The sequence below is a fragment of the Undibacterium sp. FT79W genome, from assembly GCF_014284215.1.
In the GTDB taxonomy this organism is placed as follows: Bacteria; Pseudomonadota; Gammaproteobacteria; order Burkholderiales; family Burkholderiaceae_D; genus Undibacterium; species Undibacterium aquatile.
Genome location: NZ_JACOGB010000007.1, coordinates 229254 through 286924, shown reverse-complemented (window position 1 = coordinate 286924; position 57671 = coordinate 229254). Strand labels below are relative to the sequence as shown.

At 45.7% G+C, this 57671-nt stretch carries 54 protein-coding genes (2 of these 54 cut by a window edge); 38 read left to right on the top strand and 16 right to left on the bottom strand.

Annotated elements, in window-relative coordinates:
* From tilS to purL, 19 genes are all read left to right on the top strand, one after another.
* Positions 1-774, top strand: partial view of a tRNA lysidine(34) synthetase TilS gene (gene tilS, locus H8K38_RS14565; protein ID WP_186885555.1) — the 3' portion only. 636 nt of this gene lie to the left of the window's left edge; 774 of the gene's 1410 nt are visible here — the last part of the coding sequence; its start codon lies beyond the left edge, outside the window; its stop codon occupies positions 772-774.
* Positions 774-1493, top strand: coding sequence for a DNA polymerase III subunit epsilon (dnaQ, locus tag H8K38_RS14560; RefSeq protein WP_186885554.1), 720 nt, complete (start codon positions 774-776; stop codon positions 1491-1493). The genes tilS and dnaQ overlap by 1 nt, the downstream gene beginning before the upstream one ends.
* Positions 1494-2020: 527 nt before the next feature.
* Positions 2021-2338 carry a flagellar transcriptional regulator FlhD gene (flhD, locus tag H8K38_RS14555; RefSeq protein ID WP_186885553.1) on the top strand — a complete coding sequence of 106 codons (318 nt, stop codon included), beginning with the start codon at positions 2021-2023 and terminating at the stop codon, positions 2336-2338.
* Between the two features lie 43 nt (positions 2339-2381).
* Entirely contained in the window at positions 2382-2936 is a 555-nt protein-coding gene (flhC, locus tag H8K38_RS14550; RefSeq protein WP_186885552.1) for a flagellar transcriptional regulator FlhC, read from the top strand.
* 431 nt (positions 2937-3367) lie between these two features.
* Complete coding sequence (locus H8K38_RS14545) at positions 3368-3772, top strand: class I SAM-dependent methyltransferase (protein ID WP_186885551.1); 405 nt, start codon at positions 3368-3370, stop codon at positions 3770-3772.
* Positions 3773-3909: 137 nt separating this feature from the next.
* Positions 3910-4770: a flagellar motor stator protein MotA gene (motA, locus tag H8K38_RS14540; RefSeq protein ID WP_186885550.1), complete on the top strand. Its 861-nt coding sequence runs from the start codon at positions 3910-3912 to the stop codon at positions 4768-4770.
* Positions 4771-4791: 21 nt separating this feature from the next.
* Entirely contained in the window at positions 4792-5721 is a 930-nt protein-coding gene (gene motB, locus H8K38_RS14535; RefSeq protein ID WP_186885549.1) for a flagellar motor protein MotB, read from the top strand.
* A gap of 50 nt (positions 5722-5771) precedes the next feature.
* Entirely contained in the window at positions 5772-6320 is a 549-nt protein-coding gene (locus H8K38_RS14530; RefSeq protein WP_186885548.1) for a chemotaxis protein, read from the top strand.
* Between the two features lie 54 nt (positions 6321-6374).
* Positions 6375-6740, top strand: a complete 366-nt coding sequence (locus tag H8K38_RS14525; protein WP_186885547.1) for a response regulator — start codon at positions 6375-6377, stop codon at positions 6738-6740.
* Positions 6741-6776: 36 nt separating this feature from the next.
* Entirely contained in the window at positions 6777-8831 is a 2055-nt protein-coding gene (gene cheA / locus H8K38_RS14520; protein ID WP_186885546.1) for a chemotaxis protein CheA, read from the top strand.
* A 32-nt stretch (positions 8832-8863) separates the two neighbouring features.
* Positions 8864-9379, top strand: a complete 516-nt coding sequence (locus H8K38_RS14515; RefSeq protein WP_186885545.1) for a chemotaxis protein CheW — start codon at positions 8864-8866, stop codon at positions 9377-9379.
* A gap of 62 nt (positions 9380-9441) precedes the next feature.
* The gene (locus H8K38_RS14510) at positions 9442-11142 is read left to right on the top strand and encodes a methyl-accepting chemotaxis protein (protein WP_186885544.1); all 1701 of its coding nucleotides are present in this window, start codon (positions 9442-9444) and stop codon (positions 11140-11142) included.
* Between the two features lie 84 nt (positions 11143-11226).
* On the top strand, positions 11227-12126 hold the full coding sequence (locus H8K38_RS14505; protein ID WP_186885543.1) for a CheR family methyltransferase: 900 nt from the start codon (positions 11227-11229) through the stop codon (positions 12124-12126).
* Entirely contained in the window at positions 12123-12731 is a 609-nt protein-coding gene (cheD, locus tag H8K38_RS14500; protein WP_186885542.1) for a chemoreceptor glutamine deamidase CheD, read from the top strand. The genes H8K38_RS14505 and cheD overlap by 4 nt, the downstream gene beginning before the upstream one ends.
* A gap of 50 nt (positions 12732-12781) precedes the next feature.
* Positions 12782-13858 (top strand): chemotaxis response regulator protein-glutamate methylesterase, encoded by a 1077-nt coding sequence (locus H8K38_RS14495; protein ID WP_186885541.1) that lies wholly within the window; start codon positions 12782-12784, stop codon positions 13856-13858.
* A gap of 101 nt (positions 13859-13959) precedes the next feature.
* Entirely contained in the window at positions 13960-14355 is a 396-nt protein-coding gene (gene cheY / locus H8K38_RS14490; RefSeq protein WP_186885540.1) for a chemotaxis response regulator CheY, read from the top strand.
* A gap of 296 nt (positions 14356-14651) precedes the next feature.
* Positions 14652-15866: an EAL and HDOD domain-containing protein gene (locus tag H8K38_RS14485; protein ID WP_186885539.1), complete on the top strand. Its 1215-nt coding sequence runs from the start codon at positions 14652-14654 to the stop codon at positions 15864-15866.
* A gap of 76 nt (positions 15867-15942) precedes the next feature.
* Positions 15943-17607, top strand: coding sequence for a glycosyltransferase family 39 protein (locus H8K38_RS14480; RefSeq protein WP_186885538.1), 1665 nt, complete (start codon positions 15943-15945; stop codon positions 17605-17607).
* Positions 17608-17746: 139 nt separating this feature from the next.
* Entirely contained in the window at positions 17747-21745 is a 3999-nt protein-coding gene (purL, locus tag H8K38_RS14475; protein ID WP_186885537.1) for a phosphoribosylformylglycinamidine synthase, read from the top strand.
* A gap of 135 nt (positions 21746-21880) precedes the next feature.
* Here purL and H8K38_RS14470 read toward each other — a convergent pair whose 3' ends face one another.
* The 8 genes from H8K38_RS14470 to H8K38_RS14435 form a co-directional block, all read right to left on the bottom strand.
* Positions 21881-22654, bottom strand: a complete 774-nt coding sequence (locus H8K38_RS14470) for a peptidylprolyl isomerase (RefSeq protein WP_186885536.1) — start codon at positions 22652-22654, stop codon at positions 21881-21883.
* Between the two features lie 54 nt (positions 22655-22708).
* A complete protein-coding gene (locus H8K38_RS14465) occupies positions 22709-22981 on the bottom strand; it encodes a BolA family transcriptional regulator (RefSeq protein WP_186885535.1) in 273 nt (90 codons plus the stop codon).
* Positions 22978-23601: a septation protein A gene (locus H8K38_RS14460; protein ID WP_186885534.1), complete on the bottom strand. Its 624-nt coding sequence runs from the start codon at positions 23599-23601 to the stop codon at positions 22978-22980. Before H8K38_RS14460 ends, H8K38_RS14465 begins: the two co-directional genes overlap by 4 nt.
* 7 nt (positions 23602-23608) lie before the next feature.
* Positions 23609-24007 carry a peptide-methionine (R)-S-oxide reductase MsrB gene (gene msrB / locus H8K38_RS14455; protein ID WP_186885533.1) on the bottom strand — a complete coding sequence of 133 codons (399 nt, stop codon included), beginning with the start codon at positions 24005-24007 and terminating at the stop codon, positions 23609-23611.
* Between the two features lie 12 nt (positions 24008-24019).
* The gene (locus H8K38_RS14450) at positions 24020-25516 is read right to left on the bottom strand and encodes a YdiU family protein (RefSeq protein WP_186885532.1); all 1497 of its coding nucleotides are present in this window, start codon (positions 25514-25516) and stop codon (positions 24020-24022) included.
* A gap of 164 nt (positions 25517-25680) precedes the next feature.
* Complete coding sequence (locus H8K38_RS14445) at positions 25681-27519, bottom strand: chemotaxis protein CheA (protein WP_186885531.1); 1839 nt, start codon at positions 27517-27519, stop codon at positions 25681-25683.
* Entirely contained in the window at positions 27519-28280 is a 762-nt protein-coding gene (locus H8K38_RS14440; protein WP_186885530.1) for a protein phosphatase CheZ, read from the bottom strand. The genes H8K38_RS14445 and H8K38_RS14440 overlap by 1 nt, the downstream gene beginning before the upstream one ends.
* Positions 28281-28526: 246 nt before the next feature.
* Positions 28527-29009 carry a putative toxin-antitoxin system toxin component, PIN family gene (locus H8K38_RS14435; protein ID WP_186885529.1) on the bottom strand — a complete coding sequence of 161 codons (483 nt, stop codon included), beginning with the start codon at positions 29007-29009 and terminating at the stop codon, positions 28527-28529.
* Positions 29010-29032: 23 nt separating this feature from the next.
* Here H8K38_RS14435 and yaaA point away from each other — a divergent pair, with 23 nt between their 5' ends.
* The gene (gene yaaA / locus H8K38_RS14430) at positions 29033-29812 is read left to right on the top strand and encodes a peroxide stress protein YaaA (protein ID WP_186885528.1); all 780 of its coding nucleotides are present in this window, start codon (positions 29033-29035) and stop codon (positions 29810-29812) included.
* A 55-nt stretch (positions 29813-29867) separates the two neighbouring features.
* On the opposite strand, the gene H8K38_RS14425 is transcribed toward yaaA, so the two are convergent.
* On the bottom strand, positions 29868-30674 hold the full coding sequence (locus H8K38_RS14425) for an outer membrane protein assembly factor BamD (protein ID WP_186885527.1): 807 nt from the start codon (positions 30672-30674) through the stop codon (positions 29868-29870).
* A gap of 43 nt (positions 30675-30717) precedes the next feature.
* Between H8K38_RS14425 and H8K38_RS14420 the strand changes: the two genes are divergently transcribed.
* Both H8K38_RS14420 and pgeF read left to right on the top strand, forming a co-directional pair.
* On the top strand, positions 30718-31758 hold the full coding sequence (locus H8K38_RS14420; RefSeq protein WP_186885526.1) for an RluA family pseudouridine synthase: 1041 nt from the start codon (positions 30718-30720) through the stop codon (positions 31756-31758).
* A gap of 5 nt (positions 31759-31763) precedes the next feature.
* Positions 31764-32558, top strand: coding sequence for a peptidoglycan editing factor PgeF (gene pgeF, locus H8K38_RS14415; RefSeq protein WP_186885525.1), 795 nt, complete (start codon positions 31764-31766; stop codon positions 32556-32558).
* Between the two features lie 11 nt (positions 32559-32569).
* Here pgeF and H8K38_RS18725 read toward each other — a convergent pair whose 3' ends face one another.
* The gene (locus H8K38_RS18725) at positions 32570-32917 is read right to left on the bottom strand and encodes a hypothetical protein (RefSeq protein ID WP_370587101.1); all 348 of its coding nucleotides are present in this window, start codon (positions 32915-32917) and stop codon (positions 32570-32572) included.
* Here H8K38_RS18725 and phaC point away from each other — a divergent pair.
* The 5 genes from phaC to H8K38_RS14385 all read left to right on the top strand — a co-directional run bounded on the left by phaC (position 32897) and on the right by H8K38_RS14385 (position 38227).
* Positions 32897-34615 carry a class I poly(R)-hydroxyalkanoic acid synthase gene (gene phaC / locus H8K38_RS14405; RefSeq protein WP_186885524.1) on the top strand — a complete coding sequence of 573 codons (1719 nt, stop codon included), beginning with the start codon at positions 32897-32899 and terminating at the stop codon, positions 34613-34615. The genes H8K38_RS18725 and phaC overlap by 21 nt on opposite strands.
* 49 nt (positions 34616-34664) lie before the next feature.
* Positions 34665-35405, top strand: coding sequence for a 3-ketoacyl-ACP reductase (locus H8K38_RS14400; RefSeq protein ID WP_186885523.1), 741 nt, complete (start codon positions 34665-34667; stop codon positions 35403-35405).
* Between the two features lie 296 nt (positions 35406-35701).
* The gene (gene phaR / locus H8K38_RS14395) at positions 35702-36259 is read left to right on the top strand and encodes a polyhydroxyalkanoate synthesis repressor PhaR (protein ID WP_186885522.1); all 558 of its coding nucleotides are present in this window, start codon (positions 35702-35704) and stop codon (positions 36257-36259) included.
* Positions 36260-36392: 133 nt separating this feature from the next.
* Positions 36393-37775, top strand: a complete 1383-nt coding sequence (rimO, locus tag H8K38_RS14390) for a 30S ribosomal protein S12 methylthiotransferase RimO (protein ID WP_186885521.1) — start codon at positions 36393-36395, stop codon at positions 37773-37775.
* Positions 37775-38227 carry a hypothetical protein gene (locus H8K38_RS14385; RefSeq protein ID WP_186885520.1) on the top strand — a complete coding sequence of 151 codons (453 nt, stop codon included), beginning with the start codon at positions 37775-37777 and terminating at the stop codon, positions 38225-38227. Before rimO ends, H8K38_RS14385 begins: the two co-directional genes overlap by 1 nt.
* A 77-nt stretch (positions 38228-38304) precedes the next feature.
* On the opposite strand, the gene H8K38_RS14380 is transcribed toward H8K38_RS14385, so the two are convergent.
* Positions 38305-39189 (bottom strand): transporter substrate-binding domain-containing protein, encoded by an 885-nt coding sequence (locus tag H8K38_RS14380; RefSeq protein WP_186885519.1) that lies wholly within the window; start codon positions 39187-39189, stop codon positions 38305-38307.
* A 461-nt stretch (positions 39190-39650) separates the two neighbouring features.
* Here H8K38_RS14380 and H8K38_RS14375 point away from each other — a divergent pair, with 461 nt between their 5' ends.
* Entirely contained in the window at positions 39651-40841 is a 1191-nt protein-coding gene (locus H8K38_RS14375) for a cystathionine beta-lyase (protein ID WP_186885518.1), read from the top strand.
* A 72-nt stretch (positions 40842-40913) separates the two neighbouring features.
* On the opposite strand, the gene H8K38_RS14370 is transcribed toward H8K38_RS14375, so the two are convergent.
* The 5 genes from H8K38_RS14370 to H8K38_RS14350 form a co-directional block, all read right to left on the bottom strand.
* On the bottom strand, positions 40914-41123 hold the full coding sequence (locus tag H8K38_RS14370) for a hypothetical protein (protein ID WP_186885517.1): 210 nt from the start codon (positions 41121-41123) through the stop codon (positions 40914-40916).
* 234 nt (positions 41124-41357) lie between these two features.
* The gene (acnA, locus tag H8K38_RS14365) at positions 41358-44096 is read right to left on the bottom strand and encodes an aconitate hydratase AcnA (RefSeq protein WP_186885516.1); all 2739 of its coding nucleotides are present in this window, start codon (positions 44094-44096) and stop codon (positions 41358-41360) included.
* 127 nt (positions 44097-44223) lie between these two features.
* Positions 44224-44706: a hypothetical protein gene (locus H8K38_RS14360; RefSeq protein WP_186885515.1), complete on the bottom strand. Its 483-nt coding sequence runs from the start codon at positions 44704-44706 to the stop codon at positions 44224-44226.
* A complete protein-coding gene (locus H8K38_RS14355; protein WP_370587100.1) occupies positions 44703-45590 on the bottom strand; it encodes a CoA ester lyase in 888 nt (295 codons plus the stop codon). Before H8K38_RS14355 ends, H8K38_RS14360 begins: the two co-directional genes overlap by 4 nt.
* 165 nt (positions 45591-45755) lie before the next feature.
* Positions 45756-46745 (bottom strand): malate dehydrogenase, encoded by a 990-nt coding sequence (locus tag H8K38_RS14350; RefSeq protein ID WP_186885513.1) that lies wholly within the window; start codon positions 46743-46745, stop codon positions 45756-45758.
* A 343-nt stretch (positions 46746-47088) separates the two neighbouring features.
* Between H8K38_RS14350 and H8K38_RS14345 the strand changes: the two genes are divergently transcribed.
* The 10 genes from H8K38_RS14345 to H8K38_RS14300 form a co-directional block, all read left to right on the top strand.
* Entirely contained in the window at positions 47089-47892 is an 804-nt protein-coding gene (locus H8K38_RS14345; RefSeq protein WP_186885512.1) for a GntR family transcriptional regulator, read from the top strand.
* Positions 47893-48065: 173 nt separating this feature from the next.
* On the top strand, positions 48066-48473 hold the full coding sequence (sdhC, locus tag H8K38_RS14340) for a succinate dehydrogenase, cytochrome b556 subunit (protein WP_186885511.1): 408 nt from the start codon (positions 48066-48068) through the stop codon (positions 48471-48473).
* Positions 48474-48842 (top strand): succinate dehydrogenase, hydrophobic membrane anchor protein, encoded by a 369-nt coding sequence (sdhD, locus tag H8K38_RS14335; protein ID WP_186885510.1) that lies wholly within the window; start codon positions 48474-48476, stop codon positions 48840-48842.
* 2 nt (positions 48843-48844) lie between these two features.
* Complete coding sequence (gene sdhA, locus H8K38_RS14330) at positions 48845-50620, top strand: succinate dehydrogenase flavoprotein subunit (protein WP_186885509.1); 1776 nt, start codon at positions 48845-48847, stop codon at positions 50618-50620.
* A gap of 12 nt (positions 50621-50632) precedes the next feature.
* The gene (locus H8K38_RS14325; RefSeq protein ID WP_186885508.1) at positions 50633-51343 is read left to right on the top strand and encodes a succinate dehydrogenase iron-sulfur subunit; all 711 of its coding nucleotides are present in this window, start codon (positions 50633-50635) and stop codon (positions 51341-51343) included.
* A gap of 95 nt (positions 51344-51438) precedes the next feature.
* Entirely contained in the window at positions 51439-51720 is a 282-nt protein-coding gene (locus H8K38_RS14320; RefSeq protein ID WP_186885507.1) for a succinate dehydrogenase assembly factor 2, read from the top strand.
* Between the two features lie 63 nt (positions 51721-51783).
* The gene (gltA, locus tag H8K38_RS14315) at positions 51784-53088 is read left to right on the top strand and encodes a citrate synthase (RefSeq protein ID WP_186885506.1); all 1305 of its coding nucleotides are present in this window, start codon (positions 51784-51786) and stop codon (positions 53086-53088) included.
* Between the two features lie 294 nt (positions 53089-53382).
* Positions 53383-56229 carry a 2-oxoglutarate dehydrogenase E1 component gene (locus H8K38_RS14310; RefSeq protein ID WP_186885505.1) on the top strand — a complete coding sequence of 949 codons (2847 nt, stop codon included), beginning with the start codon at positions 53383-53385 and terminating at the stop codon, positions 56227-56229.
* Between the two features lie 61 nt (positions 56230-56290).
* Positions 56291-57544: a 2-oxoglutarate dehydrogenase complex dihydrolipoyllysine-residue succinyltransferase gene (gene odhB, locus H8K38_RS14305; protein ID WP_186885504.1), complete on the top strand. Its 1254-nt coding sequence runs from the start codon at positions 56291-56293 to the stop codon at positions 57542-57544.
* A gap of 12 nt (positions 57545-57556) precedes the next feature.
* Positions 57557-57671, top strand: partial view of a PspC domain-containing protein gene (locus tag H8K38_RS14300; protein WP_186885503.1) — the 5' portion only. Its footprint extends 242 nt past the window's final position; only the first 115 of its 357 coding nucleotides appear in the window; the start codon lies at positions 57557-57559; the stop codon falls past the right edge of the window.

Genomic DNA, 57671 nt, shown 5'->3' with positions numbered 1-57671 from the left:
AGAAACGCATTAAGACATAAAGTGATGCCGATGTTGGAAGAGGTGTCACCTGGGTTTTCTAAACGTATAGCAAGAACAGCAACGCACATGCGATCCACCCGTATATTGCTGGAGGATCTTGCTGGACATGATTTAAGTACTTGTTCGGATAATGATGGATTAAGTTTGCAGTCTATTCGTTCGCTGTCGCCTGAGCGTGTTAATAATTTGTTGCGACTGTGGTTTGCAAGGCTACGGTCAAGAATGCCAACTACCTCGAGGTTGACGGAGATACTCAAGCAATTGTTCGATGCGCGTGATGATGCCCGCGTTACAGTTTTCCATGATAATTTGGCCATACATCGATACCGAGACAGAATCTATGCAACTTCCAGGCTGGATGAGCAGGATCGATCGGAAAAGTCTGAGGTATTTAAATGGTCGGGGGAAGATAAGTTAGAGTTCCCAGGCATGGGCGGTACTTTGTATTTTCAATATTCAGATTTTGGCGTTGATTGTGAGTGGTTAAAAGGGCGGTCACTTGAGCTTCATTTTCGCCGAGGTGGCGAGCGTCTCAAGTTGGCAGAAAATCGATCTACCCGCGATATGAAAAGTCACTATCAATCCTTAAAAATCCCATTTTGGGTAAGGCAGCAGCTACCTTTCGTATCAATTGGAGATCAACTTATATTCGCTGCAGGCGTAGGGATGCAGTCCAGCTTCTGTTCGCAAGGGAGTGGAAGCCGGATTTTATTAAAGTGGGTTGCAGAACAATCGAATAAGGTATCCATGTGATGGAAAAGAATTTAAGGCAAATTGTTTTAGATACGGAAACAACTGGTTTAAGTGCGCGCGATGGCAATAGAATTATTGAGATCGGCTGTGTTGAGTTAATTAATCGGAAATTATCCGGTAATAATTATCATCAATATATTAATCCCGAGCGTGACTCTGAAGAGGGTGCGCTTGCAGTGCATGGATTAACCACGGAATTTTTAAGTGATAAGCCTAAATTTTCTGAAGTGATCAATCAGTTTTGTGAATATATTAAAGGTGCTGAAATTGTTATTCACAACGCGCCATTTGATATCTCTTTTCTAAATGCTGAGTTTGCCAGAGTCGGTCTGGGGCTGTTTACAGATTATGTCGAAATCGTTACTGATACCTTGGTTCAGGCTAAAGAGCTGCACCCGGGAAAGCGGAATTCTCTCGACGCTTTATGTGATCGTTACGAAATCTCTAATTCGCACCGAAAGTTGCATGGAGCGCTGCTTGATGCGGAGCTTTTGGCTGACGTATTTTTGGCGATGTCCCGAGGGCAGAATAGTTTTGAAATCGATTTACCTGTTGAAGAGAAATCGGTAATTGAAGAGGTTGTGTTTGTGGATATTCCTATCGACGAAGTCATTCTTAAGATGGCGTCATCTGATGAGTTAATTGAGCACGAAACACTTTTATCTGGTTTGGATAAGCAGTTAAAACAGAGTTGTGTATGGCGAAGTCCGCCTGTATAGATTCAAATATAAATAAGCCGTTGCTATTTCGTTATATTTGTTTTGTATTTTTACCTTCCTTTTCGTGGGTTTTCCACATCAAATCTAGGCAGTTTGTTGCGACATTGCACAAAAACAGAAAAAACTTTAAAAAAATCCAAAAATAATTAAAGTTTTTTCTGATGCTGCCGTTAGTAAAACAAGCAGAAAATATTTTTAAATTTATTTTCTAATTACCCTAAAGTTTTAAAAAATGCTGCCGTTAATGGTATTGAGCTCAGTTAATTCGGAGCGTTTAACTTCAATAAGTATTTGATTTTTATAGAATTTTAGTTTTTAAGCTTGTTTTAGCTTTCTTGAAATTAAAAAATAAAAAATCGACATAAATTCAAAAAATAAAGCTTGTAAGAATTTGTCTTACGAGCTTCTTCTGTTTTTCCTTCATCTAAATACCTTTTTTTTCCTATACACCCGAAATTTGTGGTCACTCACAATGTATCTCAACGGCAAGATACTTCGCCTTTGAACATGTATTGGAGGGTAGGAAAATGACACAGAACGACATGATGGCTGAAATACGTGATGCAAACTTGAGTTACTTAATGCTTGCTCAGCAAATGATTCGTGCTGATAAGGCAACTGCCATTTTCCGCCTTGGGATAGGTAAGGAAATTGCTGACTTAATTGAGGGTTTGAATAATTCACAAATCCTAAAGCTGGCAGGGTCCAATATGATGTTGGCAAGATTTCGTTTTGAAGACAGCTCGATTCTTTGCATGCTCACTAATTATAATAAAGAGCGTTCTCTCGCTCATTCTCACGCAGCGATTTTAATGGCAGGTCAGCCTGTCGAAGAAATTCATTAAAACTGTGTGTTGAGTATCTTTTAAGTAATGACGAGAGGTTGATATGGCTAGCAAAAGTGTTTTGAATGAAGCATCAGAGATTCAATTAGCGGTAGATTTAGTAAATCTTGGTGCTCGCTTGCAATTATTGGAGTCTGAAACGTCACTCTCTCGTGAGAGGCTCTTAAAGATTTATAAAGAGCTGAAAGGTGTGTCTCCTCCGAAAGGAATGCTTCCATTTTCAACGGACTGGTTTACGACTTGGCAACCAAATATCCACTCATCGTTATTTATGAATATCTATAAATATTTGAATGAGCATGCTGAAGTTTCCGGTATTGAAGCTGTTGTTAAATCTTATCGGCTTTATCTTGAACAGGTTGGTTGTGTATCGCCTGACGACGCTGTGCTGTCTTTGACGAGAGCGTGGACTTTGGTCCGGTTTTTCGAAGGGAAAATGCTAACATTTGCAAAATGTTCTGAATGCGGTGGCCATTTTGTTGCACATTCATTGGATTTGAATAATCATTATAAGTGCGGGTTGTGTCATGTTCCCTCCCGCGCAGGTAAAACTAAAAAAACGAGAGAGGCTGACATTCCTTTGGAGATGGTGGCTTAATAATTAATTAAATAGGAGTTGCTTTGGAGGCATTGCGTGTTAGTCACAAAAGTCATAGTCCTTCAAGCGCTCAGACCAGATATCCTTTACTAAAGGCGCTACTAGTTCAGATTTTATCGTTCGTCGTTTGCTTTTCTTTTGCGATCATTGTCAAAAATTTTTACGGATACGTATTTAGTCCGTTCACATTTCTTCTTCTTCTTTTATTTCATTCATTTCTGTCTCTCCTAATTTCACTTCTGCTTAAATGTGAGTGGTGGTGGAATGTTATTGCATTCATCTTTCCCATCTTTATCTTCCTCGGTTTGTATCTGCAGATTTCATCTGCGCTTAGCTTGGTTATATTTCTTTTTCTTTTTTTTGTTTTCGGCACTACTCTCACTACAAGGGTGCCATATTTTCCATCCCACTCGTCGTTGTCGAAAAGGCTTTTGGAATTTTTCTCTGATAAAGAAAAGTTGCGGCTGCTTGATGCGGGAAGTGGTTTGGGCGGCTTGATTATTGATTTATCTAAAGCCAGACCGGATTGGAAGTTAACTGGCGTTGAAATTTCCTCATTTCCCTGGCTGTTTAGTTTTCTAAGGTCAAAAATCTTACGTCGTCAAAACGTCAAATTTCAACTTGGGAGTTACGAATATTTAAATTTTGAAAAATTTGATGTTGTTTTTGCTTATTTGTCGCCAGTAGTGATGTCAGAAATTTGGAAAAAGGTGCAATATGAAATGGTGCCTGGAAGTATTTTTATGAGTTACGAGTTTCCTATTGATGGTGAGCCCCCGAGTTTCGAAATTCAAGTGAGTGAAAAAGGGGAGATATTGTATGTGTGGCAAATGTGATGTCGAGAGTAAATTCTTTAAAAGACACATCATTTCTGCATAGATTTACATCAATTTCTGATGATTCCTATTAGTTGGGCTGATATGATTGACGTAAGATATTTGAGCGTAATTTTCCAGTCAGGGAGTAAATTTCCGTGTTAGTTATTGTTGGTTATATTGTAATTTTAGGGTCTGTGTTTGGTGGCTATGCGCTAGCAGGTGGGCATCTTGCTGTTTTATTTCAGCCATTAGAGTTACTTATGATTGGTGGCGCTGCTCTTGGTGCTTCTTTTGTAGGAAATAACGCTAAGAATTTGAAGGCAACAATTAAGACGTTGCCAAACGTTTTTAAGGGATCCAAATACTCAAAAGCTCTGTATATGGAACTGATGACCATGCTCTTTGATGTGCTGACAAAAGTGCGGAAAGAAGGGTTGATGTCGATCGAGGGCGATATTGAAAAACCAGAAGAAAGTCCGTTGTTCAGTAAATACCCATCAATTGTCCATGATCATCACATGATGGAATTTATCTGTGATTATTTAAGATTGATGGTGTCAGGAAATATGGATGCTTTTCAGATTGAAAATCTAATGGATAATGAATTGGAAACGCACCACCACGAAGGAGCAATGCCTTTTCATTTTATTGCTAGATTGGGAGATGGCTTACCGGCCTTCGGTATTGTTGCTGCGGTGATGGGTGTGGTACATACCATGGAATCTGTAGGTATTCCTCCTGCTGAATTAGGAATTTTAATTGCGCATGCTTTGGTTGGGACTTTTTTGGGTATTTTGATTGCTTATGGATTCGTGGCACCGCTTGCAAGTTTGCTGGAGCAGCAATTGGAGGAGTCATCAAAAACTTTTCAATGCATAAAAGTAACTTTGCTCGCCAGTTTGAATGGTTATGCCCCCGCATTGGCAGTTGAGTTTGGGCGCAAAGTTTTATATTCAACAGAGCGGCCAACTTTTAGTGAGTTGGAAGAGCATATAAAACAATCGAAGTCAAAATAGTGAGTCTAGCAAGGTTTTCCAATGGCAAATGAAGAGCTGCGGCCGATAATAGTAAAGCGGATTAAAAAGTCTGGTGGCGGCCACCATGGCGGCGCGTGGAAAATTGCCTATGCTGATTTTGTGACCGCAATGATGGCATTTTTTCTCCTTATGTGGCTTCTTGGATCTACGGCAAAGGGAAACTTGCAAGGTATTGCTGAATATTTTCAGACTCCGCTAAAAGTCGCAATGGCTGGCGGTGATGGTAGTGGTGATAGCTCGAGCGTAATTAAAGGTGGGGGGAAGGATCTTAGTTTGCGTGAGGGGCAGAACCGTAAAGGTGATATCGAGTCCCAGAAGCGCTCGTATAACCTTCAGGCTGCCGAGGCTGCGTTAGCAAAAGCTGATGCAGATAGGCTTAAAGCTTTGAAGGGGAAAATCGAAGCGGCAATTGAGTCCAATTCCACGTTGAAAATGTATAAAAAGCAGTTACTGCTGGATATAACCACTGAGGGTTTGCGTATCCAGATGGTTGATGAGCAGAATCGCCCAATGTTTGCATTGGCAAAAGCTGAATTGCAACCTTATACAAAAGAGATCTTGCATGAGATAGGCAAAGCGTTAAATGAGGTACCGAATAAAATCAGTTTGTCTGGACATACCGATTCGGCTCCTTATGGCTTGGGGGAAAAGGGATATAGCAACTGGGAGTTATCAGCTGATCGGGCGAATGCATCCAGGCGCGAGTTGATTTTTGGAGGGATGGACGAGTCTAAGGTTTTGCGGGTTGTGGGTTTATCCTCGTCTGTTTTATTTGACAAGCAAGACCCGCTCAATCCGATTAATCGGCGGATTAGTATTATTGTGATGAATAAGAAGGCTGAAGAATCTGCATCGCAGGATGGCGGTGCTGTTGAGGTGGTAAATCAGGCAGATTCAAGCGCTGAAGTTTCTGTTAAGTCTGCAAAGTAACTTTTAATTGCACTTAGCCATTGAAAAATTATGCAGAGAGGATGCTTAAGATGTCCGAAAAGAAACTGTTGAGTTCTCAGGTAAAGCAGTTGTTAACGGGAGTGTCGGATCATGGAAACGCCCATCTTTCTGAGGTTGAAACCGACTTGGCGCAAACGGCAATTTTGCTCGGTGAGGCTATTGAAAAACTTAGTGCCAGTTTTTTTGCGCTTCACTCCGCGATTTTGAAGGAGCAAGAAGAAATTCAACTGATCATGAATTCGGGTCTGATTTCTGACGCCACAAGCGATAGATTGAAAACAATTCAAATTGAAATTGCTACCCACGTTAACGCTGCAGTAACTGGTTTGCAGTTTCAGGATATGACGAGTCAATTACTTTCCCGAACGATGCAACGCTGTGAGGGGCTTAGGGAAGTGTTAACAACGTTAGGCTTATTTGGGGGGGATGTCACACTGGATATCGACAGTGATGATATCGCTTGTCTTTTGAAAGAAACCACCTCCCGACTCGAAAAACAGAGTGCTGATCTGCAGAATTTGTTGAGAAAGGCAGTTCATCAGAAACATTTGGAAAGCGGAGATGTTGAGCTGTTTTAAGTTGCACTTCGGGCTTTCAGGTATGTTGCATTTAATTCGAAAAATGGAGTAATTATGGCCAAAACGATTTTAGCGGTAGATGACTCTGGTTCATTGAGGCAGATGGTTGCATTTAGTTTAAAGGCTGCCGGGTATCAGGTAATTGAAGCGGTTGATGGGCAAGATGGCCTTGAGAAGGCCAGGAATCAGGTAGTGGATCTTGTTTTAACTGATCAGAATATGCCAAGAATGGATGGGTTGACTTTAATCAAATCGTTAAGAGGACTGGCTACTTACCAAAGAGTGCCAATTCTGATGTTGACCACCGAGTCTAGCGATGACATGAAATCTAAAGGACGTGCAGCTGGTGCAAATGGTTGGTTGGTAAAACCTTTTGATCCTCAAAAGCTCACAGAAGTCGTTAAAAAAGTAATAGGCTGATTTTCAGTTTATTAATGTATATCCCGGAGTTTAATAATGACGATTGACATGAGTCAGTTTTTTCAAGTCTTTTTTGACGAGGCGGATGAACTTCTTGCCGAAATGGAAAAGCTGCTGCTTGCCGTCGATGTTTTGTCCCCTGAGCCAGAGGACTTAAATGCTATTTTTCGTACAGCTCACTCAATAAAGGGAGGGGCATCTACTTTTGGGCTCAATGACATGAGTGAAGTGACTCATGTTTTAGAATCCCTGTTAGATAAAATCAGAAAAGGTGAAATGGCGTTGACTGCTGAGCACGTTGATGCATTTCTTATTGCAAAAGATATTTTGAAAATGCAGGTGAATGGTCATCGGCTTGGCACCCCGGTGGATCAGGATGCCGTTGGTGACGCCAGAATGCTGTTGCAATCTTTTTCAAATGAGGCTGTACCAGTTGTCGCTCCTGTCCCACTTCCACCAACTCCGGTTGCCGATTTGGATAATACTGAATATAAATCCGCATTCAAAATTGCAATGACAGGTTTGAGTGAGAATGATGCAAAGGCGTTGCAAGTTGAGCTGGAGTTGCTTGGATCGATTTCTCAGATCGAATCTGAATCAGATAAAACTATTTTTTATCTGAGCACGAATGAAGCGGCTGACGATATCGTTTCTATTTGCTTATTTATTCTGAATCCGGATTGCTTTACCGTTACAGAAGTACCACTCTCTACGCAAGCTACCCAAAAAAATAAGGAAAAAACTGAGGATGAATTGGGGTACGGCTTTTTTGAGCCACTTGATTCTATGTTTCCTCCTTTAGAGTCCGTTTCGGATTCAGATAAAGCCACTGAACTGGTAATGCAAGCTAACAGTATTGCTTCGTCTGCAAATCATGTTGAGAAGAAAAATTCAGTAAAGAAAGACGCAGAAAAGCATGTCGCCTCTCAAGAAACGTCAACAATCCGTGTGGGAATAGAGAAAGTCGATCAGCTCATTAATTTAATTGGCGAGCTTGTCATTACTCAGGCGATGCTTGAGCAGCGAACACAGGAATTAGATCCTATTGTTCACGAGCGCATATTGGGGAGTGTCGCACACTTGACAAGGAATACGCGTGATCTGCAAGAGGCAGTCATGTCAATTCGCATGATGCCGATGGATTATGTTTTTTCTCGTTTCCCACGCATGGTGAGAGACCTTGCGACAAAGCTAGGTAAAAAAGTCGATTTCATTACCCACGGGGCATCGACTGAGCTGGATAAAGGTTTGATCGAGAGAATCGTTGATCCTTTGACGCATTTGGTGCGAAATAGTATCGATCACGGGATAGAAATACCAGCAATCAGAACGCAAAGTGGTAAAAGTGAAATTGGAAAATTGTCTCTGTCTGCAGTACATCAGGGTGGAAATATTGTCATAGAAGTGAGTGATGACGGTGGTGGACTGAATCGGGAAAGAATACTTTCAAAGGCTCGTGAAAATGGCTTAGTGGCGCCAGATTCGATGTCAGATTCTGACGTATGGCAACTTATTTTTGCCCCAGGATTTTCGACAGCAGAAATTGTGACAGATGTTTCCGGACGTGGTGTCGGTATGGATGTCGTTAAGAGAAACATCTCTGCGATGGGAGGCGTTGTTGATATTCGTTCTGCAATGGGGCTGGGTACTACCATAACTATTTCGTTACCGTTGACATTAGCGATTTTGGATGGGATGTCAATTAAGCTCGGTGACGAAATATACATATTGCCACTTGGTTTTGTTGTCGAATCGCTGCAACCTGCCGCAGTAGATGTCAAAGAGGTCAGTGGTAAAGGAACCGTTGTTAAGGTCAGAGATGAATACTTACCTTTAGTTCCTCTTTATCAGCGCTTTAATTTAACGCCTAAATTTCTTAATCCGTCAGAAGGTATTCTCGTCATTGTTGAAGTGGATGGGAAAAAAGCAGCTTTATTTGTTGATGATTTGGTGGGGCAACAACAAGTCGTTGTTAAAAATATTGAGTCAAATTATAAAAAAGTGCCGGGAATTTCTGGCGCAACAATTTTGGGCGATGGAGGCGTTGCTCTTATTCTGGATGTTTCTGCATTGCTCCGGTCAAATAGATAGTCATAGTTAGAAACGTAAATAAAGGATTGAAAATGTCACAATCGACACAATTAGCCAACGAAACTAAATCTTCCGCTCACGAAGGAAATTCTGACGTCGCGGGCAATGAGTTTCTTGCGTTTACCCTGGGAAATGAGGAATACGGCATTGATATTTTAAAAGTCCAGGAAATTCGTGGGTACGAAGCAGTCACCAGGATTGCAAATGCGCCCGAATTTTTGAAGGGCGTGATTAATCTGCGAGGAATTATCGTTCCGGTTGTAGACATGAGAATTAAGTTTAATCTGGGAAGCCCGACTTACGATCAGTTTACAGTTGTCATCATTTTAAACATTGAAGGCAGAATTGTTGGGATGGTGGTGGACAGTGTGTCAGATGTCACTACCTTATTGCCTAGTCAGGTCAGGCCTGCGCCAGAAATGGGAACCACCTTCAGCACTGATTTTCTGATTGGTTTAGGGACGTTAGAAGATCGAATGCTGATCCTGGTTGATATAGATAAATTGATGTCTAGCCCAGAAATGGGGCTCGTCGATCAATTAGCTTAGGTAGTAAATTTTTCTTTAAGATCATAATAAAAACAGAATAACTGTTTATCAGGGAGATAGTTGTGAATTTACGTAATTTGAAAATTGGTACTCGTTTAGCTTTAGGATTCGCCCTTATTCTTGGCGGTATTGTTGCGGTGATGTTGCTGGTCAACGCATTGAATGCGTCGAATCGTAAAGATATGTCGGAAAACTTGCGCCTGGCAAACCAAAAGCAGGCACTGGCTAATTTGATGAAAAGCTCTCTTTATGAAAGTGGAATTGCAATGCGTAATATCGGTATCCAATCGGATGTCGGTGAGATGCAAAAAGAAGAAGGACGAGTCAAGGCCCAGCGTAAGTTATACGATGATTCAAAAGAGAAAATTTCAGCTTTAGGATTAAGTGACGACGAAAAAAAGATCGTTGACGAGATAGCTAAATTAGATAAAGAAGCCTCAGGCCCTTTTAAAGACGCGGTTGGCCAAGCTTTGGCTTTTAACGCTGAGGGGGCAGTAAAAATAATTGCAACGGTTTTAGACCCAATTAGTAATAAACAAATTATTGAAATCAATAAGTTGGTTGAGCTACAGGCCGTCGCCGCTACTCAGGCATTTGATCGTGCAGACTCTGCGGCTAAAAAGTTGTCTTACATTCTTTATGTGATTCTGGTTTTTGCGCTCGGTATAGGTGCATTGATCGCGTGGATACTGACTAACAGCATCACTAAACCTTTATCTGAAGCGCTTGGTTTGGCTGAAACAGTTGCCAGCGGTGATTTGTGTAGTGATGTTGTTGTTGCTGGTAGTGATGAGGTCTCGTCGCTACTGCTCGCGCTGAAAAATATGAACAGCAGCTTGGCCGCAACCGTTGGCAAAGTTAGGGAAGGAACCGAAACAATTACTTTCGCTGCTCAGGAAATCGCGTCCGGAAATGCAGATCTTTCCCAACGCACTGAATCTCAAGCGAGTTCTTTAGAAGAAACTGCCAGTTCTATCGAAGAGTTGACAAGTACAGTGAAGCAAAATGCAGACAATGCGCGGCAGGCAAATCAGTTGGTCGTATCTGCGACCGGTGTTGCAGTTAAAGGTGGCGCTGTTGTCGGTCAGGTTGTGAATACAATGGGATCAATTAAAGACAGTTCGAGAAAAATTGTCGATATTATTGGTGTTATTGATGGGATTGCTTTTCAAACGAATATTCTCGCGTTGAATGCCGCAGTTGAGGCAGCCAGGGCGGGGGAGCAGGGGCGAGGCTTTGCGGTTGTTGCTGCTGAAGTGAGAAATTTAGCTCAACGCAGTGCTGGCGCAGCAAAAGAAATTAAATCCTTGATTGACGACTCGGTTGATAAGGTTGATCAAGGAAGTAAGCTGGTGGATGAGGCTGGTAAAACGATGGATGAAATCGTCACTAGCGTCCAACATGTTGCCGATATCATGAGCGAAATAGCTGCTGCAAGTCAGGAGCAAAGCGCTGGAATTGAGCAAGTCAATCTGGCAATTACTCAGATGGATGAAATGACTCAGCAAAATGCTGCGTTAGTTGAGCAGGCCGCAGCTGCAGCTGAAAGTATGGAGGAGCAAGCTGTCGAATTGGCTAGAGCTGTAAGTGTATTTAAATTGTCTAATTCGCTGCAGCCAGTGGTCAGACCTGTTACGCAATATCGTGAGTCGGTAGTCAAACCAAATCAGGTTAAACCAGCGGCATTGCCTTCGGCAACAAAAAACACAGAAGCTTCTAATGTTAAGAAGGTTGCTGCAGATGACTCATGGGAAGAGTTTTGATTTTTAAATTAATGCGTGTTCGTATGTGGACCCGGGTGTTCTTTGGTGCTTAATAAGTTCTGAGTTTAGTTTTGAAAGTCTTTGATGAGAAATATTGGCGCAAAAGAAAGATCAGAAAACTCAAAGGAGTTTGAATTTCACTCTCGTGACTTTGATCGTGTGAGAGAGCTGATATATAAGAGGGCAGGCATATCTCTCGCCGATAGCAAGCAAGAGATGGTTTATAGTCGTCTCGCAAGGCGTTTACGGGCGACAGGAATAAATTCATTCTCGGATTATCTGAACAGTTTGGAGAGAGAGCACGATAGTTTGGAGTGGGAGGCTTTTACGAATGCCTTGACTACAAATTTGACATCTTTTTTTCGCGAAGAACACCATTTCCCTATTCTTGCGGATTTTGTAAAACATCGTAAGCAACCAATTCAAATTTGGTGTTCCGCCAGCTCTACCGGAGAGGAGCCGTATTCGATTGCCATGACTCTTTGTGAGGCCTTTGGTACTTTGCGTCCCCCAGCGCATATCGTGGCTACGGATATTGATACTAACGTTTTGAATACTGCGTCGAAAGGTGTTTATAACATCGACAGGGTAGAGAAATTATCTCCAGATCGGGTGAAAAAATTTTTCCTTAAAGGAAAAGGTAACCAAGATGGACTTGTCAGAGTAAGGCAAGAGCTAATCGATATGATTACCTTCAAACAGCTTAATTTGCTTGCTGATAGTTGGCCGCTGTCGGGGGAGTTTGACGCGATTTTTTGTCGAAACGTGATGATCTATTTTGATAAGCCCACTCAGGGCAAAATTCTCAGGAAATTCGTTCCATTAATGAAGCACGATGCATTATTGTTCGCGGGACATTCTGAGAATTTTTTATACGTGTCGGATGATTTTAAGTTGAAGGGGAAAACCGTGTACGAGCTTTCTTCTGGTAATGCTGCCAATGGACGAGTTGCAACAAATCATTTGCACAAAGGTAGCTTATGAGTAAGTTGAGTGAAGAGCATTTTGCAACAAACGTATATTTTGACAGGACGTTTGATTGTGACGCTGCAAAAATTTTGCCAGGAGAGTTTTATTTCACGAACAAAGACATGTTGATCGTGACGGTTCTTGGCTCTTGTGTTTCTGCTTGTATTCGTGATCGTGTGACTGGGGTAGGGGGGATGAATCACTTTATGCTCCCGGATACCGGTGGCGATGCAGATAATCCTGTTTCTGCCTCTATGCGTTACGGTACCTATGCAATGGAGGTGCTTATTAATGAGCTACTGAAAGCAGGTGCGAAGCGAGAAAACATGGAAGCAAAAGTTTTTGGTGGTGGAAACGTGTTACGTGGTTTTACAGCTATCAACGTAGGTGAGAGAAATGCAAAGTTTGTTCTGGATTACTTAAAGGCTGAGCGCATGCGTGTGATTGCGGAGGATCTGAATGATATCTATCCTCGCAAAGTATATTTTTTTCCAAAAACGGGTAAGGTTCTCGTCAAAAAATTAAAAGTAGAACACAATGACACACTGAGAAAACGTGAGCAGGATTATGCAAGTCGCTTAAAAACGACCTCTGTGGGTGGGGAAGTCGATTTGTTTTAATTTTGACCTGAATTTTTTGTAAGCTTCAGGCGAATATGGAATTTTTCCAGATGAAAATAAAAGTATTAATTGTTGATGATTCGGCGCTCATTCGTAGCGTCATGAGTGAAATTATTCGTAGCCAACCGGATATGGAAGTTGTTGGTGTCGCACCTGATCCACTGGTTGCCAGAGAACTGATTAAGCAGACTAATCCGGATGTTTTGACTTTAGATGTCGAAATGCCGAAGATGGATGGTTTGGATTTTCTTGAGCGCCTGATGCGTTTGAGGCCGATGCCGGTCATTATGGTGTCCTCACTGACTGAGCGAGGGTCAGAGATCACGATGAAGGCTCTGGAGTTAGGGGCTGTTGATTTTGTCTCAAAGCCTAAAATGTCGATTCAGAGTGGCATGCTTGATTATGCTGAGTTAATCGCCGATAAAATCCGCATTGCATCAAAAGCAAAAATCCGACCAAGAGTGCTTTCTGCTGTTGATCATACTAAAGATACGCCGGGTGCTTTGCCATTGGTGCGTAATCCTTTAACCAGTAGTGAAAAACTGATTATTATCGGTGCTTCCACCGGAGGCACTGAAGCGATAAAGAATTTTCTTGTGCAAATGCCGTCAGATTGTCCAGGCATTTTAATTACTCAGCATATGCCAGAAGGCTTTACCCGCTCGTTTGCAAAGCGACTTGACGGTTTATGTAAAATTTCTGTATCTGAGGCTGTGGGCGGAGAGCGTGTTTTGCCTGGGCATGCGTATATTGCACCGGGACATTCACATTTACTCCTTGCCCGTAGTGGTGCTAATTATGTAACCCAACTCGATACCGGAGAACCTGTAAATCGGCATCGCCCATCCGTTGATGTCCTGTTCCGTTCTGCTGCTACTTATGCCGGTAAAAATGCTGTTGGTGTTATATTGACTGGCATGGGGAAAGATGGTGCTGCTGGCATGTTGGAAATGAAAAACGCTGGTGCTTATAATTTTGCGCAAGATGAAGCAACTTGTGTAGTATTTGGAATGCCTCGGGAAGCAATTGCAATCGGTGCGACACATGAAGTTGCGCCCTTAAACGAATTGCCAACAAAGGTATTGCATTATTTGGCAACACATGGAAGCCGTGCACTTAGGGTTTGATGGAGTGAGGAGACATGCTTCAATGCAATTTAACCCACCTCTTATTCTTAAATTGACCGATAATATTAGTAATTGTATTCAAAGAAATAATGGAGTAATTCATGGCCGATCAAAACCTTAAATTTTTAGTTGTAGACGATTTTTCTACTATGCGTCGCATAGTAAGAAATTTGCTTAAAGAGTTAGGCTACTCCAATGTGGATGAGGCTGAGGACGGAGCGATGGGGCTTGCGAAGTTGAAAAACGGTGATTTCGACTTTATTATTTCTGACTGGAATATGCCTAATATGGATGGCCTCACTATGTTGCAACATATTCGTGCTGATCCTGCGCTTTCTAAAATTCCGGTTCTGATGGTTACTGCAGAGGCGAAGAAAGAAAACATTATTGCTGCTGCACAAGCTGGTGCGAATGGCTATGTTGTTAAGCCGTTTACTGCCGCAACCTTGGATGAAAAGCTTTCGAAAATTTTTGAGAAATTGGGTAAGAGCGCCTGATTTAAGCTGCTGCCAAATGCGGATGCGTTAGTGAGTTGGTTTATCATCAGACTTTCTATCTGACAGTTGTCTTGGTTTTGCAGGCACTCTGTGGCAGGGTGCCTGCCGAATATTCTGAAATGAGATACTTGTCTTAGTCGGATGAAATTAAAAAAGTGACTGAATTTTTTTAAAATTATCTGCAAAAACCTCGAGACAAAAAATGTTCTTGCCTATCAGTGAAATCAAATGAGCTGTTGGATGAATTCTGTTCCTGATGATTTTGTCTCTGTGGTTAAATAAATAATAAATTCTATATGATTGAAGATAATTTCATCTTAAGAGAACCGCTGCTTGACCCTAAGCAACGCGTGATTGGTTTTCAGTTTTCATGGCAACAAGCGGATTCCAACGCTCAGTTAGACAGCCAAAATCTTGATTATTTACTGGAATTTGTTGCCGGTCATCTGAATGATGATGACGGTTTTTTACTTGCGGACAGCTTGGTGTTTCTTGAAGCATTGCCTGAATTATTGCATGCTGATGGACTCAAATCATTTCCACCAAAAAATACTGTCTTGATTTTGCATAAAAAGTATTTTGCAGATGAATCTACCCTGGAGGCAGTGAAGGAGCTGCGGGCTTTGGGCTTTGGCATTTGCCTTCGTGGAGCTGAAGTTACAACGCTGGAGCGTTCATTTTTTGCATTTGTCTCTCATATTGAGGTGCAGTTAAATGCGGCTAACTTTGCGTCTCAGGCAAAAGTATATGCATCCTTGAAGCAATCGTCGGTCAAGATGGTGGCGCGTAATGTATCTACGTGGCAGGATTTTGATGCTTGTGCAGCTTTAGGTTTGGATAGTTTTGTTGGGAAGTTGCATTTGATTCCCAGACCCAGTTCCGCGCCAAAAAGCTTGAATCCAGCGCAGACTACGATATTGCAGTTGATGGAAATGGTCAGAAAGAATGCGGATGTCCAGCAGCTGGAGTTGGTTGTTAAACGCGATGCTACGCTGGCATACAAGTTATTGCGTTACATTAATTCTGCTGGTTTTGGCCTGCGCACAGAAATTCAGTCGTTGAAGCATGCGGTACAAATGTTAGGCTACAGTCCGCTATACAGATGGTTAACTGTTTTGCTTGCAACCGCAAGTACCAGCGGATATTCTCCGGTTCTGCTGGAAACTGCAATTGTACGCGGGCGCTTTGCTGAGTTGCTCGGTCAAATGAAAATGCCGAAGTCTGAAGCGGAAAATCTTTTTGTTGCAGGGATGTTTTCCTTGCTTGATCGCTTACTTGGTTTGCCGATGGAAGATGTACTCTCGACTATACAGTTACCCGAAGTTGTTACCGAGGCATTGATTTCGAGGGAAGGGGTTTTTGGTCCTTACCTAGCCTTGGCAGAGGCATGTGAGTTGAATAGTATGCTGGTTGGTTCTTTGGCTGAGTCGTTAAAGATTTCCGCCGAGGACGTAAATACAGCTCATTTGGCTGCTTTAGTGTGGGCGAAAAATGTAGCGACAGCTGCATAACGATACTGATTGGCAAAAACGGCAAGCCTTCATGCTTGCCGTTTTTTTTATTTATTGATCTGATACAAAATTACTGATGAAGCGCGAGCATAACATTCAATTTCCAGAAATACCTCTTTGGTTGGTATGGGGTATTGTTTGTTATTTTGTGAGCTTCAAGTTGGGCAGCTATCCGATTCTGGATAACAACGAAGGATTGTACGCAGAAATCCCCCGTGAAATGTTACGTTCCGGTGATTGGCACCAATGGATTATTCCTCATCTGAACGGGCTGCCATACATGGAGAAACCTCCTCTGTTGTATTGGTTGACTGCGGTTTTTTTTGCGGTATTTGGTGAGTCAGAGTGGGTTGCCAGGTTGGTTCCGGTGTCCTCTGGTATTGGATGCGTGGGACTGATTTTGTGGTTCACTAAATCAATAGGGCGAGAGTACGCTGGCAGGTTGGCGGCTATTGTGTTTATCAGCAGTCTTGGCGTTACTGCGATGTCCCGTATCCTGATGTTTGATATGTTGCTGACCGTATTGCTGACGGCGGCAGTGATGTCGGGATATCTGTTCTGCGTAAGAAAACAAGGTAAATTACTCTACGTATGTATGGCTATGCTGGCGCTTGCTTTGCTGGCGAAGGGATTTGTTGCGTTGATTTTATTTTTCGCGGTTATGGGCACTTACCTTGCGTTAAGCTCGTCAACGTTGAAAAACTTCCTGTCTCGTTTATATGAGTGTTTGCACTGGAAGGGGTTGTTGGTTTTTTTCCTCATTGCGACTCCGTGGCATATCGCAGCAATGCTGGTTGAACCTATTTTCCCCTGGTTTTATTTCATTAACGAACACATCTTAAGATTCCTGGGGAAGAGGGAGCCGCATGATTACTATGCAGGTGCTTGGTGGTATTACCTTCCACGGGCGTTGCTGTTTCTATTCCCATGGTCATTTTTCCTTCCGGTCTTAGCATTTGCCCGAACGAATATTGCACGTCAGCGGGATATACATTTGTTCTTGTGTATTGCCTGGCTGATACCTATGGTATTTTTTTCTGTGTCCAGTGCGAAGGCAAATTATTATCTCGTGATTGTGATGCCGTTTGTGGCGATTCAACTGGCTTTGATGTTGGAAGACGCGAAATTTGGTGGTCGCTGGGGGCTGGTAATTCCAGGGGCACTGTTGTCAATTTTATTTTTCGCGCTGACCTTGTGGTTTTTAAATGGGAAAAACGAAGCCCTGAATGGCCTGTTTATTAAGGGAATTTTTACCCGGTATTTTGCTGAAATTTTGTTGATCACATCAATTCTGGTGACGTTTTTCTCATACCGTATACGTAAACTGGGTGTTTTGTTATACGTTTTGGTTCCGATGATGAGTTTGCCGGCCATGTTGCAAGTGATCGATGTGAGGCAAAATTATATTTCCACAAAAGAAGTTGCTGCATGGTTGAGGACGGATTTTCCTCGGTCTGAGGTTATCTTGTACCGTGTTTTTGAGCATCAATCTTCATTGCCATTTTATTTGAAAGCCCCGGTTCGAATCGTTGATAGCCGAAGCAGTGATTTATTTTGGGGTAACAAGCTTCACAAAAATAATATCGTGCTAAGCGATATGCAGTTTCAGATTCTGCTTGATAAGCAAAAGATTGCATTGATGGTTCTGAAAGAAGATTTACCTGATTTCAGACAAAAGAAGTATTTTTCTGAATTTAAACTGGCCAGAGAATCTGGTAATACTCTGATTTTTACCAATTAATTCAGATATTTACTGAATTTAAAACCGATGCCTTCTGGAGCCTGTAAGGGCATCAAGGTATAATCACGCTTTTCTCATCCAACCTGCGATAGTTAGAGAGAAACTGTCTCCTGCTATTGCCTCAACTACTCCTCTAGCCATGTTGATATTGCCAGGCTCCAATGCCCTGTCTGCTTTCCGTACATCCAATCTTCTGAATCGTTTGCAGGAAGTCGATGCAAATATTATCGGCGTCACTGCAAGATACCAACATTTTGTTGATGTCAGCGTTGAATTGCAAAAGAATGATATTGAACGTCTTGAAGCTTTATTAGTTTACGGCGACCGTTTCAATGGATCTCAGGACGGTGAATCTTTTATCGTTATTCCGCGTATCGGCACGATTTCTCCGTGGGCAAGTAAAGCAACTGATATTGCGCGCAATTGTGGTATGCATCAGGTGCATCGTATCGAGCGTGGTATCAGCTACTTTGTACAAATGAAAACAGGCTTTTTTGGTGGAACCAAAGAAGTGAAGCAGTCATCCCGAGAAGCCATCTCTGCTTTATTGCATGATCGTATGACTGAAATGGTATTGACGAATCTTGGTGATGCCGGTGCGCTGTTTTCCGAGTTGCAAGCAAAACCTCTGGAATCTGTTGATATTCTGAGCGGTGGTAAAAATGCCTTGCTGAATGCCAATAGCGAGTTAGGCCTTGCCTTATCCGATGATGAAATCGATTATCTGGTAGATGCTTTTAATTCCGTCAAACGTAATCCGACTGACGTTGAATTAATGATGTTTGCACAGGCAAACAGCGAGCATTGCCGTCATAAAATATTTAATGCAGATTGGACCATTGACGGTGTTGAGCAAGATAAGTCTTTGTTTCAGATGATTAAAAATACCCACGAGCTGCATCCACAGGGAACCGTCGTTGCTTATAGCGATAATTCCTCAATTATCGAAGGTGCAAAAGTTCAGCGTTTTTATCCTCGCGACAGTAAAACGGGTACTTATGCGTTGTCGGAAGAATTAACCCATATTTTGATGAAGGTGGAGACGCATAACCATCCGACAGCAATTTCACCATTTCCTGGCGCATCTACCGGTGCAGGCGGCGAAATTCGTGATGAAGGTGCGACCGGCAGAGGGGCAAAACCTAAAGCAGGATTGACGGGATTTACCGTTTCTAATCTGTCACTCCCGGGAATGAATCAGCCTTGGGAAAACGCGACGGATTGTGATGGCGGTGCAGAAACAGAATCTGCGTACGGAAAACCTGACCGCATCGCTTCGCCATTGCAAATCATGATTGATGGGCCCTTGGGTGGTGCCGCATTTAACAATGAGTTTGGCCGCCCTAATTTGGGTGGCTACTTCCGTACTTACGAGCAAAACGTTGGTGGTACTGTGTACGGCTATCATAAACCCATCATGATCGCTGGTGGTATCGGCAGTATTTCAGCTCAACATACCAAGAAAAATGATTTGCCGATAGGCAGCTTGTTGATACAACTTGGTGGACCAGGTATGCGTATCGGGATGGGGGGCAGTGCCGCTTCTTCTATGGCGACAGGTACGAATACTGCTGATCTTGATTTCGATTCGGTTCAGCGCGGAAATCCAGAAATGGAGCGGCGCGCGCAGGAGGTGATCAATTCTTGCTGGCAAATGGCTGATGCGAATCCGATTTTATCTATCCATGATGTTGGCGCCGGAGGTTTGTCGAACGCGTTTCCTGAAATAACGAATGACGCAAAGCGTGGTGCTATATTTGATTTGCGCAAAGTGCATCTGGAAGAAAGCGGTATGGCTCCAAAAGAAATCTGGAGTAACGAATCACAAGAACGTTATGTGCTCGCAATCGCTCCTGAGAGTCTGGAACTTTTCCGTGGCTTTTGTGAGCGCGAACGTTGTCCGTTTGCCGTAGTCGGTACTGCGACAGAAGAACGGCAATTGAAAGTGATCGATCCAGAACATAGTAATACACCTGTCGATATGCCGATGAATGTATTGCTGGGCAAACCTCCTAAGATGCACAGAAACGTTGAGCGCCTGCAGACATCATATAAGCCCTTGGATCTGACGGGTATCAATCTTGATGATGTGGCGGAGCGCGTTTTAAGTTTACCTACAGTGGCTGATAAATCGTTTCTGATTACGATCGGCGACAGAACAGTTGGTGCAACGACCGTACGTGATCAGATGGTCGGACCATGGCAGGTACCTGTGGCTGATTGTGCCGTGACAACAATGAGTTTTGAGGGCGTTCTGGGTGAGGCAATGGCCATGGGGGAGCGCACTCCGCTTGCGGTCATTAATGCGCCGGCTTCGGGTCGTATGGCCGTTGGTGAGGCGATTACGAATATTGCTGCGGCACCGATCAAAGATATTTCAGATATCAAATTATCTGCAAACTGGATGGCGGCTTGCGGTCAGCCAGGTCAGGATGCTGCCTTGTTTGATACAGTGAAAGCTGTCGGTATGGATTTATGCCCGGCACTTGGCGTCAGTATTCCAGTCGGTAAAGATTCGCTGTCAATGCGTACAACGTGGAAAGATAGTGACGACAATAAGTCTGTGACGTCGCCAGTGTCGTTGATCATATCGGGTTTCTCACCTGTCTATGATGTGCGTAAGACACTGACGCCGCAAATACGCCTGGATAAAGGTGATACAAGCCTGATTCTGATTGATCTTGGTCGTGGGCGAAATCGCCTCGGTGCTTCGGCTTTTGCACAAGTGATGCAAGTGATTGGCAATGAGGTGCCAGATGTTGACAGCGCTGCTGACCTGAGGGCTTTCTTCGCTGCTATTCAACAATTGAACAGTGAAGATAAACTGCTGGCTTACCATGACCGTTCTGACGGTGGTTTGTTTGCGACTTTGTGTGAGATGGCGTTTGCTGGTCGCGCAGGGCTGGCGATTAATCTCGATATCCTGACGATGGAAACCGAGCATGCTGCAGATCAGGGTGACGCCAAAAATTGGGCCGGTCAAGTAGCGGAAAGAAGAAATGATCTGACATTACGGGCATTGTTCAATGAAGAATTGGGCGCCGTGATTCAGGTGCGCACCGAACAACGCTCTGAAGTCATGGATGTTTTACGCTCACATAATCTCGGTGCCTGTAGCCACATTATTGGCAAGCCGAATGCCAGTGACTCGATAGAGTTTTACCGTGACGTAAAACAGATATTCAAAAAACTCAGATCGGAACTTCATCAGACATGGAGTAAAACCAGCTGGCAGATCGCTCGCCTGCGCGATAATCCGGCTTGCGCTGATGCAGAGTACGCCCGCATCAGTGATGTACAAGACCCAGGGATGCAGCCTAAGTTAAGTTTTGATATCAATGATGATGTTGCTGCTCCGTTTATCGCTACCGGTGTTCGTCCTAAGGTGGCAATCTTGCGCGAACAGGGCGTGAATTCTCATATCGAAACTGCTTATGTCATGCATAAGGCGGGGTTCGAATCTGTCGACGTACACATGAGCGATTTGATTGCTGGTCGTGCGAATCTGAGTCATTTTAAAGGCTTGATCGCTGTCGGTGGCTTCTCTTATGGAGACGTATTGGGGGCGGGTGAGGGCTGGGCAAAAACGATCTTGTTTAATGCGATGTTGTCTCAGCAATTCTCTGAGTTTTTCCACAGAACTGACACATTTGGTTTGGGTATTTGTAATGGTTGTCAGATGATGAGTAATCTGAAATCGATTATCCCTGGGGCGGAAGCGTGGCCGAAATTTACCAAGAACAAATCTGAACAATTCGAAGCACGTTTTTCGATGGTTGAAGTGTTGGATTCTGCTTCTGTCTTTTTCAGTGGCATGGCGGGGACGCAAACTCCAATCGCGGTAGCCCACGGCGAAGGTTTTGCTGATTTTTCTACGACCGGCGATATTGCTAAAGCACAAGTGGCAATGCAATTCGTTAACAACAGCGGAGATGTTACTGAAAGCTATCCGTACAATCCGAACGGTTCACCGCAGGGAATTACTTCTGTAACGAATCTGGATGGGCGCTTTACAGTGATGATGCCGCATGCCGAACGTGTGTTCCGCACAGCGATTCATTCCTGGCATCCGGATGACTGGAATGATGACTCACCATGGATGCGCATGTTCCGAAATGCAAGAAAATGGGTGGGTTGATCTAAGGTTGAATTGAAGAAAGGGGGCTTTTGCCCCCTTTCTTATTTTTGTGATTTTGCTGATTTTATTTGACCCATCGCAAATAAAAAAAGAGGCGTTTAATACGCCTCTTTTTTGAACTGAACCTGACTGTAATTACTGAACTTTTGCTTTTTTCACCAACGCTTGTTGATAAGCCTGCACTTTTTGTTGCTGCAGTCCATCAACGATCTGTGGTTTTACTTCTTCCAGTGTCGGGAATTTTGCTGTGCGTACATCATCTAATTTGATGATGTGAAAGCCAAATTCAGTTTTAACCGGTGTTTCGGTAAACTGACCCTTTTGCAAAGCAGTCATTGCTTGAGAGAATGCAGGAACGAATGTTGCTGGTGTTGCCCAGTCAAGATCACCGCCTTTTGCTGCGGATCCTGTATCTTTAGATTGTTTAGCTAATTCTTCAAATTTAGCGCCAGCTTTCAATTTCAAAATGATCGCTTTTGCATCATCTTCTTTTTCTACCAGAATATGATAGGCGTGATATTCCTTGTCGCCAGCTTGTGTTTTTGCTTTGTCGTATTCAGCCTGTACTTCGGCATCGGAAACAGGATTTTTCTTTACATAATCAATCATCAGCGCACGAATCAGCAAAGATTGACGGGCGATTTCCAATTGATTTTTTACTTCTGCATTCGAAGCGAGGCCAGATTTTTCAGCTTCCTGCATTAATACTTCACGATTAATCAGCTCTTGCTTCACCATTGCGCGCAACTGTGGGCTGTCTTGCTGACCTTGCGATGCCAGTTGTTTGACCATTGCATCTACGCGAGAAGAAGGAATTGCTTTGCCATTGACTACAGCAAGATTTTGAGCCATTGCAGGCAGGGCTGTTGCAAGAAGTACTACCAGCAAATGAGCAGGTTTAAAAGTCATTGTCTGTTCCTAAAATAACAAAATAAAAAACGGATTATAAGTAAACTGCTTAGGTTAGGTCGGTATCTCTGACGGAGCAAGTGCACTGATTGCCAGTGCGTGAATTTCCGTGTGCATCATATCGCCAATGGCATCATACACCAGACGATGGCGGGAAATGCGATTTAAGCCCTCAAATTGAGGACAAATTATTTTCAAACTGTAATGACTTCCTCCTGATGCGGCACCTGCATGTCCTGCATGTGCATGGGAGTCATCCTGAAGTTCACACAGTACAGGGTGCAAATTTTCTGTCAGACGTATGTGTAATTTTTCAAAACGGGTCATGACTCAGTTTCTTCCATGTATTTTGTTAAAAATAAGCTTTGAATAATAACGAATGCAGGCATGATCCCTATCATGGATATCAGCTTGAAATTCGCCCAGGCTGACGTCGTGAAATTGTAGGCTACCAGTAGATTCGCGATTCCCATTACTAAAAAAAAGCAGATCCACGCAAGACTGAGGCGGGACCAGATTTGCTCGGGGAGTTTTACTTGCGATTCCATTGCAGTACGGATCAGATTTTTCTTAAAGCCAAACTGTGCCAGCAAAAACGCTACGGCATAACACCAGTAAAGAACAGTTGGTTTCCATTTAATAAATGCTTCGCTATGGAAATAAATAGTTGCCCCACCGAACACCATGATGACGATGAATGAGATCCAAAGCATTGCATCGACCTTCTTTCTACGTATAAGCAGATAGGCGATCTGGCATACAGATGCAACCAGTGTCACAGCCGTGGCAAGTAGAATTGGCGCAACTTCCTCGGCGCTGCCGCCACCTGACACGAGTCCGGAAAGAAATTCAGTTACATACGCCTGTGCAGCAGTAGGGTGGTTTTCTCCCCATTTGAACGTCACAAAAAACAGAATGACGGGGAAAATATCAAATAAAAATTTCATTAAAAAATTACTCAGGCAAAGGTTCAAATTTCAAAGACGCAGAATTAATACAATAACGTAGTCCTGTTGGCGGTGGGCCATCAGGAAAGACGTGCCCAAGGTGGGCGTCGCAGATATTACACACAATTTCGGTGCGAGTCATGCCGTGAGATGTGTCTGTCTTCTCCAAGACATTCGCGGGGTTGAGTGCACGAAAATAACTTGGCCATCCACAGCCAGAATCAAATTTTGTATCGGATGTAAACAGTGGTGTATTGCAGCAGACGCAAGTGTAGATGCCGATATCGTGGTGATCCCAGTATTTTCCGGTAAACGCTCTTTCCGTGGCTGCATGGCGCGTAACCTGATATTCGATAGGATCAAGCTGAGCGCGCCACTCAGCATCGGTCTTATGCATTTTATTCATATTTTCTTTCGTTTACGACGAACAACTGATTTCGAGATGTTGTGCCCAAGTCGGTGGCTCATCTGAGTATAGATGATGCTCTGGCTGTTCATCAAAAGGGTGTTCGAGAATTGTCAGCAGCTTTTGGACTTCACTGAAATCCTTATTCTGCGCTTTTTCAATCGCAATTTGCGCAAGATAGTTTCGCAGCACATATTTGGGATTGCTCGCTTGCATACGACTTTGTCTTTCTTCGGCTTTACTGCCTTCAGAGACCAGCCGTGTCCGGTAAAGTTCCAGCCAATCAACCGCGGCTTGAGTATTGCTGAATAAACTGACGAAATCGTCGTCTTTTGAGTTGGCGTGATTTTCGAGGTGACTCAGGTATCTGAAAGTATGCGTGAAATCAGCATGGTTTTCCTGCATGATATTAAATAGCTGATCAGTCAGTTCCTTATCGCCATTTTGAATGGTCAATAATCCGAGTTTTTTACGTAGCAGTGCTTCCCATTTATTTGTAAAAGAAGACGAGTAACAATCCAGTGCCAGTTGCGTATCTTCTACACTGCCTATCAGCGGCAGTAAGGCCTGGCCAAGCGCATGTGTATTCCAGTGTCCGATTGTGGGCTGCATACGGTAGGAGTATCGGCCTTGTTGATCTGTATGATTACAAATGTGCCTTTCATCATACTTTTCCATAAATCCAAACGGACCATAGTCCAGTGTTAAGCCCAGGATAGACATGTTGTCTGTATTCATGACGCCATGCATGAATCCGACGGACTGCCAGCAGGCGATCAGTTCAGCTGTTTTTTGCGTTACCGTACTGAGGAATGCCTGATAGGGATTAGGCTGTTCCAGTGCATCAGGATAGTGATGCCTGATCACAAAATCCGCCAGAATTTTTAATTCGTCAGGACGGTTGTTGTAGTACCAATGCTCAAATGATCCAAAACGGATAAAGCTAGGAGCGAGTCGCGTAACGACCGCGCTGGTTTCTACCGTTTCTCGCATCACGCCCTGATCAGACCCAGTGATCGCCAACGCTCTGGATGTTGGTATTCTCAGTGCCTGCATTGCTTCGGAACACAAGAGTTCACGGATCGACGATCTCAGTACGGCTCGTCCATCGCCGGAGCGGGAATAGGGGGTTGGGCCTGCGCCTTTCAGTTGAACTTCAAAGCGTTGCTGATGTTTATCTATGGCATCACCTAAAAGTATCGCCCGACCATCACCGAGTTGCCCTGCCCATGCGCCAAATTGATGACCTGAGTAAATGCTGGCCAGTGGATTCGCTCCAGGAATATTACAATTTCCAGTGAAAGCCTCAACGTATCTTGGTGTGAGCAGCAATGCCGGATCCAGATTGAATTGTGCCGCAACTGGTGTACTGACGGCGATGGCGTATGGTTGTGGTAGCGGAGTAGGCTGCAAGTGCGTATAGAAACTGGCTGGCAGGCGTGAAAAGGCGCTGGGTTGTAAAAAATCATCCAGATCGCTCACTTGCTTTACTAATGATGATGTTGGCATTGCACGGAATAATGAATATGAATGCCGTTATTCTGACAGAGTACGCGAAAGTCTGTTTTTTCGTATTGCCGTAAGAAAGGGGGGGGAGCGGGCAAGTAGAAAATATAAGGGCTTCAATCCTATCGGAGTGAAGCCCTTTTGTACTTGATGCAATGTGAGAAAAACTACGCCGTCATCATCTCGCGAACTTTGCAGCCGTCAATGAGGAAAGACAGGCTGGTAACCAGAACGAGTTCGCCTTCAGCCGAGCGAGCAGTGCCAGTAATGCCGGGGGTGCTGATGCAGGTGAGTGGTTTGATCACCAGATCTGCGGTTCCATCTACCGAATCTACCGATAAAATATAAGGATTTGGCGCAGCGATAACAATGCCAACCCGTTCTGACGATGGCATGTAACCGAGCACTTTGCCCAGAGATTTAACCGGTAATGGGCGACCCAGATCGCGAAGCACAGGTTGACCGCCGACACTTTCAAATGTCTCAGGCAATTCTACAACACGTTGCACTGTCGCCATAGGAAGTGCCAAGGATGCGCCATCGGTACGCACCAGCATCGTAGGGACAATAGAAAGCTCAATTGGTAAGCGGATTAAAAACGTCGTACCTTTGCCTAATTCTGATGAAATGCGGATCGCACCGCGATGGCGTTCTACTGCTGTTTTTACAACGTCCATACCTACGCCACGACCCGAAACGCTGGAGGCAACTTCTTTGGTGGAAAAACCAGGTAAAAACACCAGCTGGAAAGCTTCATCATCAGTTCGCGCATCGTGTGCGTTGATCAGACCTTTTGAGATGGCTTTATCCCGGAGTCGTTGCGCGTCCATGCCTTTGCCGTCATCAGACACTTCAATCATGACGCTGCTGGCTTCTTGCCACGCTTTCAGTGAAATGGTTGATCTTGCTGTTTTATTGCTTGCCAAACGTTCTTCTGCAGTTTCAATGCCGTGATCCAGCGCATTGCGCAGCATGTGCACCAATGGATCGTACAGACTATCAACAACAACGCGGTCAACTTCTGTTTCTGCTCCCTCAATATTTAAATCCACCTCTTTGCCCAAGTCTCTTGCCAGTTCGCGGACTAGGCGAGGGAATTTCTGAAACAGGCGCCCGACAGGTTGCATGCGGGTGGCTAACGTTGCGCGTTGCAGTTCAGTTGAATAACGAGATGCGCGGGTCAGCGTCTCTGTCAGTGCTGCCATCAGAGGTGCAGCCTGACCATCAAACTTGAATTGCGATAATTTTTCCAGCAACACCGCAGCCTGGTTTGCAGCTTGGACAGATTCGCCCGCTACCTCAAGCAGGACGTTCAGCTTCACGGCATCTATCCGTATGCTTTCCTCTTTGGCTGGGGCTGTATGTTTGACGTCTGTGCTGGACAACGACGATTTAACTGCTTCGTGTTCTTCTTTTGCAGAAGGCGCTTTTGGAGCCGTCGCTACGGCAGTTGCTACTGGTTCAGGTAATGTGCCGGCCGGCGTTACTGCTCTGTAATATGCTTCCCAATCGACGCCATCAGTATTGTTGGCTGATGGCGTCGATGTACTAACCGCAACCGGTTCAGGCGCAGTTGCCGCTACTTGAGGTGTTGCTGGTGCCGCGGCTTTTTTACTGACCCCCTTGCTCTCAATGGCATCTGTCAGCATCGCTTCCAGTGCTTTCGGCATCGTTGAAAGTTGTTCAGGAGGGACGCCGTTGTTCAGTGCGGTAAGTTGATCGGCAACAAAACCGCTGGCTTCCAATGCTGCCTCGATCGCTTCAGGTGTGACCGCGACTTGGCCGGTTCTCAATGCATCAAACAGGTTTTCTGTTAAATGACATGCAGAAACCATTGCAGATAGGTTCATAAAACCCGCGCCACCTTTGATCGTATGGAACGATCGGAAGACAGCATTCAGTGTATTCATGTCGCCCGGATTACGTTCGAGAGACAACAGGTGTTCTTCTACGTTTGTCGCGAGATCGAGTGCCTCAACGACAAATTCTTTGAGCATATCATCCATCAGAAACCCAGGCTATCAAGAAGATTATCTACGTCATCCTGTTCCAGTGCGGCGTTCGGTACGGATGGCCCCTCCATCAATTCGACTGCTTTCTCTTTCAACTCTGTCGGCGCATTATCAAGAAGTATCTGAGCCAATTCGTGCTCTACCGCTTTATTGATTGCAACGACTTTCTTGATTAACTGACCAGTCAGATCCTGAAAATCTTGCGCCATCATGATATCGAGAAGGCGAGCTTTCTCCGCATCCGTCGCTGTCAGAACTGCATTGGCAAAAGTTTTGGAGTCTGATGCCAATGACTTGAATTCTTCTACGCTGAGTTTGCCTTCAAATAAATCGGTCCAACGCACGTCCATGCTCTTCGCTTTTTTAGCGAGTTCATCCTGCTCAGGCATTCCGAGGTCAGTCGCATTGAGTACTTTATTTGCCGCTTGTTCTGTCAATGTTGCAACATACTCCAGCCTATCCTGCGCATCTGCAACCTGAATCGCGACGTCAGAGAGGGAGCGATCATAGCCTAACTGTCGCATTGAGTCATGCAACATGCGGACAACGTTGCCTAAACGATCAAAAATAGGCTTTGTAGACTCAATGTCTGTGTTGCGTGGATTCAGTTTCGGTGGTTGTTCACCAACCTGCATTACGTTGTTTGTCGTTGCTGAAGCAGCGTCCGTTCCTGCGGAGGGTGACGTTTCTGTTTCCTGGCGTTGACTTGCCATCTCTTCAAACAATGCATCAAGATCATCTGCTGAATCGGTCATAATTCTTCACTCTCCATAATCGCTGTGACTTTTGTGCAATTTTTCCACAAATATCATGGGTTATTGTTAATTTTAGGCAAAAATGAGCGTTTTTTTTGTACTCAATAGTGCGTTATCTATCTATTTAATTCATCGTGCAATTTTATTTTCAGTAATCTTTTTATTTCTGCCCGTAAATTACATTTCAAGTCTCCACAACATAGTAGCAGTACTTTATCGCAGAATGATCTATGGGAATAAAATTTATCATTGTTTTACTTGATTGTCGTTGGTTTTGCTGTTTTCCTGAGTCCATGCTATTAAAAATTGCTCAGGTGTTTCTACAGAAAAGAGCCCGGCTTTGCGTATTTTTCTTGCCAACTTCAGTAATGCTTTGTCTTTTGTGATCAGTGTGGTTGCGGAACTGTCTCTGGCGATCTCAAGAAATTTCTGATCATCTTTGTCGCTACATATCGGTAATCGTATATCCGCATTTAATGGCGGTGCGACGCACTCGATGAGAAGATCGAATTGTTGGCAAATATTTGGCAGCTTATCCTGAGTCACCGGCAGGTGTGGATACTTCAGAACTGCCAGCCATTCTTCTCTGCAGTCGGTGCGGGTAATGGCTTTTAACTGTCCATTCTTTAATCCGTGAAGAATGTCTAGCCAGCGCGGATCATTGAAAACGAATAAATCCAGACAGACATTTGTGTCAATGACGATGTGCTTGGGTATGATTGCGGTCATTATGTTTAATCTCGTTAATTTTTATGCTCATTGTATTATCTCCAGCCAAAAGTCTTGATTTTCAAACCCCGATTTCTACAAATATTTCTACGGTACCTGAGCTTTTGGATGAGGCGGAAGAATTGGTATCCATTTCGCGAGGCCTATCTGAGCTTGATTTAATTAAGCTGATGGAAATTTCGCCGGCGTTAGCTCGTTTAAATGTTGATCGTTTTCGGCTATGGACGAAAACGCCAGACTCTAATCGGAGCAGGCAAGCCATTTTTGCATTTAATGGGGATGTTTACGAAGGGTTGAACGCGGCCAGTCTGCAAGCGCACCATTTAACTTATCTGCAGAAACATGTCCGGATTTTATCCGGTTTGTATGGAGTGCTTAGACCTATGGATCAGTTGCAGGCCTACAGGCTGGAGATGGGGACTTCTTTAATGACTCCGCGCGGCAAAAATCTGTATCAATTTTGGGGACAAAAAGTAACTGACGTGTTGAACGGGCAATTGCGCTCTTTAAACGAAAAAGTATTAATTAATCTGGCGTCGGAAGAGTATTTTAAGGTTGTTAAGCCAGCCTCATTGAATGCGGACATTATTAATCCGGTTTTCCAGGACTGGAAAAATGGTCGGTACAAAATTATTTCGTTTTATGCCAAGCGCGCGCGCGGATTGATGGCACGTTATTGCGCTGAAAATGCAATTGCTGATCCTGAATTATTGAAAAAATTTAACGTTGACGGTTATTTATACGACGAGGAGGCTTCTGAGCACGGACGTTGGGTTTTCAGGCGGAGAATAGAGGAGATTTAAGCGTAGACAAAAAAGCCGGTCATTGACCGGCTTTGCTATTTAAATTTTTTCTACTTCAGGACCAGAACTTCCACCAAGCGGATTTGTTTTTCGCGGTACCTGTCAGGTAAGCGCTGTTAGGAAAATTTTTCAGAAATACACGATTCGCGTCGTCTCGTAATTCCGTCATTCCCATTGCGTCATAAGATTTCACCAGTAAAAACATCGCTTCTTCAATTGCCGGCGCATCAGGGTATTCGGTAATTGCCGCCTGCGCGCGGTTGGCGGCAGCGAGGTACGCACCACGGCGGACGTAGTAACGTGCAACGTGAACATCGTATTGCGCCAGCGCATTGACCAAGTATTTCATGCGTGAGATTGCATCCGGAGTGTACTGACTATCCGGAAACTGAGTTGCCAGTTGCTTGAACGCATCGAAAGCATCGCGTGATGCTTTCGGATCGCGCTCTGTAATATCTTGATTTGCCAGGAAATTGAGTAAGCCTAACTGATCGTTAAAATTAATCAGACCACGCAGGTAATACATGTAATCGACATGACTGTGATTCGGATGTAATTTAATGAAACGTTCTACTGCAGCCAGTGCCTGCACTTGATCACCTTGCTTATAGTAAGCATAAGCGGTATCCATCTGTGCTTGCTGGGCGTAAGTACCAAAGGGAAAGCGGGATTCCAGCTTTTCGAAGTACTGAATTGCTTTTTCATATCCGCCATTCGACATTTCGTCTTTTGCTTCAGCGTATAATTTTGATGCGGACCACGTTCTGGTCTCGTCGCCCTTGTCACCAAAAGCCCCGCAGCCGCTTAAAGTCAACGACGCGGCCATAGCCAGAACCAGCAATTTCAAAGATTTAATGTGCATAGATTTGTGCGTGAGCATGAAAACAATTTACGGATTATAGCCGATGACAAAAAATGTGAAACCAACTACAACAGTGATTTTGTCAGATTCTGATGTTGACGTCGATTTAGACTTAGCAGTTGACGATGAAGAAGTGGACGAAGACTTCTCTTCAGCAGCAGAAAATATAGAATTAAAACTGACCTCCGCTGCATGCGGCGAACGGTTGGATAAGACCATATCAAAATTGGTTCCCGAATATTCCCGTAGCCGCATTCAGCAATGGATAGAGGACGGCTTCGTTACGGTTGATGGTAAGCCCGGGCGTACCAAGATGACGATGCTTGGCGATGAAAAAATTATTATTGAGCCACAGGCCGCTCCCGATGAAGGTGCTTTTGCGCCGGAAGACATTCCTCTGGATATCGTTTATGAAGATGACGCCGTTATTGTTGTGAACAAACCGGCCGGACTGGTGGTGCATCCCGCCGCCGGCAATTGGTCGGGAACGTTGTTGAATGGCTTGCTGTTCCGGTGGCCAGCACTGTTAGGTGTTCCGCGCGCTGGCATTGTCCACCGTTTGGATAAAGACACCTCGGGATTAATGGTTGTTGCCAAAACGCTGATAGCGCACACGGATTTGGTGCGTCAGTTGCAAGATCGCAGCGTTAAGCGCGAATACTATGCGCTGGTATGGGGAACGCCTAACGTTTCCGGTACCGTTGATGCGCCAATGGCAAGACATCCGCGTGACCGTATCAAGATGGCTGTTTCCCGCAGTATTACTGCCAAGCCTGCCGTCACGCATTTTCAACGTATCGCGACGGGAATGTTAGAGAAATTTCCTGTCAGCTTAGTGGCATGTCAGTTAGAAACTGGTCGCACCCACCAGATTCGCGTTCACATGCATTCTCTAGGATTTCCTTTGGTGGGGGATCCTTTGTATGGCAAGCAGCATCTCGCACGTTTTTTCCCACGACAAGCCTTGCAAGCGAGGAAGTTGGGATTAATTCATCCGCAGACGGGTGAACATGTGGAGTGGGAAGTGGCCGTTGCTGATGATTTTCTTCAGTTGCTGAATGAGGCTGGAATTTCCTTGCCATGAGTCGTATGCCGCAAGACACCTTGCCGTTTCCGGTAATCCAACCCGACTGGTGCGGCATTCATTCCTCAGTGAAGGCATTTTCAACGTTACGCAGTGGTGGCGTGAGTTCCGGAGTGTACGGGAATGTTTGCGGAGTACATGGAATGAATCTCGGGTTGCATGTTCAGGACCATCCGGCGGCGGTTCTTGAGAATCGCGCAAAAATAAATGCATGTCTGCCATCCGATGTCATATTGCCATCACAAGTTCACGGTAATATTGTCGTGGATGTTGACGTCCTTGAGTCTGGAATGGAGGCTGATGCCGTCGTCAGTTCGGTCAGCGGGAAAGTTTGCGCAATTCTGACCGCTGATTGTCTGCCAGTTTTGTTTTGTGACGAAAGCGGAAAAGTTGTTGCTGCCGCCCATGCGGGTTGGCGCGGGTTAGCGAATGGGATATTGCAGCGTACGGTGGCCGAAATGCGTGCTCGGGGAGCTGACCGGATTTTTGCGTGGATGGGGGCAGCAATTGGTCCGGACGCATTTGAGGTTGGTCAAGATGTAGTTGATGTTTTTGCATCTACAGGTAAAAATTTTGTACACTGCTTCAGCAAAAAAACGTCTTCGACTGAGACGGAAAAGTATTTTGCTGATATCTATCAGTTGGCGAGAGAAATTTTATTGTTTGAAGGTGTCAATGATATTTTTGGCGGCAGCTTTTGTACCTTTACCGATAAAGAAAACTTTTATTCGTATCGGCGCGACGGTGTTACCGGGCGCATGATCAGTTTGATTTGGCTTGACGCCGCAGCTAATAAATAAGTGTCTTCGGCTTATGTTTCTGAATGGGCTTTGTCAGAGCCGGATTGTTGCGGTGCAGCTTGATTTTCTGCTCGCTTATGCTTGCGTTGAGGGGCGCGCATCAGGTATAAAACAATAGACAAAGGAAAAACACAGTACATGATAAAAGTCATGCATCCTGCGATAAATGAAGGTTCAGTCATTGCCATCAGCAAAACAACATAGATCCAGGCAATTGCGACAATGTACATACAATTTCTTTCTAAAATCAGTCTGTCCGGCAGAGGAAAATCAAATATCAGGATAGCAGGACGTTCAATAATTAACTTGAAACGATACGCGAAAATCAGGAGACTCGCATGAAGACTTTCGATCCTCAAGCTATGTACTCCGAATGGATGTCACAGTTGGGAAGTCAGGCACCTTGGCAGGATTGGGTTCAGCCAGTAAAGGCTATGGCGGAAATGCCGGTATCAGATGTGTTAAAAGATATCGGTGCGAAGATAGATCCGGCGGCGCTGGCACGCTTGCAGAATGAATACATGCAGGAGTTCGGGCGTTTATGGCAGGATTTCGCTTTATCGAAATTGCCTGAATTGAACGATAAGCGTTTTTCTGCCACTGACTGGCATAATCATGCGATGCACTCTTACAGTGCTGCCAGCTATTTGTTGAATGCACGGTTTCTGATGGCAATTGCTGAGGCAGTTGAAGCGCCGCAAAAAATCAAACAAAAAATTAGTTTTGCGGTGCAGCAAATGATTGATGCGATGTCGCCAGCCAATTTCTTGGTCACAAACCCCGAGGCGCAGTCAAAGCTCATCGAAAGCAAAGGGGAAAGCCTGGCACGAGGCATCAGTCAGATGCTCGCTGATATGCAAAAGGGGCGCATATCGCAGACGGACGAGTCTGCATTTGAAGTGGGTAAAAACGTAGCAACAACGGTAGGTAAAGTGGTTTTTGAAAACCGTTTATTTCAGTTGATTCAATATACCCCTCTGACGAAAACAGTTCATCAGCGCCCATTGCTGATGATTCCGCCTTGTATTAATAAATATTACATTCTTGATCTGCAACCAGAGAACTCGCTGGTACGCTATGCCGTTGAGCAAGGGCACACGGTATTTCTGGTTTCGTGGGCCAACCCCGATGAGTCTATGTCTGAAGTGACATGGGATGACTACATCGAAGACGGTGCAATCAAAGCTTTTGAGGTCGTACGCGCCATCAGTAAGCAAGAAAAGGTGAATGCCTTTGGTTTTTGCGTCGGTGGCACGATTATTTCTACGGCTTTGGCGGTGTTGGCGGCACGTGGAGTTCATCCCGCAAGCAGCCTCACATTGTTGACGACCTTGCTGGACTTTTCAGACACAGGTGTGCTGGACGTGTTTGTGGACGAGGTACAGGTTGCGTTGCGCGAGCAAAGTATCGGGCGGAAAGGCATTATGCCGGGTCGTGATCTGGCTAGTACTTTTTCAAGCTTACGTGCGAATGATCTGGTTTGGAGCTATGTGCAGTCGAATTATCTGAAAGGGGAGGCGCCGCCGCCGTTCGATCTTTTGTATTGGAATGCCGATAGTACTAATTTACCGGGGCCTATGTTTTGCTGGTATCTGAGAAATACTTATCTGGAAAATAAATTACGACAAACCAGTGAGTTGACCGTTGCAGGTAATCAGGTTTCTCTCGGAACGATTGATGCGCCTGTATTTGTGTACGGTTCCCGTGAGGATCACATCGTTCCCTGGAAGGCCGCTTTTGCATCGCTGAATATATTGAATCCAGAGCACAAAGAGCGAAATATGTTTGTGCTTGGCGCTTCTGGCCATATCGCCGGCGTCATCAATCCTCCGGCAAAGAAAAAACGCAGCTATTGGTTTAATCCGGTTGCAACTGAGAGCGCTGATGCCTGGTTTTCCGGCGCAGTTGAACATCAAGGTAGTTGGTGGCCGGTATGGTCAGAATTTCTGGCAAAACATGGCGGGAAAATGGTAAAGGCACCTGTAAAACCGGGAAATGCAGAATATACGGAAATCGAAGCAGCCCCCGGACGCTACGTCAAAGTCAGAGCAAATTAGTGTAATGGTGGATATTTCTGCAGTTTAAATTTAAAACAGGAGAAAAAGTATGGCGAAACGTGTTGCGTACGTAACAGGTGGTATGGGTGGAATCGGGACTCCAATTTGCAGACGTTTGTGCAAAGAAGGCTATACCGTCATCGCAGGTTGTGGCCCGAACTCTCCTCGCAAGGATAAATGGCTCGCCGATATGCGTGCCGAGGGGCTGGACATTCATGCTTCAGAGGGGAACGTTTCAGATTGGGAATCAACCAAAGCTGCTTTTGATAAAGTTAAGGCAGAAGTTGGTGAAATTGATGTGTTGGTGAATAACGCCGGTATTACCCGTGATGGTCAGTTCCGGAAAATGAGCAAGGCCGATTGGGATGCCGTGATGGATACCAACTTGAACTCGTTGTTCAACGTCACCAAGCAAGTCATTGAAGGTATGGTTGATCGTGGCTGGGGTCGGATTATTAATATCTCTTCGGTCAATGGGCAGAAAGGGCAGTTTGGTCAGACTAATTATTCCACCGCGAAAGCTGGTATTCATGGATTTACGATGGCGCTGGCGCAGGAAGTTGCAACCAAAGGTGTGACGGTCAATACTGTCTCTCCAGGTTATGTCGGTACGGATATGGTGAAAGCGATTCGACCTGATGTGCTTGAAAAAATCGTTTCCGGCATCCCGGTAAAACGTCTGGCGGAACCGGAAGAAATCGCTTCTATTGTCGCCTGGATCGCATCGGATGAAGGTGGATATGCAACGGGATCTGACTTCTCGATTAATGGTGGTTTGCATATGGGATAAGAGTGACGCCAGTGGTCACTGTTGTTTGTTGTTCGATGTCAATTTAAACAAGTTTGCTACTGTTTTTTTACTGCAATGCGGTAGAATATGCTCGCCAAAGCAAGGATTTTGGTGGGCATATTTTTTTTGCCAATTTAAAAAACAACGTTAAAAATAGCGATAAAAAGGGGACAATCAAATTGCTGTACTCAATGGTATAAGAGTGCGTGCGTTTGTTTGAGTGAGTCTTGGTTTTATTTAGTCGAAACTTGATTTCGCGATGAAGCCGGATGTGTAAGTTATCAATTGAGATTTCAATGAATAGCGCAAAAAAATCAACACAGCATCTGATTAAAAAATATCCAAATCGCCGTCTCTACGATACGCAAACGAGTAGTTACATTACCTTAGTGGATGTAAAGCAGTTTGTGCTTGAAAACGACGATTTCGCCGTGGTTGATGCTAAAACGGGTGAAGATCTGACGCGTAGTATTTTGCTGCAGATTATTCTCGAAGAAGAGGCCGGTGGCTCACCTATGTTTTCCAGCGTTGTGTTATCCCAGATCATTCGTTACTACGGTCATGCCATGCAGGGAATGATGGGTAATTATCTTGAAAAAAACGTGCAGGCATTCATTGATATTCAGAATAAACTGGCTGAAAATTCCAAAGGAATCTACGAAGGTAAGCCGTTCAGCCCTGAAATGTGGACGCAATTCATGAATGTCCAGGGACCGATGATGCAAGGCATGATGGGTAATTACATCGATCAAAGTAAAAATCTGTTCGTACAAATGCAGGAGCAGATGCAAAATCAGGCGAAAAATATATTCAATGTTTTTCCGTTTAACCCGGAAGATGTGAATAAAAAGTAAGCAGGCATTTTAATTGCGACAGCTTAAGCCTCTGATTTTTCAGGAATTTTCATGCTAAGCTGGGCAAGAAAAGGTGGTAAAGGGTACAATGGCGGATTCGCTTTTGTACCCTTTTTGTTATTTACGCACCGTTATGTCCATTACTGAAATACGCCGTCCCGAAGTCACGAACTCCCCTAAAGTTGGATTCGTCTCCCTCGGCTGCCCGAAGGCACTGGTTGACTCTGAACAAATCCTGACCCAGCTTCGTGCTGAAGGATATGAAACCGCGAAATCTTATGACGGAGCCGATCTGGTCATCGTCAATACCTGCGGATTTATTGATGCGGCGGTTCAGGAGTCTCTTGATGCCATCGGTGAAGCTTTGGCTGAAAACGGCAAGGTGATTGTTACTGGTTGCCTAGGTGCGAAGAAGGACGCGGACGGCAACGACATGATTCAGTCTATTCATCCCAAAGTTCTGGAAGTGACCGGTCCGCACGCCTTGAGTGAGGTAATGACTGCAGTCCATAAGCATTTACCTAAGCCGCACGAGCCTTTCATTGATCTCGTGCCGGCGCAGGGCGTGAAGCTGACCCCTAAGCATTTTGCTTATCTCAAGATTTCTGAAGGTTGTAATCATCGCTGCAGTTTCTGCATTATTCCTTCAATGCGTGGCGATTTGGTGTCGCGTCCAATCGCGGATGTGATGCTGGAAGCGGAAAACCTGTTCAAAGCTGGTGTGAAAGAGTTGTTGGTCATTTCGCAGGATACCAGTGCCTATGGCGTGGACGTGAAGTTCCGCACCGGCTTCTGGAACGGCAAACCAGTCAAAACACACATGACGCAACTGGTCGAAGCGCTCGGTGAACTCGCGAAGCAATACGATGCATGGGTACGTCTGCATTATGTCTATCCTTATCCGCACGTGGATCAGATTATCCCATTCATGAACAATGGCCATGTTTTGCCTTATCTGGATGTGCCACTGCAACATGCACACCCCGATGTGCTGAAACGGATGAAGCGCCCAGCCAGTGGCGAAAAAAATATAGAACGTATCAAGGCCTGGCGCGAGATGTGTCCGGAAATCACGATACGCTCGACCTTTATCGCTGGTTTTCCCGGTGAGACGGAAGAAGAATTTGAATACCTTCTGGATTTTTTGAAAGAAGCAGAAATCGACCGACTTGGTTGTTTTGCGTATTCACCGGTGGAAGGTGCAACAGCCAACGAATTAGCCAATCAATTACCAGACGATGTTCGCGAAGATCGTCGCCGTCGCGTGATGGAGTTGCAGGAAGAAATTTCTAAAAAACGTTTGCAGGCGAAAATTGGTAAAACGGTGCGTGTATTGATAGATTCTCTTGATCGTAGTGGTGGCGTCGGCCGCTCGTCTGCGGATGCGCCGGAAATTGACGGTGTTGTTTACGTCAAGCCGCCATTTGAGCCGCACCGCAAGCTGAAGGTGGGGGAATTCGTGAACGTCACCATTACCGCAGCGGATGCGCATGACTTGTGGGGTGAGGCAGTTTGATGAAGTGGATGTTGTCAGTCAGACTATCGCTGATTGCTTGCCTGTGTATAGGGACAGTTCAGGCGCAGGAGCTGCAAACTGCTGGTGCGATGTCGAATCCTGTGTTTGCCAGAGCCATAGAGTTGCGTGGACAATTGGGTGCTAAGCAGGTGCGTATGCATTTGCAACCTAAAACCGAAGATCGCGACAGTGTTGAAGGCAGTTATGTCGTCGTCGCAGGTGCGCAGCAAAGTCAGAAAATTTTGCTTGCCGGGGAGGTGACCGCAGACAGACTGAGTATGGAGGAATCGGTGGATGGTACGGATGTTTCCGGTCAATGGGATGGTGATCTTCAAGGGCAAACTGTGCTTGGCATCTGGTTATCCGCCGATGGCAATGTCCGGCAGGATTTTACGTTAGAGATAGTGAATACTGATCTACAGAAAACGAAAAAGCGACGCAGCAAGAAATAAAAAAAGGCGCATCCAGCGCCTTTTTTTATACAGATAGTGTCCGCAAACCTGAGCGGCAAATATGCTGCATGTTCATGCTACCTGACGGGAGCATACCAAAGTTTTGCATCGTTCACCGGTGTATTTTTGGGAAGCAGCGGGTTGCTCAGACGTATAACGTTGCGTCCTTTTAAATTCAGCTTTTCGATTGCATCTTGATGGTATTTATTGAAGATCGCATCGAAGCTGCCATCTTTTTGCATGATGCGTAAGCCTGTTTCCACTCTGTCCCGTATCGCAGTATCTTGTTTGTTGAAGAAAAAATAGTAGGGAAACGGATAGTAAATCAGCAGATTCTTTTCTATGCTCAGTTCTGGATTGCGTTCTTTATTTTTTTCGTACTCGGTCAGGATTTCGCCAATTCCACGTGGAAATCCATCGAAACGATTGGCGGTCAGCATTTTGAAAAGCTGGGAATATTTTCCCTGTATAACCCTGATGCCGTAGTTCTCGTAGATTGCATTGTCATTCCAGTCCACACCCTGACCAAGGCTTACTTTTTTCAGGTCTTCCGGCGTCTTTATCTGATCAAATTTTGGCTGATTTTCTTTGTTGATCAGAAGAACGCGATAGCCGAGCAAGCCTTTGCGCAAAGGGAAGCGTATCGTCGCAAAACGCTGTTCCAACTCGATCGAGGTTGGATTCCACGTGACATTAATGTTATGTTCGTTTTTTTCCAGTTCTTGTAATACCCGTTTTTTTGGCATGATTTGCGCGTCTGGAAGACACTCATAATCACCGTATCGTGAGCGCGTCTTTTCCAGTGCGGTACACAGAATTTCAATCACGTCATTAAAACGCGTTTCATTCTGAACTTCGCCGGCAGAATAGATGACCCGGGTGATCGCTGCCTGGGTCAAGACTGGAATCAGAATCAGATATACGAGTAAGCTACTACGGAGTATTAAAAGGAGGACATTCATCTCATTGCAAATACGGGTGTGTACGTTCGTTTTAGTGTGGCGTAGTCAATGATTGATATGGCCGCATTTTTTGCGTCTGCTGGTCGGACAGATACAAGGGCAAAAATAGCGATGTCCTCTTGGATACAAAGGCGTCATTCTAATCGACTTTTATTACAGGAAATTTATGTTGGCCCTCAGTCATGCTGGTTTTTGCCGCGTTGAAACGATGTTTTACAAAATTACTATGATGTTCTGTTTTTGATGGGGGGAATGATTGCTGCTGATCGGTGTCAGTTGTGCTGATGATGTAGATAACTGGCCGGTAAAATCTGGTTTTGATAGATACCCCCCCATTTTTTTAAGTAAATGTATGAAATCTCCTTGTGAATATTGGGCTCTCAATATACTGGGGGGAGTATATTCTTTGCACAGATGTGTGCTGGGATGTTTTGATATTACTGAATCAATCAAGGTGTTATATGACAAAAAAAGAAGCTCAGATCTCTGGTGTTGCTACCCGTGCGATTCATAGTGCTTATACAGCGCCAGATGGTTTTGGTGCGTTTCCGGTCGCTATTCATCACGCGTCGACAGTGTTGTTCGACAGTGTCGACGCGATGAGATCACGCAGTTGGCAGGATAAATCCTCGTACACCTATGGTCTGCATGGCACACCAACCAGTTTTACCCTTGAGGCGCGTTTAGCAGAAATAGAGCAGGGCAATCATTGCCTGTTAGTGCCGAGTGGGCTGGCGGCAATCACGCTGATAGATCTGGCATTGCTGAAAAGTGGTGACGATGTATTGATTCCGGATAACGTCTATAACCCGAATCGCGATCTGGCGAATTGGCTGAGTCAGAATTATGGTATCAGCGCACGCTTTTATGATCCTTTGATTGGTGCAGGCATTGCTGCGTTGATTCAGGAAAATACCCGTTTGATCTGGACCGAAGCACCGGGTTCGGTATCGATGGAGGTGCCTGATATTCCGGCGATCTGTGCTGCTGCACACGCCCGGGGAGTTTTGGTGGCGCTCGATAACACCTGGTCTGCGGGTATCGCCTTTCCGGCGTTTGCACATGGCGTGGATATCATCATGCAGGCGCTGACAAAATACCAGAGTGGTGGCTCGGATGTGTTAATGGGTGCTGTCATCACCAAAGACAAAGCACTCAATACGCGTTTGCAGCTTGCGCACATGCGCCTGGGCTTTGGTGTGGGCATGGATGATGTATATCTGGTACTGCGTAATTTACCCAGCCTGAAATTGCGTTTTGATGCGCATGATCGCAGTGCGCGTGAAGTCGCCGCCTGGCTGGTGCAGCGGCCGGAGATCAGCACCGTGTTGCATCCTGCTTTTCCGGATTGTCCCGGGCATGAGATCTGGAAGCGTGATTTCAGTGGAGCAGGTGGCTTGTTCTCAGTGCTGTTTGATGAGCGTTATACTGAGCAGCAAACGGATCGTTTTGTCGATAGTCTGAACTTATTCAAGATTGGTTTCAGCTGGGGCGGCGCGCACAGCCTGTGCCTGCCTTACCGCATAGAACAGATGCGGGATCGCTGGCAATTCAGAGGTATTCTGGTGCGCTTTAATATCGGCCTGGAAGAGCCGGCAGATTTGATCGCTGACATTGAGCAGGCGTTGGCAGAAATGAAAAAAGCTGCCTGAAATATGGCAGCTTTTTTTACTCGGCAATCAATACAGAAAATAAATGGATTGATGCAGAGACGAGCGACTAAATTATTTGCTGCTGGCAGCGGCATCGCTGGCTGGAGCAGGGGCGGCAACAGGTGCTGGTGTAGTGGCTTCGGCGCTGGCGGATGCGGAGTGAACTTCGGTTGGATTATGACCGGCCGCTTCGCCTTGCATATCAACTTTGTCGCCAGCTTTGAAAATTAAAAACAGTGCTGCTGCGGCAAAAATAATAAAACCGACGAGAATTTTCCACATAGTTGTCTCCTGAAAGAATTTAAAACTGTTTTAGTATCTGATTGTTTGAATGCCGTCTGCGACACGGCAGATGTAATTCAGGCATAGCGTTACATTAAACGGGCTGGCTTACAACTTCCTTGCAATCATACTCAAGCTTAAAGATTGTCAGGCAAAAAAATGGGGTGCATTCCAGAAGGAGTGCACCCCATTTTTATTTCACAATGCCGCTGTTTTGACAGCGGCATTGATGCATTACGCTGCCGACAATAATTGACGCAAGACGAATGGCAGGATACCGCCATGTTTGTAGTAATCAACTTCGATAGGCGTATCAATGCGCAACAGAACTTTCACTTCCTGAGTTTCACCGTTAGCACGGTGGATAACCAGAGTGACTTCCTGTTGAGGTTTGATATCGTTCTCTATGCCTTTCAGATCAAAGGATTCATTGCCTGTGATGCCTAAGGAGTCAACGCTGTCTGTGCCCAGGAATTGCAAAGGCAATACACCCATACCAACCAGGTTGGAGCGGTGGATACGCTCGAAAGAGCGTGCGATCACTGCTTTGACGCCCAGCAATTGCGTACCTTTGGCAGCCCAGTCACGGGAAGAGCCTGTACCGTATTCTTCGCCGCCGAAGATCATGGTTGGCGTACCTTCAGCAACGTATTTCATCGCTGCATCGTAAATCGCCATTTGTTCGCCAGTTGGCTGGAACAATGTTTCGCCACCTTCAACGCGGGAGCCATCTTCTTTCGCAGGGATCATCAGGTTTTTGATACGAACATTGGCAAATGTACCGCGCATCATGATTTCGTGGTTACCACGACGTGAACCGTAGGAGTTGAAGTCAGCCTTCAATACGCCATTTTCTTTCAGCCATTTACCTGCTGGGCTGGATTCTTTGATAGAGCCAGCTGGAGAAATATGGTCAGTCGTGATGGAGTCACCAAATACGCCCAGTGCGCGTGCGCCAGTGATGCCAGTCGCAGCAGCTTTTGGCTCCATAGCGAAGTCAGCAAAGAATGGTGGCTCAGCAATGTAAGTGGAAGCAGGCCAGTTGTAGACTTCGCCTTCTGCTACACCCTTGATGTTTTCCCACAGCTTACCTGGTGCGCCTTTAACGTCAGCATAGTTGTCTTTGAATGTTTTTGCATTCATCGCAAACTTCATCAGTTTTTGAATTTCTGCGCTGGTTGGCCAGATATCGCCCAGGAAAATGTCTTTACCTTTAACGCGACCAACTGGTTCTGTCATCAGATCTTTCGTCATGTTGCCAGCAATAGCGTAAGCAACGACGAGTGGAGGGGACGCCAGGAAGTTGGAGCGGATATTCGGGTGAATACGTGCTTCAAAGTTACGGTTACCAGACAATACAGCAGATGCTACGACGTCGTTAGCAACGATCGCTTCATTCATTGCTGGGGTCAGATCACCGGCGTTACCGATACAGGTGGTGCAACCATAGGCAGTCACGCCGAAACCCAGTTTTTCCAGATATGGCAACAGGCCAGCCGCTTCCAGATATTTAGTGACGACGCGGGAGCCAGGCGCCAGCGAAGTTTTGATATGCGGAGCTACTTTCAAACCAGCTTCAACTGCTTTTTTCGCTAACAAACCAGCGGCCAGCAAAACGCTAGGATTGGATGTGTTAGTGCAAGAAGTAATCGCCGCAATCAGAACATCGCCGTTCTTAACTTTGACGCCATCAGCGTTGGTGTATTCCGCATCCAGATCTTCAATTTTTTTGTTGAAGCCGTTTTCAGATGTTGGTTTTGCAAACAGGTCAGCGAATGTCGATTTAACGTTACCGATTTCGATACGATCCTGTGGACGCTTAGGACCCGCCAATGATGGAGAAACTGTCGACAGATCCAGCGAAATTTCAGTGGTGTAATCGATGTCGCCTTTTTTCGGAATACCGAACATTTTCTGTGCTTTGAAATAGCCTTCGAATGCGTCGATTTCTGCTTTAGTGCGGCCTGTACCTTTGAAATAGTCGATGGTTGCTTCGTCAACTGGGAAGAAGCCCATCGTTGCGCCGTATTCCGGTGCCATGTTGGCGATAGTTGCACGATCTGTCAGGGATAATGTGCGTGTGCCTTCGCCGAAGAATTCAACGAATTTACCAACGACTTTTGCTTTACGCAGCAATTCAGTGATTGTCAGTACCAGGTCAGTTGCAGTGCAGCCTTCGCGCAATGCGCCAGTCAGGTTCACACCAACCACGTCAGGTGTCAGGAAGTACACTGGCTGACCGAGCATGCCGGCTTCAGCTTCGATACCACCCACGCCCCAGCCAACCACGCCAATACCGTTGATCATGGTGGTGTGAGAATCAGTACCTACCAATGTGTCAGGGTAGTAAACTTCATTTTTCTTCGCGTCTTTAACTTTGTGTACGCCACGTGCAAGGTACTCAAGGTTAACTTGGTGAACGATACCGAAGCCAGGAGGAACCACGCCGAACGTATCAAACGCCTGCATGCCCCATTTCATGAACTGATAGCGCTCGTTGTTGCGCGAGAATTCCAGTTTCATGTTCAGGTCCAGCGCTTTCTTTTCGCGGAAATGATCGATTTGTACAGAGTGATCCACGACCAGATCAACTGGAACCAATGGCTCGATATTTTTTGGATTTTTGCCTTGTTTTGCGGCGACGTTACGCATTGCTGCCAGATCGGCCAGCAGAGGAACGCCGGTAAAGTCTTGCAGCACAACGCGGGAAACCACGAATGGGATTTCGTCAACGCGGGAAGCTGTTGCACCCCAATTAGCTAATTGCTTAACGTGTTCTTCAGTAACTTTTTTGCCGTCGCAGTTACGCAGAACAGATTCCAGAACCACGCGAATGGAAACTGGCAGACGGGAGATTTTAACGTCCAGGGTTTTTTCCAGTGCAGGCAAAGAGAAGAACTTGCCTTTCTTCGTGTCTGAAATTTTAAAATCTTTCAGGGTTTTGAATGCATCTTGATACGCATTTTGGCTCATGGCTGTTCCTTATTTACAAAAATCAAAGATCAAATAACATGTTTACTACTATCCCATGTCGCTCTATGCATATACAGATATGTGTATACATTGGGTGACGTGGACTTGAACCTTAAAAGCTTGAAAACTACTTTGTTTGTACAGCACTGTCGGTGCTTGCAGACGATTCCGCCAATACTTGTTGTGCAGTCTTGCACTCGTTTGCAAGTTGCAGACCTTTGCGAGAATCAAGCAGCAGTCCTTTCGCAGGAATGCCTATCCAGATAAAGCCCGCCTTCGTATTTTCGAAGCGATGTGCGCCTGTCGTCGTTTCCACGCGGGACATGCGGTACAGGCGTTTTTTCCAACGCATTGCGATATGTTGTGGATCGTCTGCGTTGCTGTACATGGTGAGGGAATTGCCCAGTTCACATTTGTAATCAGCACTGGCATGCAATTGCACATCCGGCTCAGCTTCTTCCTCGTCCTTGGCAGAGTGTGTTGGAGTCTTGCTTGCTTTTGAGGACACTTTCGCTTTGTTTTTTGCGATTTCAGCTTGTGCTGTCATTGGAGAAAAAATAAAGCTGCCGGCAAACACCAAGCCTGCGATGCGGAGTGACAAGGTATTCATAGAGAGTCTCCTTTAAGTAATGCTTGCGCCATTGCTGGCAAGTTAGTCGCACCTGATGCGGCGCGTTTCAAGATGGTCCAGTAGTAACGATAACTGGCTCTGTCATGCAATTTCCCCTGAAATTGAATCGGAGCCCATTGTTTTTGTTGTGCAGCCATCAGTATATCGGTTGCCTCAACAACTTCATCAAATTGAGGCGCCATTGTCGTGATGATCGTTTGAATCTGATCTGGGTGAATACTCCACATGCGCGTGTAACCTAAATCATTTTTCGCTCGCTTTGCATCATTGGTGATGATACTGGAGTCCTTGATTTCTGTTGTTACATTGTGTGATGGTACTTTTCCGTAACGATGGCAAGCCGCAGCTATTTCAAGTTTTGCACGAACCACTAAAGGGTGCTCAAATTGCCCTGGCGAACGCATTGCGGTAGCAGGAATTGCGCCAAAATGAGCCGAGACAAAATCCATAATTCCAAATGACAGGCATTCAACTTGTGGAATAGCTGCGATCGCCATTACATTTGCAAGTGCTTCATGTGATTCAATCAGGACATGAACGGGTAAATGCTTTCTGCCAGCGGCTTCCGCATGCAAATTTATTCTTTTTATCGCGGCTGTAACCTGCGGTGCTGAGTCAACTTTGGGTAATACGACATAAGCCAGTTTATTTGCTGCGGCTGGCAATATGATTGATAAATCCTGTTCAAACGCCGCGTGGTGGAGGTCGTGTACTCTGACACCGATGCGATTGTGACGATTTTCCTGGCTATTCAGCAGATCTGCTACCAGTCTGGCGTGCTCGGTTTCATTGCCGGTCGCGGCACCATCTTCGCAATCAAACGTGATGTCAAACACAGCACCAAGCGTTTGCTGGAGTGCCATAGACTTCCGCATTAACTTTTCTGAACCTGCATAGTGATCGCAAACCGGTAAAAATACCGGTGTTAGCTGATCCTGAAATAAGGCTTGAGAAGGATGCATCAGGCTATGGCAATAAAATGCTGACAGGCAGAGTTCACATTCAAATGAATTCTGCCTTTATTTAAATCAGCCAACCAGATGTTTTACACCATCACGCTCTTCTTGCAACTCGTTGAGGGTGATGTTGATGCGTTCACGAGAGAATTCGTCGATTTCCAGACCCTGAACGATTTTGTATTCGCCGTTTTCTGTTGTCACAGGGAAGCCGAACATGGTGCCTTCAGGAATGCCATAAGAGCCATCGGAAGGAATACCCATCGTTGTCCATTTACCGTTTGTGCCCAAAACCCAGTCACGTACGTGATCGATTGCTGCATTCGCTGCAGAGGCTGCAGAAGACAGGCCACGTGCTTCGATGATTGCTGCGCCGCGTTTGCCTACTGTTGGCAGGAATACGTCTTTGTTCCAGACTTGATCGTTGATCAGGTCTTTAACGGAAGCGCCATCTGCAGTTGCAAAACGATAGTCAGCATACATTGTTGGAGAATGATTGCCCCATACGCAGAGTTTTTCAATCGCAGCAACTGGCTTGCCAATTTTTGCGGCAACTTGAGACAAGGCGCGATTGTGATCCAGACGCAGCATTGCAGTGAAGTTTTTCGCAGGCAGATTAGGTGCGGATTTCATTGCGATGTAAGCGTTCGTGTTAGCTGGATTGCCAACCACCAGAACTTTGACATTGCGTGATGCAACTGCATCTAACGCTTTACCTTGAACTGTGAAAATCTGCGCATTGGCTTCGAGCAGATCTTTACGTTCCATGCCTGGGCCACGTGGACGTGCGCCAACTAACAAAGCAACGTCGATGTCTTTGAATGCAGTCATCGGATCGCTGTGTGCTGTCATGCCAGCCAGTAATGGGAACGCGCAATCGTCGATTTCCATCATCACGCCTTTCAGCGCTTTTTGAGCTTTTTCGTCTGGGATTTCCAGTAATTGCAGAATGACTGGCTGATCTTTACCAAGCATATCGCCATTAGCAATACGGAACAGAAGGGAATAACCGATTTGACCAGCAGCGCCGGTAACAGCTACGCGCATAGGGGATTTAGCCATGATGCATCTCCGAAAAGTGGTATGAAAAATGATGTTCAAACATGTTGCGACGATACTGGCCCGCAACGGAAAATACTCAATGATACCGCTGAAATTGTCTGCTGGTCAGCCAAAATACATGTTTCCATGCGCTTTTCGCTTTACATTGCAGATATCCAAACTATATTGCCTGATAGTTGTTTGCTGCATTTACGCCTTTGCTGCTATCAGTGTCAATCGCTCGGACGCGAGTGTAGGCTCTATGTTTTACCATGTCAATCACTATCTTATGTCTTATATAAGACATATAAGTTGCTAGTTATTTGTGGACGTGATGGGTGTTTTTGTGGTGAAATTGCGGACTATGACTTCTATCACACCAAATGCCAATATTTATCCGGGGAGCTCGATGAGCTCTGGCGCTGGCGTTGCAGGTTCGGTTGCCGGTGCGGCACCAACCTTTAGTCCTCTTTATCAGCAAATCAAAGCATTGATTACTCAGGGTTTGCAATCCGGAGAGTGGAAGCCGGGCGAGCTCATTCCCAGTGAGATGGAGTTGGCGAGTCGCTTTAAGGTTAGTCAGGGAACGGTGCGCAAAGCAATCGACGAATTGTCTGCTGAAAATCTGGTGGTACGTCGCCAGGGGAAGGGGACTTTCGTTGCGACTCATCACGAGGCAAGAGCACAGTTCCGTTTTCTCAGATTGGCGCCGGATGAAGGCGTGCCACATTATCCCGAAAATCAAATTATTGAAGTCCGCCGTTTGCGGGCGCCGGCTGAGGTTGCGCGCTTGCTTGAGATTAAGTCCGGTGATTCTGTGGTCTTTATTCGTCGGGTTCAGTCATTTTCGGGTGTGCCGACAATTCTTGATGATTTGTGGTTGCCGGGCTCTATTTTTAAGGGTTTGACGGCGGAACGTCTGAATGAATATAAGGGACCGATGTACGGTTTGTTTGAGACCGAGTTTGGTACGCATATGATTCGCGCTTCCGAGCAGATCAGAGCGGTCTGTGCTGACGATGTCGCTGCGCATTTGCTGCATGTGAATATGGGCACGCCGCTACTGAATGTTGAGCGTGTTTCTTTTACTTATGGTGATAAACCGGTGGAGTTGCGGCGAGGTTTATATTTGACGACCAGTCATCATTACCGGAATGAATTGAGCTAGTGAGTTGAGCTGGTTTTTGCGCGATTTTAGCCCGAGTCAGCTCAGCGCATAATTGTATTTAGTATTAAGATAGAGAAGTTTTGCAGAATGAGGTCATTTTTGTTGGTGCAACGCACCAAAATGAGCGAAAATTGCAGGGTTTTTGTACAGACTAGTTAATGGGGAGATTATTTATGTCTGAAGTAGTGAAAAACAGGCCGCGCTATGGAGTGATGCGCCTGGTAGATGCAACTGGATACCGCTTGCCGCTGGCGGGTGTGGTTTCTATTTTGCACCGCATTAGTGGAATGTTGATGTTCTTGTTGTTGCCTTTCATTCTGTATTTGTTGGACAAGAGCGTTACTTCTGAGGTGTCGTTCGCGGAGTTGCAGCGTTTTACTTCCGGCGTATTTGTTAAGTTGGTTATTCTCGCACTCGTCTGGGCCTATCTGCATCACTTTTGTGCAGGTGTACGCCATTTGATTATGGATCTTCACTACGGTCTTGATAAGCATACAGCGCGTAAATCTGCTTTAAGCGTGTTGATCGTCAGTGTTTCTTTGGCTGCCTTGATCGGCTTGAAATTGTTTGGAGTATTTTAAATGGCAAATAACAACATTGGCCCTAAGCGCCTCGTTGTAGGTGCACATTACGGTGTGCGTGATTGGCTGGCACAACGTGTTACGGCGATCGTCATGGCATCGTACACAGTTATTTTGCTGGCGATGTTTTTGACGGGCAGTAACTTTACTTACGAAGGCTGGGCAGGAATTTTTGCTCAACAATGGTTTAAGTTGGCGACGTTTTCCGTAGTTATCTGCTTGTTGTATCACGCTTGGGTTGGTATGCGTGATGTCTGGATGGATTATGTGACACACAATGTGTTTGTCCGTCTGGTATTTCAGGTTGCCACTATTTTGTGGCTGGTTGCTAGTGCTGGTTATGCAGCACAGATTTTGTGGAGAGTATAAAAGTGGCTGCAATTAAATCCGCAATTCCTACCCGTCGTTTTGATGCGGTTATCGTCGGTGCTGGTGGTTCAGGCATGCGTGCTTCGTTGCAATTGGCTGAAGCTGGTCTGAATGTCGCGGTGCTCTCTAAGGTTTTTCCAACGCGTTCTCACACGGTTGCAGCGCAAGGTGGTATCGGTGCTTCTTTAGGGAATATGTCTGAGGATAACTGGTTCTGGCACATGTTTGATACTGTCAAGGGTGGTGATTACCTTGGCGATCAGGATGCAATTGAATTTATGTGTCGCGAAGCACCAAAAGTGGTCTACGAACTGGAGCATTTTGGTATGCCATTCGACCGCAATGCGGATGGCACGATTTATCAACGTCCATTTGGCGGTCACACTGCTAATTTCGGTGAAAAGCCAGTTCAGCGTGCTTGCGCTGCAGCAGATCGTACCGGTCATGCGTTATTGCATACGCTGTATCAGCGCAACGTTCGTGCCCGTACACACTTCTTCGTTGAATGGATGGCGATAGACCTAATCCGTGACGCTGAAGGTGATGTCGTTGGTGTTGTTGCGCTGGAGATGGAAACTGGCGAAGTGATGATGCTGGAAGCCAAGCAAACGATTTTCGCTACTGGTGGTGCTGGCCGTATCTGGGCTGCTTCGACGAATGCGTTTATTAATACCGGTGACGGTATGGGTATGGCCGCACGTGCTGGCTTGCCTTTGCAGGATATGGAATTCTGGCAGTTTCATCCGACTGGTGTTGCCGGCGCGGGTGTTTTGATCACTGAAGGTGTGCGCGGTGAGGGGGGTATTCTGGTAAATAGCCAGGGCGAGCGTTTCATGGAGCGCTATGCGCCGACACTGAAAGACCTGGCTCCACGTGATTTCGTTTCCCGTTCTATGGATCAGGAAATTAAAGAGGGTCGTGGCTGTGGTCCGAATAAAGATCACGTCATGCTGGATCTGCGTCACATTGGCGCTGAAACAATTCAAAAACGCTTGCCGTCTATTCTCGAAATTGCGCATAAATTCGCGAACGTGGATGCAACCAAAGAGCCTATTCCAGTCGTTCCGACAATTCACTACCAGATGGGTGGTATTCCGACCAATATTCATGGTCAGGTTGTTACGACTAAAAACGGCAGCAATGAAATTGTCAACGGTTTGTATGCGATCGGTGAATGTGCCTGCGTATCTGTGCATGGTGCAAATCGTCTGGGTACAAATTCTTTACTTGATCTGTTGGTGTTTGGGCGTGCTGCGGGTAATCATATCGTTGCAAGCAACCTTAAAGCACGTAGCAATAAAGAGTTGCCTGCTGACGCGGCGGATGTTGCCTTGGAGCGTTTATCACGCATTGAAAACTCTACCGGTTCAGAGCGCGTTCAGGATGTGGCAAATGCCATCCGGAAAACGATGCAGCAGCATTGCGGCGTATTCCGTACAGACGAGTTACTGCAAGAAGGCTACAAAGAAATTATGGAGCTTGATGAGCGCCGTAAGCATGTTTCGTTTAAAGATAAATCCAAAGTGTTTAATACAGCCCGTGTTGAAGCGCTGGAGTTGGATAACCTGATCGAAACAGCGAAAGCGACCATCACATCGGCGAATGCACGTAAAGAATCTCGCGGTGCGCATGCTCACCGCGATTACGAAAAACGTGATGACGATAACTGGATGAAGCATACCCTCTGGTATTCCGAAGGCAATCGCCTCGATTACAAACCAGTTGTGACTAAGCCTCTGACTGTTGAAACCTTCAAGCCAAAAGCTCGTACATTCTAAAGAGATAACACTATGGCACGTACACTGAAATTTAAAATTTATCGCTATGATCCTGATAAGGATGCAAAGCCTTACATGCAGGATCTGACCGTCGAATTGCAAGATACCGACAAAATGTTACTTGATGCATTGCAACGCATTAAAGCCGACGTTGATGATTCATTGGCTTTGCGTCGTTCATGCCGCGAAGGTGTGTGCGGTTCTGATGCGATGAATATCAACGGTAAGAATGGTCTGGCTTGCACTACCAATCTGAATGAATTGTCTGAGCCTATTGTTTTGCGTCCTTTGCCAGGTTTGCCTGTGATTCGCGATCTGATCGTGGATATGACGCAATTCTTCAAGCAATACAATTCCATTAAGCCTTACTTGATGAATGACTCTATTCCTCCGGAAAAAGAGCGTCTGCAATCACCTGAAGAGCGTGAAGAGTTGGATGGCTTGTACGAATGTATTCTTTGCGCCTGCTGCTCAACATCATGCCCATCGTTTTGGTGGAATCCTGATAAATTCGTAGGCCCTGCAGGTCTGTTGCAGGCATACCGTTTTATTGCAGATTCACGTGATGAAGCAACTGCGCAGCGTCTGGATAATCTGGAAGATCCATATCGTCTGTTCCGTTGTCACTCAATCATGAACTGTGTTGATGTTTGCCCTAAAGGTCTGAACCCGACCCGGGCAATCGGCAAAATCAAAGAATTAATGGTTCGTCGCGCAGTCTGATCAATTTGAAGTGGCGCTGTCAGGCGCCACTTCTATTTCATGCAGTTTTTTTTGAAGAGCTGCATGAAATGGAAGCATTAAAAGAGAAAGTAACTATGTCTGAGCTTGCAGGAAATTCTCATCAAAGTGATCCGGTGAAGCGTGCTCGCCTTCGCTGGCGTGCGCGACGCGGATTATTGGAAAACGATCTGATACTGACGCGATTTCTGGATATCAATGAAGAGTCATTAAGTGATGAAGAGGTGGATGCCTTCAGTCGCCTGATGGAATTGTCAGACAGTGTCCTGATGGACTTGATAATGGCGAAGAAAGAGCCGGAAGCAGAAGTGGATTTGCCACATGTTCACGCTTTGCTCTCTCGTCTGCGGATTGCCTGACTGGAAATGATTTTTTTTGTGTTTTTTTGATTAACGACTCACCTCTTATCTGAAGGAAGAGCCATGACTAATTCTGAAACAAAAGCAACCCTCTCATTCTCTGATGGCTCGCCATCATTAGATATGCCGATTTACAAGGGATCGATTGGTCCTGATGTTATAGACATCCGTAAGTTGTATGGCTCTACTGGCATGTTTACATATGATCCAGGTTTCATGTCGACTGCGGCATGTAATTCTTCGATCACCTATATTGATGGTGATAAAGGTGAGTTGCTGTACCGCGGCTATCCGATTGAGCAGTTAGCGGTTAACGGCGGTGATTTTCTTGAAACTTGCTATTTGTTGCTGAATGGTGAATTGCCGACAGCAGAAGAAAAAGCAAAATTTGTTGCGACCGTGACTAATCACACGATGGTTCACGAACAGATGCAATTCTTCTTCCGTGGCTTCCGCCGTGATGCACATCCGATGTCTGTGCTGGTTGGTACGGTTGGTGCGTTGTCTTCGTTCTATCACGATTCTCTGGATATCAATGATCCTCATCACCGTGAAGTATCGGCGATTCGTCTGATCGCAAAAATGCCGACGCTGGTTGCGATGGCATATAAATATTCTATTGGTCAGCCTTTCGTTTATCCACGTAACGATTTGTCTTACAGCGCGAACTTCATGCATATGATGTTCTCGACACCATGTGCAGAATACAAAGTCAATGAAGTTCTGGTTCGTGCTTTGGATCGCATCCTGATTTTGCATGCAGATCACGAGCAAAACGCGTCGACATCGACAGTGCGTCTGGCTGGTTCTTCTGGCGCGAATCCATTTGCATGTATCGCTGCTGGTATTGCTTGCTTGTGGGGTCCTGCTCACGGCGGTGCAAATGAGGCTGCACTGAGCATGTTGGAAGAAATCGGCAGCGTCGATAATATTCCTAACTTCATCGCTCAGGTCAAAGACAAAAACTCTGGCGTCAAGCTGATGGGCTTTGGTCATCGCGTTTATAAAAACTATGATCCACGTGCAAAACTGATGCGCGAAACTTGCTATGAAGTATTGCAAGAACTGGGTCTGCAAGATGATCCACTGTTTAAACTGGCAATGGCTCTGGAAAAAATCGCGTTGGAAGACGAATACTTCGTTAGCCGTAAGTTGTACCCGAACGTTGACTTCTACTCTGGTATCGTACAGCGCGCACTGGGTATCCCAACTGCCTTGTTTACTGGTATTTTCGCTCTGGCACGTACAGTCGGTTGGATCGCGCAATGGAAAGAGATGATTTCTGATCCTGAGCAAAAAATCGGACGTCCACGTCAATTGTTCGTTGGCGCCGCAAAGCGCGACGTTCCTGCGATTGATAAGCGTTAATTCTGTTGATCAGCTACTGCACTGCAGCATCGAAAAAAGCGAGTCTTTGTGGCTCGCTTTTTTTTTATTCGTTAAATATGCTATGCTTCGGCTCGAATGTAAATTTTAGATGTTTTTTCGTTTTGGAATCAAAAAATATATTGTTATTGATGTGCGTTTTGACTCCGATACGAGAATAGTTTGAAACAAGCCCTTCCCCACAACTTGATGTGCAATCCGCTAACCGGTCAGGCCGTGTCGCGGAAGGTTAGACTAACCCGCTAATCTCGCGAAACGCGAAGAAAGGTGAGCAAGATGATGCAACAATATAACGCTAATTCGTATTTGTTCGGCGGCAATGCGCCGTATGTAGAGGAACTTTACGAAGCGTATCTGAATAATCCCGGTTCTGTTCCTGAAAACTGGCGTGCGTATTTCGACGCCATGCAACACGTGCCAGCAGTTGACGGCTCCAGTAAGCCCGACGTTGCTCACGCGCCCGTGATTGCTTCTTTTGCAGAACGTGCAAAACAAGGTCCTATCCGTGCCGTCAGCGCAAACGCCGATGCCGATATGGGACGTAAGCGTGTTTTCGCGCAGCAACTGATTGCAGCTTATCGTTTCCTGGGGGCTAACCTTGATCCTTTGCAACGTCAGGAGCGTCCAGGCATCCCTGAGCTGGATCCTAGCTTTTACGGATTCACCGATGCCGACATGGACATCAAATTCAATATCTCGAATACCTATTTCGGACCTGAATTAGCTTCTTTACGTGACCTGATTAATTTTTTACGTGATACTTACTGCCGTTCCATCGGCGCCGAGTTCATGTATATCAGCGATCCAGCTGAAAAACGCTGGATACAGCAAAAACTTGAATCCATCCGTTCCACACCTTCCTTTACTCCAGAGAAGAAAAAACACATTCTCGACCGTTTGACGGCAGCAGAAGGACTGGAACGCTATCTTCATACTAAATACGTCGGTCAGAAACGTTTCTCTCTTGAAGGTGGTGAAAGCTTCATCGCATCGATCGATGAAACAATTCAGCGCGCCGGTGAGCGCGGTGTCGAGGAAATCGTTATCGGTATGGCCCACCGTGGCCGTCTGAACGTTCTGGTCAATACTCTGGGTAAAATGCCGCAGGATTTGTTTGCTGAATTTGAAGGCAAGCACGGTGACGACTTGCCAGCAGGCGACGTTAAATACCACCAAGGCTTCTCATCCGATATTTCTACTCCAGGCGGTCCGGTTCACCTGTCTCTGGCATTCAATCCTTCCCATCTGGAAATCGTTAATCCTGTGGTTGAAGGCTCTGTCAAAGCGCGTATGGATCGTCGCGGTGATAAAGATGGCTCACAAGTATTGCCTATTCTGGTACATGGCGATGCCGCGTTCGCAGGGCAGGGCGTTGTGATGGAAACACTGAATCTGGCGCAGACACGTGGCTACGGCACAGGTGGTACAGTGCATATCGTAATTAACAATCAGATCGGTTTCACGACATCTGATCCACGCGATTCCCGTTCCACATTGTATTGCTCTGACGTCGTCAAGATGATTGAAGCACCGGTATTGCACGTGAATGCGGATGATCCTGAAGCCGTTGTTCTGGCAACGCAAATTGCTCTTGATTACCGTATGGAATTCAAGAAAGACATCGTTGTCGACATCATCTGCTACCGTAAATTGGGTCACAACGAACAAGATACGCCAGCATTGACGCAACCGCTGATGTACAAAAAAATCGGACAACATCCTGGTACGCGTAAATTGTATGCGGACAAGCTGGCTGCGCAAGGTACGATTCCTGCCGATGGCGGCGATCAGATGGTGAAAGCTTATCGCGATGCGATGGATGCAGGTAAACATACCCATGACCCTGTCATCTCTAACTTTAAAAACAAATTTGCGGTTGACTGGATTCCATTCCTGAACCGTAAATGGACCGATGCGGCTGATACCGCTGTGCCGCTGACTGAACTCAAGCGTCTGGCCGAGCGTATTACCGTTGTGCCTGAAGGCTTCAAACCACATAGTCTGGTAGAAAAAGTTCTCGGCGACCGCGCTACGATGGGTCGTGGTGAAATGAATCTGGACTGGGGTATGGGCGAACACCTTGCTTATGCTTCCCTGGTTTCCTCAGGTTATGCAATTCGCCTGACAGGTCAGGATGCAGGTCGTGGTACCTTCGTTCATCGTCATGCTGTTCTGCATGATCAGAAACGTGAACGCTGGGATGCAGGTACGTACATTCCTCTGCAAAATATCTCTGATAAACAGGCACCATTTACTGTTATCGATTCCGTTTTGTCAGAAGAAGCGGTACTGGGCTTTGAATATGGTTATTCCACAGCAGAGCCAAACACACTGACGATCTGGGAAGCACAGTTCGGCGATTTCGCTAACGGTGCGCAGGTCGTGATCGATCAGTTCATCAGTTCCGGTGAAGTGAAATGGGGTCGTGCCTGCGGTCTGGTCATGATGCTGCCGCATGGTTACGAAGGTCAGGGTCCTGAGCATTCATCCGCTCGTCCTGAACGTTTCCTGCAATTGTGTGCAGACAACAATATGCAAGTCGTTCAGCCGACAACTGCAGCACAGATTTTCCATCTGTTGCGCCGTCAGATGATTCGTCAGTTCCGCAAGCCACTCGTGATCATGACGCCGAAATCCTTGTTGCGTAACAAAGATGCAGGCTCTCCATTGTCTGATTTGGCAAAAGGCAGCTTCCATACTGTGATTGGTGAAGTTGACGAAACGATCGATGCGAAGAAAGTCAAACGCGTGATCGCTTGCTCCGGCAAGGTGTACTACGATCTGGTCAATGCACGTAAAGAGCGTGCGCAGACAGATACTGCGATCATCCGTGTTGAGCAGTTGTATCCATTCCCACATAAGAGCTTCGCTGCGGAATTGAAAAAATTCCCTAACCTGGCAGAGTTGGTGTGGGCACAGGATGAACCGCAAAATCAAGGTCCATGGTTCCAGATTCAGCACAATATTTTTGAAAGTCTGGAAGAAGGCCAGAAACTTGCTTACGCAGGTCGTCCAGCGAGTGCATCGCCAGCTGTCGGTTACTATGACAAGCACTATGCACAGCAAAAAGCATTGCTGGAAACGGCATTTTCCAAACTCAAGGGCTTTGTCCTGACTAAATAATGACGCGGCACTGCACCAGAAGCTGGTGCAGTGTTTGGCTACCCGAATCGGAGAGTAAAAAATGGCAATTATCGAAGTTAAAGTTCCTCAGTTATCTGAGTCCGTCGCTGAAGCGACTTTGCTGACATGGCATAAAAAAGTAGGTGAATCAGTAGCTCGTGATGAAAATCTGATCGATGTTGAAACAGATAAAGTTGTTCTGGAATTACCAGCACCGGACGCTGGTGTGATCACACAAATCATCAAGGGTGATGGCAGCACAGTTGTTGCTGGCGAAGTTATCGCTATTCTTGATACAGCAGCGAGTGCCGGAACAGTTGCAACGCCTGCGGCTGCACCTGCTGCGGTTGCAGCGGCACCGGCAGTTGCTGCATCTGCTGATGCAAAATCGTCGGCTGGCGTTGCTATGCCAGCGGCTGCAAAAATTCTGGCTGAAAACGGTTTATCCGCTGGCCAGGTTGATGGCTCAGGTAAAGATGGCCGCGTAACGAAAGGTGATGCATTGGCTGCTGTTGCTGGCAAAGCTGCACCTGCTGTTGCGCCTCTGGCAGCACCAGTGTCAACCAAGCCAGCATTGCAACAAGTGAATGCACCTGCGGCGGTGAACCTGGGCGATCGCCCTGAAGAACGCGTTCCTATGAGCCGTTTGCGTGCGCGTATCGCTGAACGTCTGGTGCAATCGCAATCTACCAACGCGATTCTGACGACATTCAACGAAGTCAACATGGCACCAGTCATGGAATTGCGCAATAAGTACAAAGACAAATTTGAAAAAGAACACGGCGTGAAACTGGGTTTCATGTCTTTCTTCGTCAAAGCTGCTGTTGCTGCGCTGAAAAAATATCCTATCGTCAATGCATCCGTTGATGGTAATGACATCGTGTATCACGGTTACTTTGATATCGGTATCGCCGTTGGTTCGCCACGTGGTCTGGTTGTGCCTATTCTGCGTAATGCCGATCAGATGTCGATCGCTGAAATCGAAAAGAAAATCGGCGAATTCGGTGCTAAAGCGAAAGATGGCAAGCTGACGTTGGACGACCTGACTGGCGGTACATTCTCCATCTCTAATGGCGGTACTTTCGGTTCCATGTTGTCGACACCGATCATCAATCCACCACAATCTGCGATTCTGGGTGTGCATGCAACCAAAGACCGCGCAGTGGTTGAAAATGGTCAGATCGTCGTTCGTCCGATGAACTATCTGGCGATGTCTTACGATCACCGTATCATCGATGGTCGTGAAGCAGTATTGGCTCTGGTTGCGATGAAAGACGCGCTGGAAGATCCATCACGCTTGTTGTTGGATCTGTAAGAGGCCATCGTCGTGAACATCGCTGACGACATCAAACGTCTGCATGAACTGCATCAGGCAGGAGCCCTGACTGATGCAGAGTTCGCGCAAGCAAAGGCGAAGCTCCTGTCTTCCGTTGGAAGCGGAG

Coding starts and splice junctions, on each gene's coding strand:
- cheY (WP_186885540.1), top strand. CDS start 13,960: ATGGCCGATCAAAACCTTAAATTTTTAGTTGTAGACGATTTTTCTACT.
- H8K38_RS14320 (WP_186885507.1), top strand. CDS start 51,439: ATGTCTGAGCTTGCAGGAAATTCTCATCAAAGTGATCCGGTGAAGCGT.
- msrB (WP_186885533.1), bottom strand. CDS start 24,007: ATGAATAAAATGCATAAGACCGATGCTGAGTGGCGCGCTCAGCTTGAT.
- sdhD (WP_186885510.1), top strand. CDS start 48,474: ATGGCAAATAACAACATTGGCCCTAAGCGCCTCGTTGTAGGTGCACAT.
- H8K38_RS14400 (WP_186885523.1), top strand. CDS start 34,665: ATGGCGAAACGTGTTGCGTACGTAACAGGTGGTATGGGTGGAATCGGG.
- acnA (WP_186885516.1), bottom strand. CDS start 44,096: ATGAGCCAAAATGCGTATCAAGATGCATTCAAAACCCTGAAAGATTTT.
- gltA (WP_186885506.1), top strand. CDS start 51,784: ATGACTAATTCTGAAACAAAAGCAACCCTCTCATTCTCTGATGGCTCG.
- H8K38_RS14425 (WP_186885527.1), bottom strand. CDS start 30,674: ATGCACATTAAATCTTTGAAATTGCTGGTTCTGGCTATGGCCGCGTCG.
- phaC (WP_186885524.1), top strand. CDS start 32,897: ATGAAGACTTTCGATCCTCAAGCTATGTACTCCGAATGGATGTCACAG.
- H8K38_RS14485 (WP_186885539.1), top strand. CDS start 14,652: ATGATTGAAGATAATTTCATCTTAAGAGAACCGCTGCTTGACCCTAAG.
- H8K38_RS14435 (WP_186885529.1), bottom strand. CDS start 29,009: ATGACCGCAATCATACCCAAGCACATCGTCATTGACACAAATGTCTGT.
- motB (WP_186885549.1), top strand. CDS start 4,792: ATGGCAAATGAAGAGCTGCGGCCGATAATAGTAAAGCGGATTAAAAAG.
- H8K38_RS14450 (WP_186885532.1), bottom strand. CDS start 25,516: ATGCCAACATCATCATTAGTAAAGCAAGTGAGCGATCTGGATGATTTT.
- H8K38_RS14525 (WP_186885547.1), top strand. CDS start 6,375: ATGGCCAAAACGATTTTAGCGGTAGATGACTCTGGTTCATTGAGGCAG.
- H8K38_RS14310 (WP_186885505.1), top strand. CDS start 53,383: ATGATGCAACAATATAACGCTAATTCGTATTTGTTCGGCGGCAATGCG.
- cheA (WP_186885546.1), top strand. CDS start 6,777: ATGACGATTGACATGAGTCAGTTTTTTCAAGTCTTTTTTGACGAGGCG.
- rimO (WP_186885521.1), top strand. CDS start 36,393: ATGTCCATTACTGAAATACGCCGTCCCGAAGTCACGAACTCCCCTAAA.
- H8K38_RS14420 (WP_186885526.1), top strand. CDS start 30,718: ATGACAAAAAATGTGAAACCAACTACAACAGTGATTTTGTCAGATTCT.
- H8K38_RS14505 (WP_186885543.1), top strand. CDS start 11,227: ATGAGAAATATTGGCGCAAAAGAAAGATCAGAAAACTCAAAGGAGTTT.
- H8K38_RS14380 (WP_186885519.1), bottom strand. CDS start 39,189: ATGAATGTCCTCCTTTTAATACTCCGTAGTAGCTTACTCGTATATCTG.
- H8K38_RS14515 (WP_186885545.1), top strand. CDS start 8,864: ATGTCACAATCGACACAATTAGCCAACGAAACTAAATCTTCCGCTCAC.
- flhC (WP_186885552.1), top strand. CDS start 2,382: ATGGCTAGCAAAAGTGTTTTGAATGAAGCATCAGAGATTCAATTAGCG.
- H8K38_RS14460 (WP_186885534.1), bottom strand. CDS start 23,601: ATGAAATTTTTATTTGATATTTTCCCCGTCATTCTGTTTTTTGTGACG.
- H8K38_RS14375 (WP_186885518.1), top strand. CDS start 39,651: ATGACAAAAAAAGAAGCTCAGATCTCTGGTGTTGCTACCCGTGCGATT.
- cheD (WP_186885542.1), top strand. CDS start 12,123: ATGAGTAAGTTGAGTGAAGAGCATTTTGCAACAAACGTATATTTTGAC.
- H8K38_RS14350 (WP_186885513.1), bottom strand. CDS start 46,745: ATGGCTAAATCCCCTATGCGCGTAGCTGTTACCGGCGCTGCTGGTCAA.
- H8K38_RS14355 (WP_370587100.1), bottom strand. CDS start 45,590: ATGGCACTCCAGCAAACGCTTGGTGCTGTGTTTGACATCACGTTTGAT.
- phaR (WP_186885522.1), top strand. CDS start 35,702: ATGAATAGCGCAAAAAAATCAACACAGCATCTGATTAAAAAATATCCA.
- H8K38_RS14345 (WP_186885512.1), top strand. CDS start 47,089: ATGACTTCTATCACACCAAATGCCAATATTTATCCGGGGAGCTCGATG.
- H8K38_RS14470 (WP_186885536.1), bottom strand. CDS start 22,654: ATGACTTTTAAACCTGCTCATTTGCTGGTAGTACTTCTTGCAACAGCC.
- H8K38_RS14385 (WP_186885520.1), top strand. CDS start 37,775: ATGAAGTGGATGTTGTCAGTCAGACTATCGCTGATTGCTTGCCTGTGT.
- H8K38_RS14465 (WP_186885535.1), bottom strand. CDS start 22,981: ATGACCCGTTTTGAAAAATTACACATACGTCTGACAGAAAATTTGCAC.
- H8K38_RS14530 (WP_186885548.1), top strand. CDS start 5,772: ATGTCCGAAAAGAAACTGTTGAGTTCTCAGGTAAAGCAGTTGTTAACG.
- yaaA (WP_186885528.1), top strand. CDS start 29,033: ATGCTCATTGTATTATCTCCAGCCAAAAGTCTTGATTTTCAAACCCCG.
- H8K38_RS14480 (WP_186885538.1), top strand. CDS start 15,943: ATGAAGCGCGAGCATAACATTCAATTTCCAGAAATACCTCTTTGGTTG.
- sdhC (WP_186885511.1), top strand. CDS start 48,066: ATGTCTGAAGTAGTGAAAAACAGGCCGCGCTATGGAGTGATGCGCCTG.
- H8K38_RS14325 (WP_186885508.1), top strand. CDS start 50,633: ATGGCACGTACACTGAAATTTAAAATTTATCGCTATGATCCTGATAAG.
- flhD (WP_186885553.1), top strand. CDS start 2,021: ATGACACAGAACGACATGATGGCTGAAATACGTGATGCAAACTTGAGT.
- purL (WP_186885537.1), top strand. CDS start 17,747: ATGTTGATATTGCCAGGCTCCAATGCCCTGTCTGCTTTCCGTACATCC.
- H8K38_RS14495 (WP_186885541.1), top strand. CDS start 12,782: ATGAAAATAAAAGTATTAATTGTTGATGATTCGGCGCTCATTCGTAGC.
- H8K38_RS14370 (WP_186885517.1), bottom strand. CDS start 41,123: ATGTGGAAAATTCTCGTCGGTTTTATTATTTTTGCCGCAGCAGCACTG.
- dnaQ (WP_186885554.1), top strand. CDS start 774: ATGGAAAAGAATTTAAGGCAAATTGTTTTAGATACGGAAACAACTGGT.
- odhB (WP_186885504.1), top strand. CDS start 56,291: ATGGCAATTATCGAAGTTAAAGTTCCTCAGTTATCTGAGTCCGTCGCT.
- H8K38_RS14440 (WP_186885530.1), bottom strand. CDS start 28,280: ATGACCGATTCAGCAGATGATCTTGATGCATTGTTTGAAGAGATGGCA.
- H8K38_RS14360 (WP_186885515.1), bottom strand. CDS start 44,706: ATGAATACCTTGTCACTCCGCATCGCAGGCTTGGTGTTTGCCGGCAGC.
- H8K38_RS14445 (WP_186885531.1), bottom strand. CDS start 27,519: ATGGATGATATGCTCAAAGAATTTGTCGTTGAGGCACTCGATCTCGCG.
- pgeF (WP_186885525.1), top strand. CDS start 31,764: ATGCCGCAAGACACCTTGCCGTTTCCGGTAATCCAACCCGACTGGTGC.